The 57,164-nt window shown below is 70.0% G+C and carries 51 protein-coding genes and 1 riboswitch (2 of these 52 running past the window's edge); of the genes, 29 read left to right on the top strand and 22 right to left on the bottom strand.

Translation table 11 applies throughout. The features are described 5' to 3' along the window. A protein-coding gene (locus BUR99_RS08125) for a DUF305 domain-containing protein (protein WP_074259858.1) crosses the window boundary here: on the top strand, positions 1–412 show its 3' portion. 260 nt of this gene lie to the left of the window's left edge; only the last 412 of its 672 coding nucleotides appear in the window; its start codon lies beyond the left edge, outside the window; it ends in the stop codon at positions 410–412. Between the two features lie 135 nt (positions 413–547). Here BUR99_RS08125 and BUR99_RS08120 read toward each other — a convergent pair whose 3' ends face one another. Then, positions 548–2,350, bottom strand: a complete 1,803-nt coding sequence (locus BUR99_RS08120; RefSeq protein ID WP_074259857.1) for an LVIVD repeat-containing protein — start codon at positions 2,348–2,350, stop codon at positions 548–550. A gap of 316 nt (positions 2,351–2,666) precedes the next feature. On the opposite strand from BUR99_RS08120, the gene BUR99_RS08115 reads away from it, so the two are divergent. Next, positions 2,667–3,038, top strand: a complete 372-nt coding sequence (locus BUR99_RS08115; RefSeq protein ID WP_074259856.1) for a PH domain-containing protein — start codon at positions 2,667–2,669, stop codon at positions 3,036–3,038. A gap of 179 nt (positions 3,039–3,217) precedes the next feature. On the opposite strand, the gene BUR99_RS20535 is transcribed toward BUR99_RS08115, so the two are convergent. Next, a complete protein-coding gene (locus BUR99_RS20535; RefSeq protein WP_234980794.1) occupies positions 3,218–4,639 on the bottom strand; it encodes a hypothetical protein in 1,422 nt (473 codons plus the stop codon). Between the two features lie 208 nt (positions 4,640–4,847). Then, a complete protein-coding gene (locus BUR99_RS08105) occupies positions 4,848–5,309 on the bottom strand; it encodes a MarR family winged helix-turn-helix transcriptional regulator (RefSeq protein ID WP_234980793.1) in 462 nt (153 codons plus the stop codon). Between the two features lie 135 nt (positions 5,310–5,444). Here BUR99_RS08105 and BUR99_RS08100 point away from each other — a divergent pair, with 135 nt between their 5' ends. After that, entirely contained in the window at positions 5,445–6,230 is a 786-nt protein-coding gene (locus tag BUR99_RS08100; protein WP_074259854.1) for an SDR family NAD(P)-dependent oxidoreductase, read from the top strand. A gap of 27 nt (positions 6,231–6,257) precedes the next feature. Here BUR99_RS08100 and BUR99_RS08095 read toward each other — a convergent pair whose 3' ends face one another. After that, positions 6,258–6,623: a winged helix-turn-helix transcriptional regulator gene (locus BUR99_RS08095; RefSeq protein WP_074259853.1), complete on the bottom strand. Its 366-nt coding sequence runs from the start codon at positions 6,621–6,623 to the stop codon at positions 6,258–6,260. Between the two features lie 99 nt (positions 6,624–6,722). Between BUR99_RS08095 and BUR99_RS08090 the strand changes: the two genes are divergently transcribed. Together BUR99_RS08090 and BUR99_RS08085 are read left to right on the top strand one after the other, a co-directional pair. Then, positions 6,723–7,601 (top strand): SDR family oxidoreductase, encoded by an 879-nt coding sequence (locus BUR99_RS08090; RefSeq protein ID WP_074259852.1) that lies wholly within the window; start codon positions 6,723–6,725, stop codon positions 7,599–7,601. A 122-nt stretch (positions 7,602–7,723) separates the two neighbouring features. After that, positions 7,724–8,200: a DUF4442 domain-containing protein gene (locus BUR99_RS08085; RefSeq protein ID WP_074259851.1), complete on the top strand. Its 477-nt coding sequence runs from the start codon at positions 7,724–7,726 to the stop codon at positions 8,198–8,200. A 140-nt stretch (positions 8,201–8,340) separates the two neighbouring features. On the opposite strand, the gene BUR99_RS08080 is transcribed toward BUR99_RS08085, so the two are convergent. The 3 genes from BUR99_RS08080 to BUR99_RS08070 form a co-directional block, all read right to left on the bottom strand. Then, on the bottom strand, positions 8,341–8,898 hold the full coding sequence (locus tag BUR99_RS08080) for a dihydrofolate reductase family protein (RefSeq protein WP_074259850.1): 558 nt from the start codon (positions 8,896–8,898) through the stop codon (positions 8,341–8,343). A 170-nt stretch (positions 8,899–9,068) separates the two neighbouring features. Then, positions 9,069–9,899 carry a hypothetical protein gene (locus tag BUR99_RS08075; RefSeq protein WP_074259849.1) on the bottom strand — a complete coding sequence of 277 codons (831 nt, stop codon included), beginning with the start codon at positions 9,897–9,899 and terminating at the stop codon, positions 9,069–9,071. Between the two features lie 171 nt (positions 9,900–10,070). Next, on the bottom strand, positions 10,071–11,237 hold the full coding sequence (locus BUR99_RS08070) for an RtcB family protein (RefSeq protein ID WP_074259848.1): 1,167 nt from the start codon (positions 11,235–11,237) through the stop codon (positions 10,071–10,073). Positions 11,238–11,641: 404 nt separating this feature from the next. On the opposite strand from BUR99_RS08070, the gene BUR99_RS08065 reads away from it, so the two are divergent. From BUR99_RS08065 to BUR99_RS08015, 11 genes are all read left to right on the top strand, one after another. Beyond that, positions 11,642–12,700: an NAD-dependent epimerase/dehydratase family protein gene (locus BUR99_RS08065; RefSeq protein WP_074259847.1), complete on the top strand. Its 1,059-nt coding sequence runs from the start codon at positions 11,642–11,644 to the stop codon at positions 12,698–12,700. A 28-nt stretch (positions 12,701–12,728) separates the two neighbouring features. Continuing rightward, positions 12,729–13,160, top strand: a complete 432-nt coding sequence (locus tag BUR99_RS08060) for a hypothetical protein (RefSeq protein ID WP_074259846.1) — start codon at positions 12,729–12,731, stop codon at positions 13,158–13,160. A 242-nt stretch (positions 13,161–13,402) separates the two neighbouring features. Further along, positions 13,403–14,854, top strand: coding sequence for a dicarboxylate/amino acid:cation symporter (locus BUR99_RS08055; protein ID WP_074259845.1), 1,452 nt, complete (start codon positions 13,403–13,405; stop codon positions 14,852–14,854). A gap of 26 nt (positions 14,855–14,880) precedes the next feature. Further along, positions 14,881–15,807, top strand: a complete 927-nt coding sequence (locus BUR99_RS19945; RefSeq protein ID WP_143231540.1) for a fibronectin type III domain-containing protein — start codon at positions 14,881–14,883, stop codon at positions 15,805–15,807. A gap of 35 nt (positions 15,808–15,842) precedes the next feature. Further along, on the top strand, positions 15,843–17,936 hold the full coding sequence (locus tag BUR99_RS20410; RefSeq protein WP_200802704.1) for a fibronectin type III domain-containing protein: 2,094 nt from the start codon (positions 15,843–15,845) through the stop codon (positions 17,934–17,936). Between the two features lie 309 nt (positions 17,937–18,245). Continuing rightward, on the top strand, positions 18,246–19,277 hold the full coding sequence (gene glsA, locus BUR99_RS08040) for a glutaminase A (protein ID WP_074259842.1): 1,032 nt from the start codon (positions 18,246–18,248) through the stop codon (positions 19,275–19,277). Continuing rightward, positions 19,274–20,905: an MFS transporter gene (locus BUR99_RS08035; RefSeq protein ID WP_074259841.1), complete on the top strand. Its 1,632-nt coding sequence runs from the start codon at positions 19,274–19,276 to the stop codon at positions 20,903–20,905. The genes glsA and BUR99_RS08035 overlap by 4 nt, the downstream gene beginning before the upstream one ends. Positions 20,906–20,932: 27 nt before the next feature. Continuing rightward, positions 20,933–21,045, top strand: a riboswitch (TPP riboswitch). Beyond that, positions 21,036–21,938: a hydroxyethylthiazole kinase gene (gene thiM / locus BUR99_RS08030; protein ID WP_200802703.1), complete on the top strand. Its 903-nt coding sequence runs from the start codon at positions 21,036–21,038 to the stop codon at positions 21,936–21,938. It overlaps the preceding riboswitch by 10 nt. Continuing rightward, positions 21,935–22,597 carry a thiamine phosphate synthase gene (gene thiE, locus BUR99_RS20530; RefSeq protein ID WP_074259840.1) on the top strand — a complete coding sequence of 221 codons (663 nt, stop codon included), beginning with the start codon at positions 21,935–21,937 and terminating at the stop codon, positions 22,595–22,597. Before thiM ends, thiE begins: the two co-directional genes overlap by 4 nt. Next, on the top strand, positions 22,594–24,135 hold the full coding sequence (locus tag BUR99_RS08020; protein ID WP_234980792.1) for a bifunctional hydroxymethylpyrimidine kinase/phosphomethylpyrimidine kinase: 1,542 nt from the start codon (positions 22,594–22,596) through the stop codon (positions 24,133–24,135). The genes thiE and BUR99_RS08020 overlap by 4 nt, the downstream gene beginning before the upstream one ends. After that, positions 24,132–25,439: an MFS transporter gene (locus BUR99_RS08015; RefSeq protein ID WP_084183817.1), complete on the top strand. Its 1,308-nt coding sequence runs from the start codon at positions 24,132–24,134 to the stop codon at positions 25,437–25,439. Before BUR99_RS08020 ends, BUR99_RS08015 begins: the two co-directional genes overlap by 4 nt. Before the next feature lie 115 nt (positions 25,440–25,554). Here the strand turns inward: BUR99_RS08015 and gap are convergent, their stop codons facing one another. The 3 genes from gap to BUR99_RS08000 form a co-directional block, all read right to left on the bottom strand. Continuing rightward, positions 25,555–26,553, bottom strand: coding sequence for a type I glyceraldehyde-3-phosphate dehydrogenase (gene gap, locus BUR99_RS08010; protein WP_074259838.1), 999 nt, complete (start codon positions 26,551–26,553; stop codon positions 25,555–25,557). Positions 26,554–26,687: 134 nt separating this feature from the next. Then, positions 26,688–27,641: a GlxA family transcriptional regulator gene (locus tag BUR99_RS08005; protein ID WP_074259837.1), complete on the bottom strand. Its 954-nt coding sequence runs from the start codon at positions 27,639–27,641 to the stop codon at positions 26,688–26,690. 44 nt (positions 27,642–27,685) lie between these two features. Then, a complete protein-coding gene (locus tag BUR99_RS08000; RefSeq protein ID WP_074260297.1) occupies positions 27,686–28,600 on the bottom strand; it encodes a DMT family transporter in 915 nt (304 codons plus the stop codon). A 218-nt stretch (positions 28,601–28,818) separates the two neighbouring features. Here BUR99_RS08000 and BUR99_RS19930 point away from each other — a divergent pair, with 218 nt between their 5' ends. After that, positions 28,819–29,787, top strand: coding sequence for a hypothetical protein (locus tag BUR99_RS19930; protein WP_143231539.1), 969 nt, complete (start codon positions 28,819–28,821; stop codon positions 29,785–29,787). A gap of 3 nt (positions 29,788–29,790) precedes the next feature. Here the strand turns inward: BUR99_RS19930 and BUR99_RS07990 are convergent, their stop codons facing one another. Both BUR99_RS07990 and BUR99_RS07985 read right to left on the bottom strand, forming a co-directional pair. Continuing rightward, positions 29,791–30,720, bottom strand: coding sequence for a 5'-3' exonuclease (locus tag BUR99_RS07990; RefSeq protein ID WP_234980791.1), 930 nt, complete (start codon positions 30,718–30,720; stop codon positions 29,791–29,793). A 32-nt stretch (positions 30,721–30,752) separates the two neighbouring features. After that, positions 30,753–32,411 (bottom strand): DUF885 family protein, encoded by a 1,659-nt coding sequence (locus BUR99_RS07985; protein ID WP_074259836.1) that lies wholly within the window; start codon positions 32,409–32,411, stop codon positions 30,753–30,755. Positions 32,412–32,518: 107 nt separating this feature from the next. On the opposite strand from BUR99_RS07985, the gene BUR99_RS07980 reads away from it, so the two are divergent. Both BUR99_RS07980 and BUR99_RS07975 read left to right on the top strand, forming a co-directional pair. Beyond that, positions 32,519–34,447 carry a BCCT family transporter gene (locus BUR99_RS07980; protein ID WP_084183812.1) on the top strand — a complete coding sequence of 643 codons (1,929 nt, stop codon included), beginning with the start codon at positions 32,519–32,521 and terminating at the stop codon, positions 34,445–34,447. A gap of 24 nt (positions 34,448–34,471) precedes the next feature. Beyond that, entirely contained in the window at positions 34,472–35,500 is a 1,029-nt protein-coding gene (locus BUR99_RS07975) for an FUSC family protein (protein ID WP_074259835.1), read from the top strand. A gap of 46 nt (positions 35,501–35,546) precedes the next feature. On the opposite strand, the gene BUR99_RS07970 is transcribed toward BUR99_RS07975, so the two are convergent. From BUR99_RS07970 to BUR99_RS07950, 5 genes are all read right to left on the bottom strand, one after another. After that, positions 35,547–37,961, bottom strand: coding sequence for a polysaccharide lyase 8 family protein (locus tag BUR99_RS07970; protein WP_074259834.1), 2,415 nt, complete (start codon positions 37,959–37,961; stop codon positions 35,547–35,549). Positions 37,962–38,038: 77 nt separating this feature from the next. Continuing rightward, a complete protein-coding gene (locus tag BUR99_RS07965; RefSeq protein ID WP_074259833.1) occupies positions 38,039–38,842 on the bottom strand; it encodes a sugar phosphate isomerase/epimerase family protein in 804 nt (267 codons plus the stop codon). A gap of 107 nt (positions 38,843–38,949) precedes the next feature. Beyond that, entirely contained in the window at positions 38,950–39,864 is a 915-nt protein-coding gene (locus BUR99_RS07960) for a carbohydrate ABC transporter permease (RefSeq protein ID WP_234980790.1), read from the bottom strand. 8 nt (positions 39,865–39,872) lie between these two features. Further along, positions 39,873–40,844: a carbohydrate ABC transporter permease gene (locus BUR99_RS07955; protein WP_234980789.1), complete on the bottom strand. Its 972-nt coding sequence runs from the start codon at positions 40,842–40,844 to the stop codon at positions 39,873–39,875. Beyond that, positions 40,841–42,130 (bottom strand): ABC transporter substrate-binding protein, encoded by a 1,290-nt coding sequence (locus BUR99_RS07950; RefSeq protein WP_074259831.1) that lies wholly within the window; start codon positions 42,128–42,130, stop codon positions 40,841–40,843. The genes BUR99_RS07955 and BUR99_RS07950 overlap by 4 nt, the downstream gene beginning before the upstream one ends. 231 nt (positions 42,131–42,361) lie before the next feature. Between BUR99_RS07950 and BUR99_RS07945 the strand changes: the two genes are divergently transcribed. Genes BUR99_RS07945 through BUR99_RS07930 form a run of 4 tightly spaced genes read left to right on the top strand, consistent with a single transcriptional unit; the run spans position 42,362 to position 47,341 of the window. Beyond that, positions 42,362–43,486: a GntR family transcriptional regulator gene (locus tag BUR99_RS07945; RefSeq protein WP_074259830.1), complete on the top strand. Its 1,125-nt coding sequence runs from the start codon at positions 42,362–42,364 to the stop codon at positions 43,484–43,486. Positions 43,487–43,506: 20 nt separating this feature from the next. Then, the gene (locus BUR99_RS07940) at positions 43,507–44,523 is read left to right on the top strand and encodes a Gfo/Idh/MocA family protein (protein ID WP_074259829.1); all 1,017 of its coding nucleotides are present in this window, start codon (positions 43,507–43,509) and stop codon (positions 44,521–44,523) included. Next, positions 44,520–45,968, top strand: a complete 1,449-nt coding sequence (locus BUR99_RS07935; protein ID WP_074259828.1) for a sulfatase family protein — start codon at positions 44,520–44,522, stop codon at positions 45,966–45,968. The genes BUR99_RS07940 and BUR99_RS07935 overlap by 4 nt, the downstream gene beginning before the upstream one ends. Next, positions 45,965–47,341, top strand: a complete 1,377-nt coding sequence (locus BUR99_RS07930) for a sulfatase family protein (protein ID WP_074259827.1) — start codon at positions 45,965–45,967, stop codon at positions 47,339–47,341. Before BUR99_RS07935 ends, BUR99_RS07930 begins: the two co-directional genes overlap by 4 nt. A 16-nt stretch (positions 47,342–47,357) precedes the next feature. On the opposite strand, the gene BUR99_RS07925 is transcribed toward BUR99_RS07930, so the two are convergent. Beyond that, the gene (locus BUR99_RS07925; RefSeq protein ID WP_074259826.1) at positions 47,358–48,755 is read right to left on the bottom strand and encodes a sulfatase family protein; all 1,398 of its coding nucleotides are present in this window, start codon (positions 48,753–48,755) and stop codon (positions 47,358–47,360) included. Positions 48,756–48,883: 128 nt separating this feature from the next. Between BUR99_RS07925 and BUR99_RS07920 the strand changes: the two genes are divergently transcribed. Beyond that, on the top strand, positions 48,884–50,815 hold the full coding sequence (locus BUR99_RS07920) for a DUF2264 domain-containing protein (RefSeq protein ID WP_159440964.1): 1,932 nt from the start codon (positions 48,884–48,886) through the stop codon (positions 50,813–50,815). Positions 50,816–50,893: 78 nt separating this feature from the next. Here BUR99_RS07920 and BUR99_RS07915 read toward each other — a convergent pair whose 3' ends face one another. Next, positions 50,894–51,115 (bottom strand): hypothetical protein, encoded by a 222-nt coding sequence (locus BUR99_RS07915; protein ID WP_074259824.1) that lies wholly within the window; start codon positions 51,113–51,115, stop codon positions 50,894–50,896. A gap of 137 nt (positions 51,116–51,252) precedes the next feature. Here BUR99_RS07915 and BUR99_RS07910 point away from each other — a divergent pair, with 137 nt between their 5' ends. Further along, positions 51,253–52,302 (top strand): DUF2207 family protein, encoded by a 1,050-nt coding sequence (locus BUR99_RS07910; RefSeq protein ID WP_074259823.1) that lies wholly within the window; start codon positions 51,253–51,255, stop codon positions 52,300–52,302. 5 nt (positions 52,303–52,307) lie between these two features. Beyond that, positions 52,308–53,003 (top strand): alpha/beta hydrolase family protein, encoded by a 696-nt coding sequence (locus tag BUR99_RS07905; RefSeq protein WP_074259822.1) that lies wholly within the window; start codon positions 52,308–52,310, stop codon positions 53,001–53,003. A gap of 21 nt (positions 53,004–53,024) precedes the next feature. Here the strand turns inward: BUR99_RS07905 and BUR99_RS07900 are convergent, their stop codons facing one another. Continuing rightward, positions 53,025–53,258 (bottom strand): hypothetical protein, encoded by a 234-nt coding sequence (locus tag BUR99_RS07900; protein WP_143231538.1) that lies wholly within the window; start codon positions 53,256–53,258, stop codon positions 53,025–53,027. A gap of 166 nt (positions 53,259–53,424) precedes the next feature. Between BUR99_RS07900 and BUR99_RS07895 the strand changes: the two genes are divergently transcribed. Genes BUR99_RS07895 through BUR99_RS07885 form a run of 3 tightly spaced genes read left to right on the top strand, consistent with a single transcriptional unit; the run spans position 53,425 to position 55,776 of the window. Beyond that, the gene (locus BUR99_RS07895; RefSeq protein WP_074259820.1) at positions 53,425–53,829 is read left to right on the top strand and encodes a group I truncated hemoglobin; all 405 of its coding nucleotides are present in this window, start codon (positions 53,425–53,427) and stop codon (positions 53,827–53,829) included. 4 nt (positions 53,830–53,833) lie between these two features. Then, positions 53,834–55,024: a globin domain-containing protein gene (locus BUR99_RS07890; protein WP_074259819.1), complete on the top strand. Its 1,191-nt coding sequence runs from the start codon at positions 53,834–53,836 to the stop codon at positions 55,022–55,024. After that, positions 55,021–55,776 (top strand): DivIVA domain-containing protein, encoded by a 756-nt coding sequence (locus tag BUR99_RS07885; RefSeq protein ID WP_143231537.1) that lies wholly within the window; start codon positions 55,021–55,023, stop codon positions 55,774–55,776. Before BUR99_RS07890 ends, BUR99_RS07885 begins: the two co-directional genes overlap by 4 nt. A gap of 121 nt (positions 55,777–55,897) precedes the next feature. Here the strand turns inward: BUR99_RS07885 and BUR99_RS07880 are convergent, their stop codons facing one another. Next, positions 55,898–56,698: an SDR family oxidoreductase gene (locus tag BUR99_RS07880; RefSeq protein WP_074259817.1), complete on the bottom strand. Its 801-nt coding sequence runs from the start codon at positions 56,696–56,698 to the stop codon at positions 55,898–55,900. 376 nt (positions 56,699–57,074) lie between these two features. Next, positions 57,075–57,164, bottom strand: the end of a protein-coding gene (locus BUR99_RS07875) for an ATP-binding cassette domain-containing protein (protein ID WP_074259816.1). Its footprint extends 2,238 nt past the window's final position; 90 of the gene's 2,328 nt are visible here — the last part of the coding sequence; the start codon falls outside the window, past its right edge; the stop codon is at positions 57,075–57,077.

The raw sequence follows: 57,164 nt of genomic DNA, 5'->3' as shown, positions 1-57,164 counted from the left end.
CGACGATCGAACGGATGACCGCGACATCCGTCTGCTCGCCGAACGCATGCGGGTCAGCCAGGAGGACGAGCTCGACCTCATCACCCGATGGCTGCAGGACCGCGTGGTGCCGCTGAACGACTCGCGCGCCGGCGGGCACGACGGGCACGACGGCGACGGCCACGAGATGCCCGGCATGCTCACCGAGGAGCAGCTCGCCGAGCTCGAGGCGGCCGACGGGGCGGAGTTCGAGCGGCTCTTCCTCGAGTACATGATCCAGCACCATCAGGGTGCGGTGCAGATGGTGACCGAGCTCTACGCAGCGGGCGGCGGGCACGAGTCGGACATCGATCAGTTCGCGCGCCACGTCGAGTCCGACCAGGGCGTCGAGATCGCGAAGATGCAGCAACTGCTCGCCGCCCGTTCGTCCTGACGTCGGGGTTCCCGCTCGGCCTCACCGAACGCGCGAGCGCGACCTGCTCACCACCGAACGCGAAAGTGCCCAGCGACCTCGAGCCGCTGGGCACTCGTCGTTCCGGGAGGCCGATCGTCGGCCTCCCGGCATGCATCACTCGAAGGTCGCCGCCAGCCCGTTCAGCGCCTGCACCAACGCGGAGTCGGCCGCAGCGCCCGACTTCTTCGCAGCGTTGTCGAGCTGAGCTCCGACGGCGGAGCCGCTCGCCGGGCCATCCGCGAGCTTCTCGGCCTTGTCGACGTGCTTGCGCACCTCGCTCAGGGCCTTGCCGCTCAGGCTTCCGTCGCGCTCGGCCTGGTCGATGTACGACCGGGCGACCGCGAAGCTCGGCTCGTGCACGAGGCTCGTCTGCATCTGCGCATTGAACTCGGCGAGCTCGATCTCACCGGCCGCGGCGATCTCGTTCTCCGACAGCTGGTCGCTCGCAGTGAGCGCCAGGGTGTCGAAGCCGCGCGCGATCTCGCTGCCGAGCACGTTGCCGTTGTACCAGTAGGTCGACCAGTAGCCGGCGAGGTTCAGCCCGGCCGGGTTCGGCGTGTTCACCGGGCCGCGGTCGAGGTACGCGATCTCGGTCGGGTTGGCGGTGTCGGTGAAGTCGATGATCGACAGACCGCCCTGGTACCAGGCCTGCACCATGATGTCGCGACCGGGCACCGGGATGATCGAACCGTTGTGGGCCACGCAGTTCTCCTGCGCGGTCTGCGGCACCGGCAGCTTGTAGTAGCTCTTGAACTCGAGCTTGCCGTCGACGATGTCGAAGAGCGCGTTCGCGCCCCACTCGGGCTGGTCGGTCGCCCGGCAGCGAGCAGCCGTGCCGCCGCCCCACTCATCGGTGAAGACGACCTTGGTGCCGTCGTTGTTGAACGTCGCCGAGTGCCAGTACGAGTAGTTCGCGTCGGCGACGGCGTCGAGCCGCACCGGGTTCACCGGGTCGGAGATGTCGAGCAGGATTCCGTTGCCCTGGCATGCACCTGCGGCGAGCCCGATCTCGGGGAACGCCGTGATGTCATGGCAGGTGTTGGTGTTCGGGTTCGGCGAGTACGGCGTGCCCGCCGGGTGCAGCGGCTGCGTCGGGCCGTTCTGCAGTCCGTTGAACGCTCCCGTCACGGGGTCGCTGAAGATGCGCGGCTGGCTCACGACGGCGGCCGACGCCGGGTCGGCGAGCGGAACCTTGATGACGTCGATACGCCACTGCGTCGGGTTGCCCGTCGTGACCGGGGTCGTGCTCGCCGGAGCGTTCACGCAGCCCGGGAGCTCGAGCGGCGAGCGCACGCCCGACGTGCCCGAGTTGTAGATGTAGACGTTCTCGGTGTCGTCGGGGTCGGCGACGAGCGTATGCGTGTGCGAACCACGGCACGTCTGCACGCCGGGCAGCTGCACCGGGTTGTCGATGTCGCTGATGTCGAAGATGCGCACGCCGCGGAACCGCTCGGCGTTCACCTGACCGGGCGCGCCCTGCGTGCCGCAGTCGATGCGGCCGCGCGTCTCCTCGACCGACATGAAGAGCAGGTCGCCATAGACGGAGACGTCGCCCTGGCCGCCGGGACACACGAACGAGCCGCGCAGCTCCGGCGCCGCGGCATCCGACACGTCGTAGACCTGGAAGCCGTTGAAGTTGCCGACGATGGCGTTGTCGCCCGAGAACGCCAGGTCGGAGTTCACGAAGCCGAAGTTACCGGGGTTCGCGTCGAACGGTGCGACGCGCGGCAGGCTCGAGAGCAGTTCGATGTTGCTCGTCGCCGTCTGGGCATCGAGGTAGCCCGGTGGCAGGTCGATGCGCGGATCGTCTTCTGCGACGGCTGCGGTGGCCGTCACAAGGGATGAGCCGAGCAGCAATGCTCCGGCGAGCGCGAGCGCCCGGCGGCGCCAGCGGATGTTGCGGGGTGCGGTTCTCATCGGTAGTTCCCCTCTCTCGCTTCAGTGCGATCGATGCCCTCCGACAGGCGAACGAGCACGTCGTCGTGCTCGTACGCGGCCTCAGAAGGCCGATCTCTGGGTCCAACGTATCGGGGTGGGTGGGTTCAGCGCAGCAACGAATTTCGCGCCCGCGTCGATGTCAACGCCCCACCCTTGGGGGTTCCGGCTCCGTCGCTCGGCTCGGTCGCCACCTACGAGTCGACGACGGGTACGCTCAGCACGTCCGCGCCCTGACGTGTTGCTTCATCTCGCGTAGCCAGGACGCACCATCCACGAGAGGAACCCCGCGAAACACATGGAAACCGCACCGATGCTCGCCTGGACTCTGCAGAACGAGATCCCTGTTCCTGGAGACGTGAGCGCGCTGCTCGTGGAAGGCGAACAGGCCGTCGCCTCCTTCAAGACCTTCCGCGATTCCGCAACGTTCACCACCAAGCGCCTGATCGTGCGCGATGCACAGGGCATCACGGGAAAGAAGATCGAGATCTACTCGCTGCCGTACAGCTCGATCAGCATGTGGTCCACCGAGAATGCCGGCGGCCTTCTCGACCGTGACGCCGAGGTCGAGCTCTGGACTCGAGCCGGCCACATCAAGGTGAAACTGACCAAGGGCGCCGACGTCCGGCGCATCGACAGCCTGCTCGCCTGGGCGGTGCTCCAGCACTGAGCCGGTTGGCTCGCGCTGAGTCGTGAGATGGGGGCCGCCGCTCTCGGGCCCACGCACCGGGCACTCGATGGTCCCCCAACACGCATGTCAGTTCCCCCTCATCGATGAGGGGGAACTGACATGCGTGTTCACCGAACGAGGATCAGGTCGATCGCACGCACACTGAAGAAGCCACGTGGTCAGCCTGCGCTGAGCGCCTCGCGGGCGTGGCGGTACTTCTCGGCGAGACGCACCTGCGCGTCGTACTCGAGGCGGCGCACGCGCCACGGCGCGGTGTTGTCGTCGAGGTCGGCGAGCTTCACACGGCGGGCCACCGGGTGGCGGGCGATGCGTGCGTAGTAGGTGTCGTCCGCGACATCCGAAGTGCGGGTCAAGAGCTGCACGGCCTCGACGACCTCGGGCTGCACCCCGGCCTCGAGCAGGTTCTGCGCGGTGACCGCGGTGTCTTCGAGCACGTCGTGCAGCCACGCCGCCGCGACGAGCACGGGCTCGCTCACGGGGTCGAAGCGCTCGGCCACGCGGCCGGGGTGATCGATGTACTCGGCGCCGATCTGGTCGAGCTGCCCGCGGTGCGCGGCGAACGCGATGCCCTTCGCGAGCGCCACCTGCGCCGCGGCGTCGACGTCGTGCCCGGGTTCGGCCGCCGGGGCTGCCACGGCAGTCGGCGGAATCGGCGCGACGGGCCCGGTCACCGAGATCGGCATCTGGGTGACGTTGGCGGGCATCGCGGATGCCCCGGGCTCGAGCTGCTCGAACCTGTTGGAACCGATCACTGGGTGGTACTCCTCGATCATCTGGACTTCGTCTTCGTCTTCGTGTTCGTCTTCAGCGGCGGTGTCGGCGGCGGCAACGGGCGCGGGCAGTTCGATCTCCGGTGCCGGCTCGGCGGCCGGCGCCGGCTCGGCCTCCGGTGCCGGCTCGGCTTCCGGCATTACTCCGAGCGCCGGCTGCGGCTCAGGTTCCGGCTCCGACTCGACGACCGACTCCGGCTCCGGGACCGACTCCGGCTCGAACACCGCAGGTGGGCTCGCCTCGACGAACGCCGGCGCAGCGAGCACCGGCACCGGAAACGGCAGCTCGATGACCTCTGTCGGCTCGCCCTCGTCGAGCACCGGCTCCGCGACATCCGCCGGCGGCACCTCGGGTGCAGCAGCAGCGAGCTCGGCCGCCTCCGCAGCCGCCTCGGCGAGCGGATCGCGCCCGAGCACGGGGCGCACGAAGTCGAGCTCCGCCTGCAGTTCGGCCATCTCTCGGGCGTCGAGCTCGAGCAGCGACCGCGCGTTGCCCTCGCGGCGTCGCACGAAGTAGTCCTCGTCGACCTCGGTCAGCTTGTCTCCGTCGCTCGTCGTGAAGTAGCGGATGCGGCCCGCATCGGTCACCGGGATGATGACCTCGACGAACTCGCCGCTCGGCTCCTCACTGCAGAGGTAGTAGCGCTGCACATCGCGGGGCGACGGATGTCTCCCCCACTCCGGTGCCGGAAGGCGTCGCGGTCGCAGGGTGCCACCGGAGTCGGCGCTGCGACGACCCGGCCGCGGTGCGAGCTCGCCGGCAGACGGGCCGAACCCGTAGACGGGCTGGTCGTCGGGGTGGGTCGTCACTCGGGCTCCTGAGGTGCAGCACCGACGGGGCGGGGGTCGACTCGGGGGCGACGTCGGGTGGGGGTGCCGGTGCGCTCCTCCGATGGTAGGGCGGTTCGGTGCGCAGCGCACGCATCTTCGCCCGGGCGTGGCGATGCGCGCCGGCGATGCCGCGGGTCGCCTTCCGACGATCAGCACCCGAGTCGGTGCGCTTCCCGGCCGATGGGCATCAGCGCGGAGGCTGCCATCCACCCTCGGAGCGGACGGCCCCCGTGATCCGCCGACTGATGACGTTCAGTTGCTGGGACTGCGCCCTGGTGAGGGAGTCGAAGACGAGCCGACGCACGAGCTGGACGTGGCCCGGCGTCGCCGCGCGAACGAACTCGCGGCCCCGGCTCGTCAGCGTCGCGAGCGTGATCCGACCATCGGCCGGGTCGGGCGCGCGGCGCACCCAGCCTTCGCGCTCGTGCCGGTCCACCGCGCGAGACAGCCGCGACAGGGTGCTGTTGGCGTAGCCCGCGAGATCACTCATGCGGAGGGTGTGATCCTCAGCCCGAGAAAGGGCGAAGAGGATCCCGAAGTCGAAATGACCGATCCCGGAGTCGCGCTTCAGTTGCGCGTCGAGCGCGGCCGGAACCCACTCGAGGAGCGTGGCGAAGGCCGACCAGGTTGCGAGCTCGTCGCGATCCAACTCGTCAGCAGGTTCCGGTTCAGCCATGCGTTCAGCCTATCGAGAACTTGCTCAGGAAAGTGAATTGTCATAATGTTTACTTTCTCAGGAAAGCAATTTCGCTGCGAACGGCAGCCGGGAAGGACGAAACACGACATGGACCTCCAGCTCGCAGACAAGAGAGTGTTCGTCAGTGGATCCACTCAGGGGATCGGATTTGCGGCAGCCGAAGCATGCTTGGCCGAAGGCGCATCGGTCGTCGTCAACGGGCGCAGTGAGCATCGAGTCATGGACGCCGTCGAACGACTTCGCGCAAGTGTCCCGGGCGGCGATGTCTCGGGGATCGCAGCCGACCTCGCCGACCCCCTGCAGACGCAGTCCCTCCTCGACTCGCTCGGGGAGGTGGACGTGCTGATCAACAACGTCGGGATCTTCGATGTCGCGCGCTTCGCCGATATCGCGGACGAGGCCTGGTCGCGGTACTTCGAGGTCAACGTGATGAGCGGCGTGCGACTGTCTCGCCGTCTCCTCGAACCCATGCTCGCGAGGGGTTGGGGTCGGATCATCTTCATCGGCACCGAGTCGGCGGTCGACGTGCCGGGCGACATGATCCACTACGGCGCCACGAAGGCAGCGGCGCTCGCACTGAGCAACGGGCTGGCGAAGCTCACCCGGGGCACCGGGGTCACCGTGAACACCGTTCTCGGAGGACCGACCTACTCCGACGGAGTCGCTGCCACGGTCGAGCAGATCGCATCCGCCCACTCGATGTCACCCGACGAACTGAAGTCGAGCCTGGTGCGCAGCTCGTCGCTCATCCAACGCTTCATCGAACCCGCGGAGGTCGCCAGCCTGGTCGCCTACCTGGCAAGTCCCCTCTCGTCGGCGACGAACGGGGCCGCCCTTCGGGCGGACGGCGGCGCGCTTCCCACCATCATCTGAGCGACGGCAGAGAGGCCGACCGGCGCGTCAGCCCTCCCGCACGATGCCGTCGGCGCGCACCGCGACCCACTGCACGAGGGGCAGCATGTGCTCCATGAGCTCTCGGCCGAGCTCGGTCAGCGCGTACTCCACGCGCGGCGGCACCTCGGGATACGAGGTGCGCGACACGATGCCATCGGCTTCGAGGGTGCGCAGCGTCGAGGCGAGCATCTTCTCGCTGATGCCGTCGACCTCGCGGCGCAGCTCGCCCCAACGGCGGGTGCCGTCGGTGAGCGCGAGCAGCACGAGCACGCCCCACTTGCTCATGATGTGATCGAGTACCACGCGTGTGGGACATCCGTCGGTGAAGACTTCGCCCGAGGTTTCCCGGATCTCCGCAAGACTTACCATCATGTGGGTACCTTACTTCAAAGTGGGTACCGCCGCGAGGGAAGGTTCACGCGAGGCATCCGGTTGCCCCATGGTGACCGCAACCGGAAGGACCACCACACCATGACCATTCTCGTCACCGCCGCATCGGGCCAGCTCGGCCGCCTCGTCGTCGACGCGCTGCTCGCCCGCGGCGCTGCTCCCGCCGACGTCATCGCGACCGCCCGCGACACGTCGAAGCTCGAAGACCTCGCGGCCCGCGGCATCCGCACCGCCGAGCTCGACTACGCGCGACCCGAGACGATCACCGCCGCCCTCGAGGGAGTCGACAGCGTGCTGCTCATCTCCGGATCCGAGCCCGGCAACCGCGCCGCCCTGCACCAGAACGTGATCGACGCCGCGAAGGCCGCCGGCATCACGAAGCTCGTCTACACGAGCGCGCCCCGCGCCACGACGTCGAGCCTCGTGCTCGCCCCAGACCACAAGGCCACCGAAGAGGCCATCGCGGCCTCGGGCGTTCCCGCGGTGATCGTGCGCAACAACTGGTACACCGAGAACTACGCAGCGGATGTCTCGCGCGCCGCGTCGACCGGCGTCATCGCCGCGTCCACGGCCGACGGGCGCGTCGCCAGCGCCACTCGTGCCGACCTCGCCGAGGGCGGCGCCGTCGTGCTGCTCGAAGACGGCCACCTCGGCCAGGTCTACGAGTTCGGCGGCGATGTCGCCTGGAGCTACGACGAGCTCGCCGCCGCGGCATCCGAAGTCGTCGGACGCGACGTGACGTACACGCCGCTCACGACCGCCGAGCACGTCGCCACCCTCGAGGCCGTCGGCCTCGACGCGGGCACTGCGGGCTTCGTCGCGGCGATCGACGCCGGCATCGCGAGTGGTGCGCTCAGCCAGACGGATGGCACGCTCTCCCGCCTGCTCGGCCGCCCGACGACGACGCTCGTCGACGGCCTGCGCGCGGTCGTCGCCGTCGAGGACGACGCCGCGGCCTGAGCCGGACGCCGGTCCAGCGGCGGGGCGGCACGACGCGTGCCGCCCCGCCGCTGGACCACGCGGCTTGTCGATGCCCGACAAGCCGTTCGCGACATCCGATCGGGCGCGCAAGACTCGTCTGCATGCCCGTGACACCTCGACGCCTCGCCCTCGGCATGAGCCTGTGGATTCCGAACCTGTTCAGCGGCATCCGGGTGAAGCGGTTCGCCCCCGACTGGACGAGCGCGACGGTCGAACTGCACGTCAACGTCTTCACCCGCAACTACGTGAAGACCGCGTTCGGCGGATCGATGTCGGCCATGACCGATCCGTACTTCTTCATGCTCGTGATGCACCAGATCGGCCGCGACTACATCGTGTGGGACACCCGCGGCGAGATCGAGTTCGTCAAGCCCGGCCGCGGAGTGCTGACCGCGCAGTTCGCGGTGCCGCCCGAGAAGACGGCCGAGCTGCGCGAGCGCGCCCGCGGCGGCGCGAAGGTGCTCGAGTGGTTCGAGACCGAGATCACCGACCGCGACGGCGACGTCGTCGCCCGGGTGCGCCGCGAGGTCTACGTGCGCGAGAAGCAGCGGGTGAGCTCGGCCGGAGCGGCCCGGTAGGCGTTCGGCGAGTTGTCGTCATGGCGCATGCCAGTTCCGCCTCATCGCTGAGGGGGAACTGGCATACGCGTTTTCGGGAACTGCAGCAGAGCCCGGAGCAAGGCTGAGCCCGGAGCGCAGACGGATGCCGCGGCATCCGCTCAGCGCGTGACGTCGTAGACCTGCTTGATGATGCCGTTGGAGTACGCCTCGCACTCGACCAGGTCGAGGTGCGTGTACGGGTCTCCGTCGCCGAAGAGGCGCTTGCCGTCGCCGAGCAGCACCGGGAAGACGAGCAGGTGGTAGCGGTCGACGAGGCCGGCCGCGGCAAGGCCCTTCGCGAGCGTGGCGCTGCCGTGCACGATGATGGGGGCGCCGTCGCCCTCCTTGAGCTTCGCGACCTCGTCGAGCGAACGCAGTACGTGCGTGTTGTTCCACTCGGGGTCGGACAGGGTGCTCGAGACGACGTACTTCGGCATCGCGTTGTACTCGGCGAAGTCGTCGACCATCGTGGGCCAGACGGGCGCGAACTCGTCGTAGCTGACGCGGCCGATGAGCATCGCGCCCGCCTCGAGCTGCTCGCTGCCCTTGAGCGCGTACGCCTCCTCGACGAACGGGACGTCCTTGAACGTCCAGCCGGCCCGCGGGTGCGAGCCGCCGCCGGGCGAGTCGATGACGCCGTCGAGGCTGATGAACTCGGTGACGATGAGGGTGCGCATGGTGTGATTCCTTCCGAGTCGGTATCTCCGCTCTCATTCTGGCGTCGAACGAGAATGCGCCAGATCGACATCAGACGGGAAATCCGCGGTGGCGCACGGTCAGGCACGTGAAACGAACGACTCCCCGGCCGCGCGTCGCGCGACCGGGGAGTCGTGTGGTCGGTGAACGACTACTGACGCGCAGCGCGGCGACGCGCGACCGTGAGCACTGAGACCGCGGCACCGGCGAGCAGCAGCATCGCCGCGGTGAGGCCGGCGCCCAGCGGTGCTGCACCGGTTTCGGCGAGCCCGGTCGGTGTTTCCGGCGCGGCCGGCGCGGCCGCCTCGCCAGACGACGCCACCACCTCGACGGTGACCGATGCGGTCACCCCGGCGAGCGTGGCAGTGATCGTGTGCGGGCTCGCAGTGGGGAATGTGACGGTCTGACCGCTGACGACATCGGTGCCGACCGAGCTCGTGAGCACGGCCGCACTCCCATCGATCGGCGTGCCCCACTTGTCGGTGCCGGTCACCGCGAAGGTGAGCGAGCCGCCCTTCGCGACGCTCGGCGCACTCGGCGTGATCTGCAGGGCGACCGGGTCGCCGACGACCGTGAGGCTCGTCACGCCGTACTGCGCACCCGATCGGACAATGACGGCCCGAGGCCCGTCTCTGAACGCTGTCACGGTCAGTCCGTCGACGACATCGCCGGACAGATCCGTCCCGAGGAAGTACTCGAGCTCCGGCTGGGGGTCGAGCGGTGCGCCGCCCTCGCTCGCCAGCACGGTCACCTCGAACGTGACGGGCACGCCGGGCTTCGTGACGGCCTTCGCCGGCGAGAGCACGAGGGTCTTCGTCTCTTCGACCGGCGGGGTCGTCGGCGACTCCGACGGGAAGCCGGGGATCCCTGAGGAACCGGGGACCGTCTCCTCGGCCGAAGCGGAAGCGCTGAAGGCACCGAGGCTGATGATGGCGGCGAGGCCGAGAGCGAGGGAGGGCGCGACGATGCGACGAGAGATCACGGGAGACGTGGTCCTTTCGGGAGTTCGGGTCTCCCGAAGCTATCCGAACGGCACCCTCCCGGGGATCTCGAGTGGGTAACGATGTCGTGGCAGACCATCGGGCCGTCACCGCGCCGCGACCCGCGTGCTTCCGATGGAGCACGCGAGCCGCGGCATCCGCTCAGGGGCCGGTCAGTCGCCCTTCACGTTGACGAGCTGCCGCAGCGTGTGCCGCACGGTCACGAGCGACGAGGCATCCGCCATCACCTGGTCGATCGGCTTGTACGCCTGCGGGATCTCGTCGATGAAGGCGTCGGTGTCGCGGAACTCGATGCCCGTCATCGCCTCACGCAGCTGCTCGTGCGTGAAGGTCTGCCGCGCCTTCGTCCGCGAGAACGTGCGGCCGGCGCCGTGCGGCGACGAGTTCAGCGACATCGGGTCGCCGAGTCCCTCGACGACGTACGACGCGGTACCCATTGATCCGGGGATGAGCCCGGGCCGACCGGCGTCCGCCTGGATCGCGCCCTTGCGCGACACCCACACCCGCTTGCCGAAGTGCTCCTCGCTCTCGGTGAAGTTGTGGTGGCAGTTGATGCGCTCGAGCTCCTGCACCGGCGTGCCGACCCACTCGCCGACCTGCCGGATGACGCGGTCCATCATCTCCTCGCGGTTGAGGAGCGCGAAGTGCTGCGCCCACCGGAGCTCGCGGATGTACTTCGTGAACTCGGGCGTGCCCTCGACGAGGTAGGCGAGGTCGGGGTCGGGCAGGTCGATCCACCACTGCTTCGCGAGTCGCCGGGCGACCGCGATGTGGTGCTGGGCGATCCTGTTGCCGACGCCCCGGCTGCCCGAGTGCAGGAACAGCCACACGTCGTCGTTCTCGTCGACCGAGACCTCGATGAAGTGGTTGCCGCTGCCGAGCGAGCCGAGCTGCTCGCGCCAGTTGCCCGCGTACGTCGCCGGGTCGAAGCCCTTCGCCTCGGCGAGGGCCTCGAGCTCGGCGATGCGCGGCGCGGCGGTCGCGACGACCTTGCGATTGTGCTTTCCCGCCGAGAGCGGAATGGCACGCTCGATCTGCTCGCGCACCGGCCGCCGATCGGCCGGCAGCTCCGACGCGGTGAACTGCGTCTTGACCGCGATCATGCCGCAGCCGATGTCGACCCCGACGGCCGCGGGGATGATCGCCCCGAGGGTCGGGATGACCGAGCCGACCGTGGCGCCGAGCCCGAGGTGCGCGTCGGGCATGAGCGCGAGGTGCGGGTAGATGAACGGCATCGTCGACGAGGTGCGGGCCTGGTCGACGGTCTTCTCGTCGATCAGGCTCGCCCACGAGACGAGCCGCTTCGTGATGGTCTCCATGTTCCTTTCCTGTCTTGCGTGTGCGTTGCGTTGATCCGGGGGCCCGAGGCTCCCCGTCGCGCGCAGACAGAGAAACACCCCGGGCCTCGACCGGCACGGGGTGACGAGAATGCGGGCTTGCCGCGTCGGCGTCAGAGTGCCGGGTCGAGAACCTGGTCGAGTTCGCGATTGAGCAGGCAGTGCCCATCGGTGATCTCGATGAAGGAGGGCTTGCTCGTGCGCTGCAGAGACACGGTCATGACCTTCCTTCCAGGTTCCGGGGATGCTGCGCGGAGTGCGCAGCTTTCGAACACTAGTGGCTCGGATGCCGCGAGGTCAATGCCCGGGCACCGCAGCCGCGCATGCTCCGCTCGCGCGGAACCCGTCGATCGGGCGCGGGAGTAGAGTCCGACCAGGAGGCTCAGGTGAGCGGCGAGCACGTCTTGGTGACCGGCGGCACGGGGTTCGTCGGAGCGCACTGCATCGTGCAGCTCCTCGAAGCGGGCCATCGCGTCCGCACGACCGTGCGCTCCCACGCGCGCGCCGGGGATGTGCGGGACCTCGTGCGAGCCGGGCTCGCCGCGGCGGGCGTTGCGAGCACCGCCCGTGTCGACGACGTCGAGGTCGTGCCCGCCGATCTCATGCACGACGATGGCTGGCCCGAGGCCGTCGCAGGTACCGACTTCGTGCTGCACGTGGCATCACCGTTTCCGGTGCGCCAGCCGAAAGACGAGAACGAGCTGATCGTGCCCGCCCGCGACGGCGCGCTGCGAGTCCTTCGGGCCGCGCGCGCCGCTGGAGTACGCCGGGTCGTGCTGACCTCGTCGTTCGCGGCGATCGGATACGGGCACGCGGTCGACCCGGGTCGGCCGTTCACGGAGGAGGACTGGACGAACCCCGACGGCCCCAACGTGACGCCCTACGTGAAGTCGAAGACGATCGCCGAGCGGGCGGCCTGGGACTTCGTCGAGGGCACAGGCGGCGACCTCGAGCTCGCGGTCGTGAATCCGGTCGCCATCTTCGGCCCTGCCCTCGGGCGCGACTTCTCGAGCTCCATCGAGATCCTGCTCGGCCTGCTGAACGGTCGAGTGCCTGCGGTTCCGCCCGGCACGACGACCGGCGTCGACGTGCGCGACGTCGCCGACCTTCACGTGCGGGCGATGACGCATCCGGACGCCGCAGGCGAGCGATTCCTCGCGGTGGCCGGCGATCCCATCGCCTTCCATGACCTCGCCGTGATGCTGCGCGACCGCCTCGGCGCCGATGCGAAGCACGTGCCGACGCGCGTGCTCCCGCGGTGGCTCGTGCAGGCCGGCGCAGTCGTCAACGCCGAGCTGCGTGCGGTCGCGCCGCAGCTGCGGCGCTCGCAGGGCGCCTCGCATGAGAAGGCCGAGCGGATGCTCGGATGGCATCCTCGCTCGACGGAAGACGCGATCGTGGCCTCGGCCGAGAGCCTCGTGCGGCTCGGGCTCGTCAGGCCGTGACCGCGCCGTCGCCCCGTACGATCGCAGCATGAGCGACGCACGCGAGCCGGATGGCTCCGAGGAGCCGGAACGGCCCGACGGTCCCTGGTGGACCGGTGAGGACGAGGTCGGCGGCGTCGGGTTCGCACGGTTCTTCGCGTACACCGGACTGCTCATGGGCATCGCCTCGCTCATCATCGCCGTGGCGGCACCCCTCGAGGGCGACGCGCTGCGCACGGTGTGGATCACGGGCTTCGCCACGGCCTCGATGTGGATCGCGTTCATGGCGGCGCCCCGCTACCGTCGCGAGGGCATGCGGGTCTCCCCGGCGGTGCCCATCACCATGGCGCTCGGCGTGCTCACGATCGTGATCATGGTCTACGCCTTCGTCGTCATCGCGCTCGCGGCGAACGGCATCGTGCTTCCCGCTCCCGCGCACTGGTTCGGCGGCTCGACCGCGCCGAGCGGCGTGACGGTCTGAGGCATCCGCTCGCCCGGGTCGGTGATGTCGCAGAACGTCATACGGGCGACGTCGGTCGACGTCATCCGACGTCGCGGTACGCCACTCGACGACATCGAATGACACCGTCCGAGCACTCCGAGCGACGTATGCCGTCATAGGCATTCACAGTGCGACACGCGTCGCACCGAGGCATCCGGCGGTCAATACGGTCGTGCCCATGCACCGAATCCGCACCTCGTCCGCTCCGCTCGGAGAGCGTCGTGGCTGACCTCGACTGGCTCTCGATCGCCGCCCTCGCCGTCATCGCCGCGCTCTTCGCCGGCCTCTTCCTGCTGCGCCGCGCCGGCGCGAAATTCACGCTGCTGACGGTCATCGCGCTCGTCGTGGGCATCGGCGTCGGCCTGGCCTTCCAGGGGCACCTCGACTACGTCGACGTCATCGGCACGATCTACGTCAACGTCATCACGGCGGTCGTCGCACCGCTCATCATCGTCTCGGTGCTCTCGAGCGTGACGTCGCTCGGCAGTCTCGCGAAGCTGCGCACGATCGGCCTGAGCTCGGTCTTCTGGCTGCTCACCACGAACCTCATCGCGATCCTGCTGACCCTCGGCCTGGCGCTCGCGACGGGCATCGGCAAGGGCGCCAACCTCGAACTTGCGGGCGTCGACGGCTCGGCGCTGACGGGCCTCCTCGCCCCGCTCGACGAGGTCATCGTCGGACTCTTCCCGCACAACGTCGTCGGCGACATCTCGTCGAACAACATCATCGCGATCATCCTCTTCACCCTGCTGATCGCCGTCTCGTACCTGATCGTCGCCGACAAGAACGCCGAGAAGGTGCGGCCGTTCAAGGAGTTCGTGGATGCCACGCGGCGCGTGCTCTTCAAGGCCGTCGGCTTCATCATCGCCCTGACCCCGTACGCGGTGCTCGCGCTGGTCGCGGTCACCACCTCGACCGCGGTGACCCGCATCGAGACGGCGCTCTCGCTCGTCGGCGTGCTCGTGATCGCGCTCGTCGCCTGCTTCGTCGACGCGTACCTCGTCAACGGCGTGCTGCTGCGGGTCTTCGCCGACCTGAACCCGCTGCGGTTCTTCCGGCTGCTGACCCCGGCGCAGTACACGGCGTTCACGACGCAGTCGAGCATCGGCACACTGCCGCTCACGATCTCGACGCTCACCCGCAAGATCGGCGTCTCCGACGAGGTGGCGGGCTTCACCGCCCCGATCGGCACGACGATCGGCATGCCCGGATGCGCCGGCATCTGGCCCACCCTCGTCGCCGTCTTCACGGTGAACGCCCTCGGCATCGACTACACGCCGCTCGACTACGTCGTGCTCGTCGTGCTCGGGCTGCTCGTCTCCCTCGGCACCGCCGGCGTGCCCGGCACCGCGATCGTCACGGCGACGGCCGTGCTCACCGCCGTGGGCCTGCCCATCGAGGTGCTCGTGCTGCTCATTCCGATCAGCGCCATCGCCGGCACCGCGAGCACCATGGCCAACGTCACTGCGGCGGCCACGAGTGCCGCGATCGTCGCCCGGCGTGCGGGCGCGCTCGACGACGAGATCTTCGCGGGCCGCGCCGTGCATCGCGACGACCTCGACGACGACCGCGTCGCCGACGCCTCCTACGCGGGCGGGCACGATTCCGACGCCATCGAAGCGGATGCCTCGACGCCGGGCGCCGCACCGACCGAACTCGCCGCCCACCGCTGACCGGCCGACCCAGAAGGAAGAACGCCATGACCTCTCGCACCACCCACCGCGCCCGCGGACTCCGCGGCTTCGCGGCGACCCTCGTGCTCGCGATCACCGTGCCCGCGCTCGTGCTCATCAGCAGCGGGTCGGCGTCGGCCGCAGGCGATGTCTGCGACCTCTGCTCGATCAACTTCGACCTGGGCGCCTGCGAGGACGCCGGCGGGTACCCGTACGACAGCACCCAGGAGGATCCGCCGCCCGCGATCGGCGGCGGCAGCGCCCCGGCACCCGCGCCGGCCCCCGCCCCCGCCCCCGCCCCGGCACCCGCGCCGGCCCCGGCGCCCGCACCCGCGCCGAAGACCGGCACCACGGGCACGTCCGGTGGCACCACGGGAACCTCCGGCGGCAGCTCCTCCGACGAGTCGGGTGACACCACGGATGCATCGCAGGCTGCGGCCGGCGCGGCGAAGCCCGCGGCCGTCGCCGCGACCGCACCGCTCGCCCCGGCGGCGCCACGACTGACCGCCAAGGGCAGCGCACTCACCGTGACCTGGGCGGCCCCGACCGACGGCGGGTCGCCGGTGACCGGCTACAAGCTCTCGCTCAACAAGGGCACCGCGATCCCCCTCGCGGCGACCGCGACCTCGCACACCTTCAGCGTGCTCGGTGCGGGCAAGTACACCGCGACCCTGGTCGCCGTGAACGCCGTCGGCGAGTCGCCCGTGTCGAGCGTGTCGAAGTCGGTGACCATCACCGCATCGACCGCGAAGCCCACCGCGCAGGCCGTCGAGACCAGCGCCGCCACCTACGGCGGAGCACCCGAATGGCTCGCCGGTGCCGGCATCCTCATCGCCCTCGTGGGCATCGGCGCACTCGCGCTGCTGGGCCAGCGGCTGATCGCCCGCCGCCGCACGAACGCGACCGCGACCGCCCGCAGCGAACAGCCCGACGAGACATCCGCGCCCGAATGACCGGCCCGGCCCACCCCCCAGAGAAAGGAAGCACCGTGCCCGACCACCAGCGCCCCACCCAGAGGCGGGCGGCGATGCTGACCGCACTCGCCATCGCCGGCACCGTCGTGCTCGGCGGTGTCGCGGCGACCCCGGCCACCGCAGCCCCCGCGAGTCCGACCGACACCGTCGACTGGTTCGACGACGCCTACGACGGCCTCGGCCCCGACAGCGTCTACGAGACCGTCACGTTCGAACGGTTCGAGTACCTGCTCGGCCAGGAGGGCCGGTTCGCCTTCCTCATCGGCGGACCCGAAGACGCGCAGACGGCGGCGACCGTCGGTCCGATCAACGACGTCGCGAAGGCGGCGGGCGTCGAGCGCATCTACAACTTCAACCCGCGACTCGACGGCGACCGACTCGACATCCGCACGACCACGAACGCCGACGTCGCCCCGCTCTGGGCACGACTCGTGACCAACGCCCTCAGCAAGGACACGCAGACGCCGTTCGACGGAACCGACGACCCGACGCTCTTCGTCTACGACTCGGCGCACCTCGCGGGCGGAGCGGAGGACCGCATCGTCTCGGCGATCACCACCCCGGTGACCGCCGGGCAGCTCGCCGAACCGGCCGCGCTCACCGCCTACAAGGCGCAGGTCGCCGCCGTGCTCGGCACGGCAGCCGACCTCGACACGAGCGACCAGTTCACCTTCACCGAGCAGGTCGTGAACGCCAAGCACGCCTCGGCCTACGGCGGCCGCGACGTCTACGGCGGCGCGACGGTGCTCGACGACGGCGACGCCGACTGGCGCGTGCAGACGGTCACCTACCCCGAGCTCGTGAACCTGCTCGAGAGCGACGGCGACTACGTGCTGCTCTTCGGCGGCACGTGGTGCCACAACACCCGCGCCGTGCTGAAGGAGGTCAACCGGCAGGCCGTGGCGAACGATGTCGCGAAGGTCTACTTCTTCGACCTGCGCCTCGACGGCAACTCGGGCAACGACCTGCACATCCGCGACACCGGCTCGGAGTTCGCGGACTTCTACGGCGACCTCGTCACGAAGTACCTGCCGAACCTCGTGACCCAGTACGTGCCCGGAGTCTCGGGCCAGGTCGACTACTTCCCGGGCGGCGACACCTCGAAGGCGCTCGCCACGGCGAAGAAGCTGCAGGTGCCGTACCTGCTCGAGTACGACCGCTCGCGCACCGTCGGCGGCCAGCCCGCGCCGATCGCGCAGCAGTGGATCCACGCCAACGGCGACGGCACCTACAAGGAGTACATGACCGAGTGGTGGTACGTGAACGACCTGCCCGGGCGGTACGCCGACCGGCCCGACCCCGCCGGTCTCGCCGCACAGCTCGCCTTCGCCGATGAGGCGATCGCCGCCCTCGGCACCTTCTTCGACGCGCTGCCGTACGACCCCGAGGTCGTCGCCACCGCACCGGCCACCCCCGAGGCGCCCGGCGCCACGGTCGCCGGCACCGACGTGACCGTCTCGTGGGCGGCACCCGCCGACGGCGGCTCGCCCATCACGGAGTACCTCGTCTCGCTGAACGGCGCCGCCCCGGTCTCGGTGCCCGCCGGCACGACGACGCACACCTTCACCGGGCTCGCGGGCGGCGCGTACACGGCGACCGTCGCCGCGCGGAACACGGTCGGCACGTCCGCGGCATCCGCAGCCTCGACCGCCGTGACCGTGGTGGCAGCGCCCGCCGAGGACCCGACGACGGTGAAGGGCACGGTCACGGTGACCGGCGACCTCGTGCCGGGCGGCCGCATCACGGTCGTCGGCAAGAGCCTGGCGCCGGGCACCGAGGGCTTCGCGGTCGAGCTCCACTCGACGCCGCAGACGCTCGGCGCTGCGACGACGAACAGCGACGGCGGGTTCACCTTCACGGGAACCATCCCCGCTGCGACGCCCGCCGGCGCCCACACGATCGTCGTCACGATCGACGGCGTCGAGGTCGCGAGCTCGTCGATCACGGTCGCCGCGGCCGGCTCCGGCGAGGAGACGACGAGCGCGGGGCTCGCGTCCACCGGCGCCCCGCTCGTCGACGTGCTCGGGTGGCTCGCGCTCGCCCTGCTCGCAGCGGGCGGCGCGGCGTACGCCGTCGTGCGGGTGCGTTCGCGGCACACGATCGGCTAGCTCGACCCGAACGGAACGGGGGCGGTGCCACGCGGCATCCGCCCCCGTTCTCGTTGCCGAGTCGCCCCTCGCCATGCTGGGAGGCATGAGCCTCACACCCCGGCCCCGATCACGGAATCGTCGTCGAACTCGCCCGCGACAACCCGCTGCGCCTGACGCGCTGAACCCGCGTCGCCCGCATCGCGATTCGCGATCGAGCAGAGTCCGACTTCCCGACGCGGCTTCCGCATGTCGGCGCGGCGCGTGCAGCATGATCGGGATCATCGCCGCAAACGATCGATCATTCCGTAATGCGGATGCAACGTTGTGATGTCAGGGGGACGCGTGGATCTCGAAGTCGACGACATCGAACAGCGCGCCTCCGCCGGCGCACTCCCCTCGTGGGACGACGTCGAGTCGCTCGTCCAGGCCGCCTACGAGCGCAACCGCACGGTCGACGACGGCGAGGTCGCCGACTACATCCCCATCCTGGGCGAGGCGGATCCGGCGCTGTTCGGGGTCGCGGTCGTCGAGGTCGACGGCAGGGTGCACGACGCCGGCGACGTCGATCGGCGCTTCTCGATCCAGTCGATCTCGAAGGCCTTCGTCTACGCCCTCGTCTGCGAAGAGCTCGGCCACCGACCCGTGCTCGAGCGCATCGGCGTGAACAACACCGGGCTGCCGTTCAACTCGGTGATGGCGATCGAGTTGAACGACGGGCACCCGCTGAACCCGATGGTCAACGCCGGGGCGATCGCGACGACGGCACTCGTACCGGGCGACGACGCCGACGCCCAATGGGCGTTCATCGTCGAGGGTCTCTCCCGCTTCGCCGGCCGCACGCTCGAGCTCGATGACGTCGTCTACCGTTCGGAGGCGGCGACGAACCAGCGGAATCGAGCGATCGCCGGCCTGCTCGAGAGCTACGGCCGGCTCGATCGCGACCCCCTCGAAACCGTCGACCTCTACACGAAGCAGTGCGCACTCCTCGTGAGCGCCCACGATCTGGCGGTGATGGGTGCGACGCTCGCCGACGGCGGCCTGAACCCGGTCACCGGCGTGCAGGTGGTCTCGCCCGAGGTGTGCCGCGACACCCTGGCGGTGCTCGCCGCGAGCGGCCTCTACGAACGCTCGGGCGAATGGCTCTTCGAGATCGGCCTGCCCGGCAAATCGGGTGTCGCCGGCGGCATCGTGACCGTCTCCCCGGGCAAGGCCGGCATCGGCACGTACTCACCGCGACTCGACAGTGCCGGCAACAGCGTGCGCGGCCAACGCGCGACCGCCCACCTCGCCCGCAGCCTCGGACTCAACATTTTCGCGTCGACGACGCACGAACCATCCACGGAACGGAGTCGACCATGACCTCGAGCACGCACTCCCCCGAGAATGCCCTCATCGCGAAGGCATCGTGGGCGCCGATGATCGGGCTCTTCCTCGCCCAAGTGCTCATGTCGTTCAACGTCGCGGCACTGCCCGTCTCCATCGGCGGCATGGTCGAGGAGTTCGGTGTACCGCCCACCGCCGTGAGCACCGCGATCGTGACGTACGGGCTCATGGTCGCGGCCCTCGTCATGGTCGGCGCGAAGCTCGGGCAGCGGTTCGGCTGGGTGCTCGTCTTCCGTATCGTGGTCGGCCTGTTCGGTCTCGCCGAGCTCCTGATGGTGTTCGCTCCCACGATCGAGTGGGTCATCGCGGCGCAGGCGTTCGCGGGGGCATCCGCCGCCATCATCGTGCCGTCGCTCGTCGCGCTCATCGCCGAGAACTACCACGGCCCCCAGCAGGCGACCGCGATCGGCTCGCTCGGGTCGGCCCGCGCGATCTCGGGGGTGAGCGCGTTCTTCATCGGCGGAGCGCTCGGCACCCTGGTCGGCTGGCGCCCGGTCTTCCTCATCCTGCTCGTGCTCGCCGTCGTCGTCTTCGCGCTCAGCTTCACGCTGCGCTCCGACAAGGGCGACCCCGGCATCAAGATCGACCTCGTGGCCGCCCTCTTCATCGGCTCGGGCATCGTGCTGCTCACCCTCGGCTTCAACAACCTGAACACGTGGGGCATCGTGCTCGCGACGCCGAACGCCCCGTTCGACGTGCTCGGCCTCTCACCCGCGCCGGTCTTCGTGGTCCTCGGACTCATCCTCGGCCAGGCGTTCTTCGTGTGGACTCGTCGGCGCACACGCGAGGGCAAGGTGCCGCTCGTGAGCCTCTCGGTGCTCGGCTCCTCGCGCGAACGCGCCGCGGTCTATGCGATGTTCGTGATCGTCTCGCTCGAGGCGGCGATCAACTTCACCGTGCCGCTCTACATCCAGATCGTGCAGGGTCGCACGCCATTCGACACCTCGCTCGCGATGATGCCGTTCAACGTCACGGTCTTCATCACCGCCACGCTCGTGGTGCGCTTCTACCGGCGCTACGCGCCCCGCACGATCGCATTGTTCTCGTTCATCCTCACGACCGTCGCCCTGCTCTGGCTCTCGTTCGTGGTGACGAACGACTGGGAGACGGTGCCGACCATCGCGGGACTGATCGTGTTCGGCATCGGCCAGGGTGCACTCGTCACCCTCGTCTTCAACGTGCTCGTGACGTCGGCGCCGAAGGAGCTGGCGGGCGATGTCGGCTCGATCCGCGGAACGACGCAGAACCTCGCCTCGGCCGTCGGCACCGCCATCGCGGGCGCGATGCTCGTGACGATCCTCAGCATGAACATCGCCCAGGCCGTCGCGAACGACGTCGAGATCCCCGACGAGGTCGTGGCCCAAGTCGACCTCGGCGAGGTCAACTTCGTGAGCAACGACCAGTTGCGCGAGGTCCTGGATGCGACGGATGCGACCGACGCCCAGGTCGACGCGGCAGTGCAGATCAACACCGATGCGCGGCTCAGCGCGCTGAAGCTCGGCCTGCTCATCATGGCCGGAGTGAGCGCGCTCGCGATCATCCCCGCGAGCCGGCTGCCGAAGTACCGGCCGGAGGAGATCCCCGATCCGTCGCCCGCGGAGTGACGCGAGCGATCGACCACTAGGCTCGACCGCAGTGACACGGGGTGCCGTGCGCCGCTTCACCCGAAGCGGGCATGGCTGAGAACACACCCGTCGAACCTGATCTAGTTCGAACTAGCGAAGGGATGTCGCGTTGAGCGATCGTCTGTCCATCGACCCTGCCCGGCACTCGGCCGAACTGCTGAACCTCGTTCGCGAGAAGACGCCGCTCGTGCAGTGCATCACCAACAAGGTCGTCACGAACGTGACGGCCAACACCCTGCTCGCGCTCGGCGCAGCGCCCGCGATGGTCGACATCCGCGGCGAGTCCGGCATCTTCGCGGGCATCGCGTCGGGGCTCCTCGTGAACCTCGGCACCCCGACCGAGGAGCAGCGCGACGCCGCACGCGAGGCGGTGCCCGCGGCGAATGCGGCCGGCACGCCCTGGGTGCTCGACCCGGTCGCGGTCGGCAGCCTGCCCGTGCGCACGGCGCTCGCGCACGAGCTCCTCGTGCTCCGCCCCACCGTGATCCGCGGCAACGCGAGCGAGATCATGGCGCTCGCCGGAGCCGGGGCCGGAGGCCGCGGCGTCGACGCCTCGGATTCGACCGATTCGGCAGCGGATGCCGCGGCTCACCTCGCTGCCGCGCACGGCTCGGTCGTGGCGGTGTCGGGCCCCGTCGACCTCATCACCGACGGCCGCCGCATCGCCCGCATCGCGAACGGCGACCCGCTGCTCACCCTCGTGACGGGCGGCGGCTGCGCGCTCGGAGCCGTGACCGCGGCGTCCCTCGCCGTCGCCGACGACCCGTTCGCGGGCGCCGTCGCGGCCACGCTCGTCTACACCGTGGCCGCCGAGCTCGCCGCCACCGACCCGGGAGGGGTGGGCAGCGTCGGCCCCGGCACCTTCGCACCGCGATTCCTCGACGCGCTCGCGCAGCTCACGACCGAACAGGTGGTCGAGCGTGCCCGGGTGCGCGTCTCGAACGTCGAGGTGAGCGGCGTCGCGGGCGATGTCGCGGGCATCCACGGCGACGCCGCGCTGGTGCGCTCGTGAGCGCCCGCACCGCACTCGATCTCTCGACCTACCTCGTCACCGATGCCACACTCTGCGGCGAGCGCGGCGTCACCGCCGTGGTCGCGGCTGCGGTCGACGGCGGCGTGCGCACCGTGCAGCTGCGCGACAAGGTCGACAGCACGTCCAACCTGCTCCGACTCCTCGAAGAGCTCGCGACCGCGATCGACGGCCGCGCCGTGCTGCTCGTGAACGACCGCCTCGACCTCGCGATCGCCGCGCGGGCGAGCGGCCTGCCCGTCGACGGCGTGCACCTCGGCCAGGGAGACGCCGCCGCGGCGATCGCCCGCGACCGGCTCGGTCCCGACGCCGTCGTCGGTCTCACCGCGAACGCGCCCGCCCACCTCGAGGCACTGCGACGGATGCCCCGTGGCACCGTCGACTACCTCGGCGTCGGCGTCATCCGGCCGACGACGACGAAGCCCGACCATCCCCCGGCCCTCGGCATCGACGGCTTCGCCCGCTTCGCCGCGGAGGCGGAACTGCCGTGCGTCGCGATCGGCGGCATCGTGCTCGCCGACGTCGCGCCGCTCCGCGAAGCCGGCGCCGCGGGCGTCGCGCTCGTCTCGGCGATCTGCGCGGCCGACGACCCGCGAGCCGTGGCCCGAGATCTCGCGAACCGATGGGAGGCGGCGCGATGACGGCACGAGTGCTGAGCATCGCCGGCAGCGACCCCTCGGGAGGCGCCGGCATCCAGGCCGACCTGAAGTCGATCTCCGCCGTCGGCGGCTACGGCATGGCCGCGATCACCGCCCTCACCGCGCAGAACACGCGCGGCGTGCGCGCGGTGCACGTGCCGCCGGCGGGCTTCCTCGCGGCGCAGCTCGACGCGATCTCCGACGACATCACGATCGACGCCGTGAAGCTCGGCATGCTCGCGAACGCGGAGGTCATCCGCACCGTCGCCGATTGGCTCGCACGAACCCGGCCGCCGATCGTCGTGCTCGACCCGGTCATGGTCGCCACGAGCGGCGACCGCCTGCTCGACGCGGACGCCGAATCGGCGATGCGCGAGCTGCTGCCGCTGGCCGACCTCGTCACCCCGAACCTCGGCGAACTCGCGGTGCTCGCCGGCTCCGGCGGCGGGCCTCCGGTCGTCGCGACGACGTGGGCCGAAGCGATCGCGCAGGCCGAGAGCGTCTCGGCGCGCTACGGCGTGCGGGTGCTCGCGAAGGGCGGCCACCTCGCCGGCGATGCGGCGCCCGACGCGCTCGTCGACGCCGCCACCGCGACGATCGTCGACTTCGGCGGCGAACGCATCGCCACGACGGCGACGCACGGCACCGGGTGCTCGCTCTCATCGGCGATCGCGACCCTCGCCGCCGAGCACGGCGACTGGCCGGCCGCGATCACCGAGGCCCGCCGCTGGCTGCGCGAATCGCTGCGTCACGGCGAGGCGCTCGGCGTCGGCGGCGGGCACGGCCCCGTCAACCACTTCGCCGGTCTCTGGGCGCGCGGCGGCACACGCACCGCGCCGACGCCGGCCGAGGTCGAGGCCGAGTGGTGGGCCGGCATCGCCGACCTGCGGCACGAGATCGACGGACTGCCGTTCATCCGCGGCCTCGCCGACGGTTCGCTCGAGCGCGAACCGTTCCTCGGCTACCTCGCCCAGGACGCGCACTACCTGCGCGACTACGCACGAGTGCTCGCCGAGGCCTCGCGCCTCGCACCGGATGCCGCAGGGCAGGCTTTCTGGGCGAACTCCGCCCACGGCTCGATCATCGGCGAGCTCGAACTGCACACCGGCTGGCTCGGTCCGGAGGCCGGCACCGCGGCATCCGCACCGCCCGACGCGACGACGACCGCGTACCTCGACCACCTGCTCGCGTCCGCGCAGCGCGGCGATCACGCCGTGCTCATCGCGGCCCTGCTGCCGTGCTTCTGGATCTACACCGACCTCGGCGAACGCCTCGCCGCGGGCGAGTTCGGCGAGGCCGCCCTCGATCCGGCGCATCCGTACGCGTCGTGGCTCGCGACATACGCCGACCCCGGCTTCACCGTCGCGACGCGCGAGGCGATCGGCTTCGTGACGCGGGCGGCCGCGGGCGCGACGCCCGAGCATCGCGAGCGGATGCATCGGGCCTTCGTCGCCTCGGCGCGGCACGAACTGGCGTTCTTCGCGGCTCCGCTCGCGGCCGCGTCGGCGACTCCGGCGTCGGCCGGGGCGGTGACCGCGTGAGCGCCGCGGCGACGGCACTCGAGCCCGCGCCCGCCGAAGGCACCCCGTCCGACCCCGCCCGGAGCCGCCGTGCCGTCACCGCGGCGGCCTTCGGCACCGTGCTCGAGTGGTACGACTTCTTCCTCTACGGCACGGCCGCGGCGCTCGTCTTCCCGACGCTGTTCTTCCCCGCCGACGATCCGCTCACGAGCCTGCTGCTGTCGTTCGCCGTGTTCGCGACGGGCTTCGTCGCGCGCCCCCTCGGCGGCCTCCTCTCGGGGTACTTCGGCGACCGCTTCGGCCGGCGGCGCGTGCTCGTGGCGACGCTGCTCACGATGGGCGTCGCGACCGCCCTCATCGGCCTGCTGCCGACGCACGCGCAGGTCGGAGCGCTCGCGCCCGTGCTGCTCGTCGTGCTCAGGCTCGTGCAAGGGCTCGCGACGGGCGGCGAGTGGAGCGGCGCCGTGCTGCTCGCCCTCGAGCAGTCGCCGCTGCGGCGCGGGTTCCGCGGGGCGTTCATCTCGAGCGCGGTGTATGTGGGACTCATCCTCGGCAACCTCGCGTTCGTGGTGCTCGTCGCCGTGCTCGACGAGCAGGCGCTGCTCGACTGGGGCTGGCGGGTGCCGTTCGTCGCGAGCCTCGTGCTCGTCGCGATCGGCTGGCGGCTGCGCCGCCGGGTCGACGAGTCACCCGAGTTCGTCGCGATGCTCGAGGCACGTCGAGAGGCGCGTCAGCCCATCGCCGAGGTGCTCCGCCGGCCACGCGGCATCCTCGCCGTCTTCCTCGTGCGCGTCGGGGTCAACACGACCTTCTACGTCGTCTCGGTGTTCTGCCTGAGCTACGCGTCGACGGTCGTCGGCATGCCCCGAGAGGTCACCCTCACCGCGCTGCTCGTCGGGGCGGCGGTCGCCGCGGTGCTCTGCCCGTTCTGGGGCGCGCTCGGCGACCGCATCGGTCCGCGCCGCCTCGTGGTGTGGAGCCTCGTCGCCTTCGCCGTGCTGGCCGCACCGCTCTTCCTCGTGCTCGACACGGGGTCGGCGGCACTCGTCATCGGTGTCGTGGTCGCCGCGATCGGCATCGTGAACTCGGCCTCCGACGGCGTGCAACCCGCCTACTTCACCGCGATGTTCCACACGCGCGTGCGGTACTCGGGCATCTCGATCGGCCGGGAGGCGGGAGCAATCGTCGGCGGCGGGCTCGCCCCGCTCGCGGCGACCGCGCTGCTCGCCCAGGCCGGGCACTGGTGGCCGATCGCCGTCATGATGGCCGTCGCGGCGATCGTCGGACTCGTCGGCACGGCGATCGCGCCGCGCGAGCGCGGATAGGCGCCGAGACTAGCGGCACCGACGACGCCCCACGCTCGATGCTCGCGCGTCGACCCACCGGACACGAACGGGCCCGCCTCCATCGGAGGCGGGCCCGTTCGGGTTACGGCGAGGTCTACGCGCCGAGCAGCGTCAGCGAGTCGATGACGCGGTTCGAGAAGCCCCACTCGTTGTCGTACCAGGCGACGACCTTGATGTGACGGCCGTCGACACGGGTGAGGTCGGCGTCGAAGATCGACGAGTGCGGGTTGCCGACGATGTCGGTCGAGACGAGCGCCTCGTCGGAGTACTCGAGCACGCCCTTGAGCGGGCCGTCGGCTGCGGCCTTGTAGGCGGCGAGCACCTCGTCGAGGGTGACGTCCTTCGAGACGGTCGTGTTGAGCTCGACGATCGAGCCGACCGGCACGGGCACGCGCATCGAGTCGCCGTTGAGCTTGCCGTCGAGCTTCGGCAGCACGAGGCCGATGGCCTTCGCGGCACCGGTCGACGACGGCACGATGTTGACGGCGGCGGCGCGGGCGCGACGCGCGTCGGAGTGGGGCGCGTCCTGCAGGTTCTGGTCCTGCGTGTAGGCGTGGATCGTCGTCATGAAGCCGTGCTCGATGCCGGCGAGGTCGTCGAGCACCTTCGCGAGCGGGGCGAGCGCGTTCGTGGTGCACGAGGCGTTCGAGACGATGACGTGGGAGTCGGCGTCGTAGGCCTCGGTGTTCACGCCGTAGGCGAGCGTGACGTCGGCGCCCTTCGAGGGGGCCGAGACGAGCACCTTCTTGGCGCCCGCCGTGAGGTGCGCCTTCGCGGCCTCGGCGTCGGTGAAGCGGCCGGTCGACTCGAGCACGACGTCGACGTTCAGTTCGCCCCAGGGCAGCTGCGCGGGGTCGCGCTCGGCGAGCACCTTGACGCGACGGCCGTCGATGACGAGCACATCGCCGTCGACCTGGACGGAGGAGCCGAAGCGGCCCGCGGTGCTGTCGTACTTCAGCAGGCGGGCGAGGCCGGCGGGGTCGGTGAGGTCGTTGACGGCGACGAGTTCGAGGTCGGCGCCGCGCTCGACGAGTGCGCGCACGACGTTGCGGCCGATGCGGCCGAAGCCGTTGATGGCGATGCGGGTGGTCATGGCAGAGGGGTTCCTTTCGATCCGTACCCCTCAACCCTCGCCGTGTCGGCCGTCGCGCGGGAGTGGCGTGCAGGTCAGCATCCGCAAGGATCTCGCCAAATAGCCTCGGCGGCCCCTCGCCAGCGACCCGCCCGCTACTCCCCCGCGGCGAAGGTGTGCCGGTAGTCGCTCGGCGAGACCCCGAGGATGCGCTGGAAATGCAGCCGCAGGTTCGCCCCGGTGCCGAGGCCGGCCCGCGCGGCGATCTGCTCGACCCCGAGGTCGCTGCGCTCGAGCAGTTCGCGAGCCATGTCGACCCTCGCCCGCAGCACCCACTGCATCGGCGTGTAGCCGGTGTCCTCCACGAAGCGACGCGAGAAGGTGCGCGGCGAGACGTTGGCGTTGCGGGAGAGCGCATCGAGGGTGAGCGGTTCGTCGAGCTGTCGCAGCGCCCACTCCCGCGTCGCCGCGAACACGGGCCCGAGCTCGGGAGGAAGGCTCCGGGGAACGTACTGCGCCTGGCCGCCGCTGCGGTACGGAGCGGCGACGAGCCGTCGTGCAGCGTGATTGGCGACGGCGACGCCGTGATCGCGGCGCACGAGGTGCAGGCAGAGGTCGATGCCCGAAGCCGCCCCGGCCGACGTCAGCACCGCGCCCTCGTCGACGAACAGCACGTTCGTGTCGACCTTGACGAGCGGATGCCTCGTGGCGAGCGCCCGGGTGTAGTGCCAGTGGGTCGTGGCCCGACGACCGTCGAGCAGGCCCGTCGCCGCGAGCGCGAACGCCCCGGTCGAGATCGCCGCGAGGCGCGTCCCACGCGCGTTCGCCGCCCGGAGCGCGTCGACGACCGCTGCCGGCGGCTCGTCGCGATCGGGGTGCCGGTACCCCGGAATGAACACCGTCTCGGCCCATTCGAGCGCATCGAGCCCGTCGGCCACGTGGTAGGAGAGCCCGTCGCCGCCCGTGACGAGTCCGGGTGCCGCGCCGCACACCCGCACCTCGTAGGGCATGCTCGCGCGGGTCGAGAACACCTGTGCGGGGATGCCGACGTCGAGTGGCTTCGCCCCGGGCAGCACGAGCACGGCGACGCGATGGGTGCGGCGGGTCATCCGGCCAGAATGCCATGCGCCGAAAGGATTCGGCCAACGACAGCTCAGGCGAGCCGCTGCTCGGCCGACGCCGCCTCCGGCCCTTCGGCCGCCACGGGCGCACGTCTCCGGCGAGTCACGAGGTACGAGCCGGCGAGCACGAGGGCGAAGCCGACGATCGTCCACACCGTGACCCGCTCGCCGAGCACGAGCGCGCCGGCGAGGATCGCGACCGCGGGGTTGACGTAGGTGATCGCGGTCGCCTTCACCGGCCCGATCTCGGCGACCAGGCCCACCATCAACAGGAACGCGAGTGCGCTGCAGACCACGGCGAGCACGACGATCGACACGATGACCGCCTGCGACGGCCACGTCGTCGGCCATCCGCCCGTGACGAGCACGAACGGCACGTAGACGACGGCCGTTGCGGCGAGCGACACCGCCACGACGCCGACGCCCGGCAGGTCGGACATCCACCGCGCGAGGATCGCCGGGCCGAGCGCATAGCCCACCACGACGACGGCCATCTGCGCGACGGCGACGAGGTCGGAGCCGGCGATGTCGAGGCCGACGAGCGCCGCGACACCGAGCATGCCGAGCGCGAGACCGAGCCAGTTCAGGCGCGTGAGGCGCTCGGGCCGGCCCATCGCGAAGGCGATCGCGACACCGGCGAGCGGCACGGTGGCGAGCAGCAGCCCCGCCGTCGAGCTGGGCAACCGCTGCTCGGCCGAGCTCAAGAAGTACCACGGGAGGATGATCTCGACGATCGTGTAGGCGAGCATCGGCTTCCACCGGCGCACCACCGGGGCCACCTCGCGACGGAAGAACGCCAACGGCAGCAGCAGGATCGCCGCCAGCCCGGCCCGCCCCAGCACCACCATCGCGGGGTCGAGCTCGCTCACCGCCACCTTGATGAACAGGTACGGGATGCCCCAGGCGATGCCGAGCGCGGCGAACAGGATCAGCCCTCGACGAGTCACCGGCTCATTCTCATGCTCCGCCCGTCGAGCCGCGACGGATCCGCTGCCGAATCGCGACGACATCCCGCCATGGGCCGATTCTCGTGCCCGGCACTTCGGCACTCCGGCACTTCGGCACTTCGGCACCGGCGATGAGCAGACGGATGCCTCGCGCGGGGTCGGGCGTAGGGTGGTCGAACCGCCCAGCCCGGACGGCCCGATCGAACGACGAGGTGGCGATGAGTCAGGCGACTCCCGACGTGGAACACTCCCCCGAGGACACGACGCCGGGGGCGCGCCCGGCACGTGCCCTGCGCACCTGGCAGCTCTTCCTGATCGGCGTCGCATCCGCTGCCCTCGGCCTGCTGCCCTGGCTGATCACCGGGATGCGCCTGCCGTTGCAGAACCTCTGGGCGAGCGAGACCCTGCCCGACGACATGCCGCTCGTGCTGCTGCCGTTCAGCCAGTACTTCCTGTCGCTCATCGCCTCGCTCCTCGTCATCGGCGCCGCGATCGCGGGCCTCGTGGCGCGTTCGACCCGCTCTCATGCCCCGCGCGGCGGATTCGCGATGCTGCTCATGGGGGTGCTCCTCGTCGACGTCGTCGCCATCGGCCAGACCGCCACGACCGTCGGCGGAGGTCTCCGCGACGACGACTGGTCGGTGGTGTACCTCGGCGCGATCGTCGCGGTCGCCGTCGCGGGAGTCGCCGTCGGCGTGGGCGTGCTCTGGCTCATCGCCCGGGCGCCGCGCGCCGGTGCGGTCATCGGCTTCACGATCGCGGCGATCCTCTCAGCCGGCTGGCTGCACGCGCTCATGGCCCCACGCGGGCCCGCCTTCGCGGGAGATCCGGCCTGGCTGTGGGACGCCGTGCGCTGGGTGCCGGCCGTGCTCGTCGGCGCGGCGATCGCCTGGGGCGGCATCGAGACCGTCGGCCGTGTCGTCGCGGCGATCACGAGCCTCGCGTTGCTCTGGGTGGGGCCCACGCTGATCACCGCCGTCTCGGCCGCGGCGGGCACCCGGGTGCTCGCCCAGTACCCGAGCGAGATGGTCGACTACGGAGTCGGCGTCTTCCGCATGGCGCTCACCGACCCCGGCCTCGTCATCCCGCCGATCGTCACGGCGATCGTCGTCGCCGCGATCGGACTCGTCGCGCGCGCCCTGTTCGCCCGATCGGCGACGGCCCGCCGCGCGGCATCCGTCGACTGATCCTCAGCCGAGCGCATCGAGCGCGGCGAGCACCCGCGCCACCGATCCGCCGAGGTTCCAGTCCGTCGCGAGCGCCTCGAACGCCTCTCGGCGAGCACCGGTGACGGGCCGCAGTCGCGAGTCGAACTCGCCGAGGTCGAGGTCGCGCACGACCTCGACGACGGTGGGGGCGACGTCGAGGTAGTCGGCGGCGGCGGCGAACTTCGCGCGCACGCTCGCGGACATCGGCACCGAGGCATCCGCTGCCGCCGTTCGGATGCCATCGAGGTCGACGAACTGCTGCAACAGCGACGCGGCGGTCTTCTCGCCGACGCCGGCGACGCCCGGCAGGCCGTCGGACGTGTCGCCGCGCATCACCGAGAAGTCGACGTACTGCTGCGGCAGCACGCCGTACTTGCCGACGACCGAGGCGTCGGTCAGCACCTCGAGCCTGCTCATGCCGCGCGCGGTGTAGACGACCCGAACGGATGCCTCGTCGTCGATCAGCTGGAAGAGGTCGCGGTCGCCCGTGACGACGTCGACGGGCAGGTCGGCACCGGTCGCGAGGGTGCCGATGACGTCGTCGGCCTCGTGCTCGGGGGCGCCGACGACGGCGATGTCGAGCAGGCCGAGCACCTCGCGGATGCGCGGGATCTGCACGATGAGTCCGGGCGGGGTCTCCTCGACGTCGACGCCACCGGGCACGGCCCGCTCGACGCGGTGCGCCTTGTAGCTCGGGATGAGCTCGACCCGCCATGCCGGCCGCCAGTCGTCGTCCCAGCAGGCGACGAGGTTCGTCGCCTCGAAGTCGGTGACGAGGCGCGCGATCATGTCGAGCAGGCCCCGCACCGCGTTCACCGGCGTGCCGTCGGGTGCCGTGATCGAGTCGGGCACGCCGTAGAACGCGCGGAAGTAGAGCGAGGCGGTGTCGAGGAGCATCAGTCGGTCGGCCACAGGCCGATCATGGCACGGCGTCGGCTGCGTTCCTACCCCGGGAAGGTCTCGGCCCAGTCGCCTGCTGCGTCGAGCACGTCGACGTCGCCACGGTCGCCGAGCAGTTCCCAGCGCTGCAGCGACACCGGCACGTTGCCGTTCAACCACAGCGAGTCGTGGAACTCGCGGAGCGAGAAGTCGTCGCCTCGAGCGACGACGGCGTCGGCGAGCAGTCGCTTCACCTCGAGCTTGCCGACGAGGTACGCCATCGCGAGACCGGGCGTCGCCACGTAGTACGAGGTCTCTTCGGTGGCCGTCGGGGCGTCCATCGGCACGAGCCGGACGAAGAAGTCGATCGCCTCGTCGAGGCCGAAGACGCCCGTCGCGAGGTTCACGTCGACGACCACCCGCAGCGCACGCAGCCGCATGAAGTTGTGCACGATCGTCTGCGAGTGCGGCGCATCGTCGAAGAGCCCGGCGTCGAGCATGAGCTCTTCGTTGTAGTGGGCGATGCCCTCATTGGCGACCGAATCGACGTACTGCCGGCGCATGGCGCGCGGATGCCCCCACGAGAGTGCGAGCTGCTGGCTGTGCGCGCCCTCGTGGATGATGCCGAGTCTCGGGTCGCGAGCGTTCGCGGCATCGAAGTACGGGAGTTCGACCGCCGGCACCGGCACGTAGGAGACCGCATCGCCCTCGCGCGACCGCTCGTTGGTGAGATCGTCGGTCACGCCGAGGAAGGCGATCGGCTCGAGATACGCCGGGTACTCCGCGAAGCGATAGCGGCGCAGCGACTCGGGCTGGCTCAACAGGCCCTCGCGCTCGTACAGGGCCCGCACCTCGGCCTCCGCCGCGGCCTGGGCGGCGACCTCGGCGGCCACGTCTGCCGCGAGTGGCGCATCGGTCACTGCGCGGTGCCGGTTGCGCGAGATCGTCTCGGCCGCGACCGCGCGCCGGTACTCCTGCAGGGCCGCACGCACGAGCTCTTCGGGCTCCGTCGCGACGAGTGCGACGTGCCGCAGGTACCAGACGAACGCATCGCGGCCCACGACGACCTCGGGGCCGAGACGACCGGCGGATGCCTCGAGCCACTGCGCGTACCGGGTGAGCGCCGCGCTCGCAGCGGGCTGCGCTGCGGCGAGCGCGGTCGCCGTCGCGGCATCGACGTGCGCGGTGAGCGCCGACACCGAACCCGCCAGCCGCGACCCGATGCTGGCGAGCTCGGCCGCAGCCACTCGCGCGAGCGTGGCGACACCGGCGCGCTCGAGGTTCGCGATCGCCTGCTCGACGGCCTGGGGAACGGCTCCCAGCACGGTCACGAGATCGGCCTGCCGTGCCGCGCCGAAGGGCGGTGGCGCAAGCAGCAGATCGAACCACGGGCCGAGGATCTGGCTCGTGAGGAAGACGGCGTCGCGCTCCCAGTTGCGGAGCACGTCGAGCTCCCAGCGCACGCGCGCGAGCGCCGACCCCAGCAGGCGGTGGTCGACCTGGTCGGGGATCGGCAGCCCCGAGACATCCGTCGCCCGCCACTGCTCGACGAAGCCGGCGAGCTCCCGTCGTCGCTCCTCGACGGACACGGGATCGATCCGCGGCACCCACCCGGCCGGCCGCTCGACGCGCGGGATGTCGTCGGAGGTGCGGAACGAGTTCGCTGCGCGCCACTGCCGGAACTCGGTGCCGAGGCGTGCGAGGTCTGCATCGATCTGAGCCATGCCGGCCACGTTAGTCTCGTGCGCCGACACCGCGATCGCATCCGCAAGCGCCGTCGGTCCCGGCGCGGGGCGGTGCGGCGGCGCGCACGCCTCGATACCGTGGAGGCATGAGCGGTACGCCGAACGAGCCGACCGAGCACTCCGAACCGGGCGGATCCCCGGTACCGGCAGCGGATGCCTCGGGCACGACGGATGCCGGCGGCACGACGCCGCACCGCTCGCTCCCTCCCGTGCAGCGCTGGGTCTTCTGGCCCGCAGCGAGCGTCGTCGCCCTCTTCGTCGCCTTCGCCCTCATCTCGCCGAAGACGGCCGAGGCGATGTTCGGCTCGATCCAGACGAGCATCGTCAACACCTTCAACTGGTACTACGTGCTCATCGCGGCGTTCTTCGTGGCGTTCTGCCTGTTCGTCGGATTCAGCCGCTTCGGGGACATCAAACTCGGCCGCGACGACGACGAACCCGAGTTCTCACTGCTCTCGTGGTTCTCGCTGCTGTTCGCCGCCGGCATGGGCATCGGACTCGTCTTCTACGGGGTCAGCGAGCCCCTCAGCCACTACGTCTCCCCGCGGCCCGGTGTCATCGGCACCCCCGAGGCGCTCGCCCAGCAGGCGCTCAGCCAGACCTACCTGCACTGGGGCGTGCAGGCGTGGTCGATCTACGTCGTCGTCGGACTCGGGCTCGCCTACGCGATCCTCCGCCGGCGCCGGCCGATCTCCATCCGTTGGACGCTCGAGCCCCTGCTCGGCAAGCGCGTCGAGGGCGGCTGGGGTCACACGATCGACGTCATCGCCCTGGTCGGCACCCTCTTCGGCGTGGCCACCTCGCTGGGCCTCGGCGTGCTGCAGATCAGCGCGGGCCTCGACATCGCGGGCATCCTCGAACCGAACGTGCTCACGCAGGTCATCCTGATCCTCGTCATCTCGGTCTTCGTGCTGTGGTCGGTGCTCTCCGGGGTCACGAAGGGCATGAAGTGGCTCTCGACCGCGAACCTCGTGCTCGCCGGCATCCTCGTGCTGTACGTGCTCGTGATGGGCCCGACCGAGTACCTGCTGCGCGAGTTCGTGCAGTCGATCGGCAACTACATCCAGAACTTCGTCGGCCTCTCGTTCAACGTGAGCGCGTTCCAGGGCACCGAGGGCGAGGAGTGGCAGGCCACGTGGACCTCGTTCTACTGGGGCTGGTGGATCTCGTGGGCGCCGTTCGTCGGCATCTTCATCGCACGCGTGTCGAAGGGTCGCACCGTGCGACAGTTCGTCACGGGCGTCATCCTCGTGCCCACGCTCATCGGCATCCTCTGGTTCGCCGTGCTCGGCGGTTCGGCGCTCGCGATCGAGCTCGCCGATCCTGGAGCGCTCACCCAGCCCGACGGCACGGTCAACATCGAGGGCGCGCTCTTCGAACTGCTCACCTACATTCCCGGCACCGCGGTGCTGACGGTCGGCGTGATCCTGCTGATCACGATCTTCTTCGTCACCTCGGCCGACTCGGGCGCCCTCGTGATGGGCATGATCGCGACCGGCGGCCAGCTGAACCCCAAGCGGTGGGTGCGCACCTTCTTCACCCTGATCACGGCGCTGCTCGCGATCGCCCTGCTCCTGACCGGCGGCCTCAAGGCCCTGCAGACCGCGGCGATCCTCATCGCGCTGCCGTTCAGCATCGTCATGCTGCTGATCTGCTGGTCGACGATCATCGCGTTCACTCGCGAGCGGCGGGCGTACGCCAAGGCCGAGCGCGCGCAGTTCATCGACCACATCGGCGAGCACTACGGACTCGAGGTCGAGGAGCCGATCGAGCGCGGCCTCGTCGCGGGGCAGCCGAAGTGGGTGCGCGGGCTGCGCAAGCGACTGCGGCTCGGCACGGATGTCTCGCCGCCCCGCCGCGCCTCTCCGGCGACCCTCGCGGAGGAGAACGCCCTGCCCGACTCGGTGCCGACGGCCGACGTCGACGCGATCGTCGACCACGACCCGCTCGCCGACACCGACGACCCCGACATCCCCGAGCACGGCGAGGACGAGCCTCGCGGCATCCCGCAGTAGATGAGCGCCAGTAGCGTGGATCGCATGGGCATCACCGGCACGTTCCGCGCGTCGAGGCGCATGCCCATCCTGCAGGTCGCGAAGGCCTCGGCGGCGACGATCGCCGCCTGGCTCATCGCCGGCTGGCTGATCCCGGGGCCGCTGCCCGTCTTCGCGGCGATCGCGGCGCTGCTCGTGGTGCAGCCGAGCGTGAACCAGTCGTTCGGCAAGGCGATCGAGCGGTCGATCGGCGTGATCCTCGGGGTGCTCGTCGCCACGGCCGCGTCACTCGTCTTCGGAGCCGACAGCTGGATCATCCTCGTCACGATCGTGATCGCCATGCTCGTCGCGTGGGCGCTGAAGATGACGCCCGGCACCTCGAACCAGGTCGCGATCAGCGCGATGCTCGTGCTCGCGCTGGGCTCGTCGTCACCCGAGTACGCCGTCGACCGCATCCTCGAGACCCTCATCGGCGCCGCGATCGGCATCATCGTCAACACGCTCATCGTGCCGCCGGTCGCGGTCGCCCCGGCTCGTCGCGACCTGTCGTTGCTCGGCGGCGAGCTCGCAGCCTCCCTCGACCGGCTCGCGAGCGCGCTCGAGAGCCCGCAGACGCCCGCCGACCTGCAGCGGCTCATGGTCGAGGCCCGACTCATGCGCCCGATGCGAGATGCAGCGGATGCCTCGATCGCCACGGGTGAGGAATCGCTCACGCTCAATCCCCGCCGCTCCGCGCACCGCACCGAACTCGGCGAGATGCGCACGCTGCTCGAGCGCCTGAGCCCGATCGTCACGCAGGTGATCGGCATGACCCGGGCCTTCTTCGACCACTACGACACGGCGCTCGCCGACGAGCCCACGGTGCAGGCGATCGCCGAGCAGCTGCGCCGCGCCGCGCACGATGTGCGACTGGCCGTGCACCTCGCTGACGTCGACCCCGAGCCGCTCACCTCGGCGATCCCGGCGCTGACGTCACCGCTCGTGATCACCCCGCCGAAGTCCGGTCACTGGATCCTCATCGGCTCGCTCATGGAGGACCTGCGCCGCATTCGCGACGAGCTCGTCGACGAGTGACGGTCCGACGCGAGCGATGGTCGTGCGGCCGTCGCATCCGCGGCGCTCAACCGTGCAGGGAGAACTCGATCGCGCCTCCGGCCGTGCCCGTGGTGTCGATGGTCAGGTGCACGTCGGCGCCGGAGCGCTCCAGGCTCACGCGTGCGGCGTCGGCGCCCGTCACGCGCGCAACTCTGGTTTCGGCGATCTGCACGGCGATGCTCGACTGCACCTGCGTCGGATCGCTGATCGCCACACGTACGACGCCGGGCGTCTTGCGCACGATGAGGCAGGCGCTGCCGTCGATGCTGAGGTCGCCGACCGTGGCCGCCTTCCAGAACGTCGCCGCCGTGACCCACTTCGCAGGGCTGATCGCCTGGACGTCGGCGTCGTTCCGAAGCACGGTCACGCCTGGTCTGCGGGCCCGCGAGGCCGTGTGCGCCTGGTCCGCCCCGGGAAGCATCGCGTACGCATAGCCCGCCCCGGCGGCCGCGGCTCCGACGCCGTGCGTGTAGGCGAGTGTCGCATACTGACGACGACGGACCTCCCCCGTGCCCGCGGCCGCATTCGTGTTGTTGCGCCGCCACGTGCCCTCGCGTTCCGCGAGACCGGCGACGATCGGGGAACGGTCGAGGAAGAGGTACCCGCCGACCCCGTCGAGGTGCGCCCACCGTGGGGCATCGAACACCGACTCCTCGGCGACCGGAACGCCGTCGACGAGCAGTCGCCGCGTGGTGTCGCCGAGATTCCGGTGTTCGACGACGGTGCGCACCTCGGCTTCGCTCTGCGTCGAGACATCGCTGCCGAGGGCGACGACCATGTCGGGCAGGACGAACCACGCCTTCCTCGCCGTGAGACCGGTGCCGCCGGGTGCGACGAGGTGCATCGCTGCCACCGCGGTGCCGTCGAACGCGACTCCGCCGGTCCATTCGTTCGCGGGCGTCTGCTCACCCCATTGCCCCTCCGGGTTCCAGTCGAGCGGGGTGAGGTCCACGGTCGTCCCGGCCGGGGCGGCGAGATCGGATGTCGCCCAGAAATGGTCGTCGTAGTGGGTGTCGTCGGTCGCCAGGTAGAGGTACGTCATGCCCTGACTCGTCTTGACGCCCTCGAAGTTCTCGGCTTCGGTGCCCTCGTGCCATGCGATGCGGTTCGAGCACATGGCGATGCACATCGCCCACGAGCCGTCCTCCGCCCGGTGGACGAGCCGGTCCATGGCCGGATAGAACCGCGGCCCCGTAGCATCCGGTGCCGCCGCGACATCCGACGACATGAGGTCGGTCACGAGTGCACGTCTGACGATGTTCGTCGTCGTGGTGATCTCGGAGGCGCTGTTGCCTTCGATCCATTGCCGGCAGAGTCCGCGCCAGTGCTCGGCGGTCGCGGGATCAGCGGCTTGGGCGAGGCGGAGCGTGGCCTCGATCAGTTCGTCGCCGTTGTCGATGCTTCGCTCCGCGTACCGGGACACGGCGCGCCCCCTGACGGCGTCCATCATCTGCCCGTTGAACATGAATGGCGCGAACGAACCGTCGATGACTCCGGTGATGTTGCTGCGCGAGGGCTCGGTGATGTCGTAGGACGAGCCCGAGACGAGGGCGAACAGCTTCGCAAGCCCGCCGAGCAGCACGAGCCCGTACGTGCCCGTGTACCCGATCGTCGAGTGCTGGATGAAGGACCCGTCCTCGAAGAAGCCGTTGCCCTCGGTGACGTACTGCCAGGTGGGGCTGAGCGCGGCGACCGCGGCGCCGAGCAACTCGGGGTCGGGCTGCACGATGGAACGCACGATGATCGCCTGGCAGATGTCGACGCGGTTCGCGCCGTCGGACTCCTTGGGACCCGTCGGGTGGATCTGCATGCGGGGATCCCGATTCGGGAGGAAGTGGTCGATCGCCGCGCAGTAGGCGTCGATGGCGGACTGCTCGAGCTCGTCGTGGAGGATGGCCATGATGTTCGACAGCGGCTTCGTCGCCCCGATGAGCCACGACCACCAGTTGCCCCACCATTCGGTCTGCGGGTGGTAGATCGCCGTGTGCATGTGGTCGAGTCCCTGCGTGATCGTGCCGAGCACGGCCGCGGATGCCTCGTGCTTCGAGCCGGGAGTCGCCCAGGCGATCGCGAGCGACTCGAGTCCCGAGAAGTTCATGCGCATGGCGTTCGACTTGGCGATGTCGGTCGCGCCGATCGCCCAGTCGTGGCCCTCGAAGTAGCGCGTGCCCGTGGGGCTCACCCGGGCGAGCAGCTTGTCGACGGCGGCGTCCTGGCGCGCGATGGCATCCGCGAAAGCGCCGGGCGCAGCCTCGATCATCGTGCGGCCGGTCAGCGAATCGATCCACCGTGCGCGCAGGGCCTCGAGTTCGGGTTCGGCGAGTCCGAGGGCGGCGGTCGGGATGGGCCTCGCCCGCGTCGCGGCGAGATGAGGCACCAGCGCGGACGCGAGCGCCACGCTGCCGAGACGCAGGACGGATCGGCGTGAGGGACGGTACATGCGAGCTCCTTCGGTCGATGTCCGGAGACGCTACGAGGCCGTGTCACGAGGAATCAAGGATGACTTCGCAGGTGCGTTCATGACGACGCCGCGACACGCCCCTGGACGCGCCGCCGGTACCAGGCCGCGGCGATCGGGAGGGCCTCGTCGAGGCACGGCAGCTCGGGATGCCACGCCTTCTCCCATTCGAACGACCACCACCGATCGGGACCGACGATGGCCGCGATCTCGTCGAGCGGCAGATCTCCGTCACCGACGCCCGTGATCGTGCCGCCGATCGTGCCGTCCTTGAACTGCACGTAGTCGAGCCAGGGGGCGAGCTCGACTGCCGTGTCGGCGGGCGCCTCGCCTGCGCGCCAGGGATGGAAGACATCCCAGATCGCGCCGACCCCGTGGCCGGGCACCGCGTCGTCGAGTGCCGCCAGCATCGCTCGCAGATCGCGCCCGCGCGGGTGCGAGTCGTGGGTCTCGATGAGCACCCGCGGCCCGTCTCCACGCAGCTGCGTCGACACCTGCGCGAGGCGACGGACGGCACGACTCGCACCGTCGGCGCCCGGGCCGGCGGCTCCCGGGAAGACGCGCACGGCGTGGGCGCCGAGGTCGGCCGCGAGCTCCAGGTGGCGCAGCAGCGAACCGACGACCGCCCCATCGTCGCCCGGCTCGCAGACGCGGACGTAGCCGGCGACCGCGAGCACCCGGATGCCGGAGTCGGTGAACCCCGCGCGCACCTCCGCGCGTTGCGCGGCGCGCATCCGCACCTCGACGAGCTGCCCGTCGCCGGCGCGCAGCTCGACTCCCTCGACGCCGTTCCGGGTCGCGATCGAGACGACGTCGGCGAGGCCGACGCCGGGTGCGCCGAGTGTCGAGAAGGCGAGTGGCATCGTGAATCAGTACTCGACGGCGAGGGTGCGCATCACGTGCGCACCGAGCTGGTCGGCCATCACGAGCAGGATGTTCGGACGCGGCCGGTCCGCTCCCCCGCCCGGACTCACTTGCCCATGCCGAGCGTCAAGCCCTCCGTCAGCCTGCGGCCGAGCCAGAGGTAGATCACGAGCATCGGAATGACGACGATGCACAGCCCCGCGAACAGGCCGCCCCAGTCGGCACCGGAATAGGTCTGCTGCTGGATGAACGAGATGAGCGCGACCGGGAGCGTGTACTTCTCGGTCGACTGCAGCAGGGTGAGCGCGAGCAGGGTCTCGTTCCAGTGCGAGATCACCTGCAGCACGAACGCGGTAAGGATGCCGCCCTTGGCCAGTGGCAGCGTGATCCGCCAGAACGTCCCGAACGCGGTGAGCCCGTCGAGCGCGGCCGCCTCCTCGAGTTCGAGCGGCAGCGAGCGGAAGAAGGCGATGAGCAGGAACACCGTGAAGGGCATCGAGACGCCGACGTAGACGAGGTTCAAGCCGACCAGGCTGTCAGTGAGGTACACCTCGTTCAGCATCACGAAGAGCGGGATGACGATGACCTGCGCGGGGATGCCGAGTCCGAGCACGAAGTACACCGTGAGCGAGTTGGTCATGCGGTTCTCGACCCGCGCGAGGTAGTACGCGGCGGGTGCTGCGATCGCGACGGTCAGCAACGAGGAGACCAATGTCGTCGCGACGCTGTTCGCCGTCGCGATCGCGAAGTCGCCGACCGTCCATGCCGTCACGAAGTTGACCGGGTCGAGCGAGGTCGGCAGCCCCCATGGATCGCTCAGGATCGAGCGGGTGTCTCGGAACGCCTGGATGACCATCCAGACCATCCACGCGATGTTGAGCACCACGAAGGCCCAGAGCAGCACCAGGCCGATTCCGCGCAGCAGGCTGCGTTCGTGGCCGATCGCCGCGCCGCGGCGGCGGCGGCCCCGCGCAGCTTCGGGAACGGTCATGACGCGGGTCGCAAGTTCAGTGGTCGTCATCGTCACTCCTAGAACTCGACGGCTTCGCGCTTCATGACCCTGCGAAGAAGCAGGACCAGCACGGAGACGAGGGCGAGCGAGAGCACGGCGGATGCCGTAGCTGCGCCGTAGGCGGGAACCGACTCGCCGGAGAACGCGGTCACGTAGGTGTACACCGCGGTGGTCCACGTCTGCGTCGGCGGCATGCCCTGGCCGGTGGATCCGCCGAACACCCAGACGATCTCGAAGATCTTCACCGAGGAGATCGTCCACAGCACGGCGCAGGTGCCGAACACGTCCCAGGTGAGCGGCAGGATGACGTAGCGGAGTCGTTGGAAGGCGTTCGCGCCGGCGAGGGCGCAGTCCTCGTAGTAGTACGGCGGGATGCGGTCGACCCCGGCCATGAGGATCGTCGTGAAGTACCCGGTGGTGATCCAGGTCATCATGACCATGATGAGGGGGAACAGGTTGTCCTGCGAGAGCCAGGCGGGCGGGTCCTCGACGCCGAGACCGCCGAGCATGGTGTTCACCAGGCCGGCGGGATTGAAGATGAATCCTGCGAGCACGCCGAAGATCATCGCGTTCACGAGGTGGGGGAAGAAGATCACCGAGCGGGCGATCTTCTTGCCCGCCATGTCGCGCAGCACGAGCGTGAGCCCGAAGGCGATGACGAAGATGGCGATGCCGACGACGAAGAGCAGCAGCAGCGTGTTGAGGAACGACTGGATGAACAGCTTGTCCGAGAAGAGCCGGACGTAATTGCCGAATCCGACGAACTCCATCGGGCCTGCGCCGGCCCACTTGTTGAAGCTGATCCACACGGCGTAGAGCGCCGGCCCGACGAACAGCACGGTGTAGAGCAGGAACGCCGGCCCGACGAAGGGGACGAACAGCCGCTTCCTGCCCCGATCGACGGCGTTGCCGCCGGGACGCACCACCGATTCGGCGGCGGGTCCGGCGACCGGGCTGCGCGGAGGCGTCCTGATCTCGGTCTGCGTCACGAGTTCTGCTTCCAGTAGTCGACCTGACCCGACTTCATCAGCTCGATGAACTCGGCTGCGGAGACCTTGCCGAGCACGAGTTGGTCGATGGCGGGCCAGAGCAGCTTCTCGGTGTACCCGGGGAAGCTGATGCCGTCGTTCTGCTGGAAGTACCCGTCGGCGGCGTCGAGGGCTTCCTTCACGGTCGTCATCTCGGGGCTGACTGCCGCGTCGGCGCGGATCGGAAGGATCTTCGCGTCCGTGCCGAGCGCGTTCTGGTATTCCTCGCCGAGGAAGTAGGCGGCGAGCGCCTGGGCGTTCTCGGCGTTCTTCGCCTTGGCGGGAACGGCGAATCCGACGAAGTCGGCGCGCTGGGCCGTGTTGCCGCCGTCGAGGTGCGGGAAGGGGAACGAGGAGTACTCGAAGCCGTCTGCCGCGTACGGACCGGTCTCGGTGGGGATCCAGGTGCCGTTGAACAGCAGGGCCGCCTGGTTGTCGGCCCATGCCTGCTGCTGCGCGGGCCACTTGCTGGCGTTGAAGCCGTCGATGAAGTATCCCCCGTCGACGAGCTGCTCGACCATCTCCGCGGCCTCCAGCGCCTCGGGCCGGTCCCAGCCCTCACCGGTCGGATCGGTGGCGATCTCCTTGAGCGAGCCGGGGCCGGCCGTTCGGACGATCGCGGCGGTGAACCAGTAGGCGTTGTACCCCGAGACGTCGCCGTCGATCGCGAGCGGCGCCTCTCCGTCGGCCTTCAGCTGGTCGAGGGTGTCGATGAAGTCGTCCCACGTCGCCGGCGGGTTCTCGACGAGCTCGGGGTGGGCTGCGGCGTTGTACCAGATGGCGTCGCTCGTGAGCGAATACGGCAGCATCCACGGGGCGTCGCCGCCGTCGACCGACAGCTCGTCGGCATCGAGGTAGGCACTCGGGATGAGGTCGGCGACGGTGCTGCCATCGACTTCGGCGTCGTATGCCTCGGTCAGCGACTTCGCCTGGCCCGTCTCTGCCAGGATCGGGGCCAGTTTCGCGAACGATCCGTCGACGAGGTCGGGCACCTTGTTGGTGTTCAGCGTCGGCACGACCTTCTTCACGTTGTCGCGACCCTGCCACTGGACGTTGACGGTGATCCCCGTCTCGTCCTCGAAGTCGGCGATCGCAGCGGCGACGACCTTCTGCTGCGCCTCGCCCTCCTTCCACATCGACCAGTAGGTCAGGGCGTCGCTCGAGCCCGCTTGCGAGGCGCATCCGCTCGCAGTCACGGCAAGCACGCCGCCGACGAGGAGGGCAGACATCTTTCGGATCTTCGCCATTGGTTCACCTTTCAACGTCGAGAGTGGCGGCTTCGCCCCTCGGTCGCTCGACTCTCACAAGGGCTCAAGTGAGTATTCAAGGAGTAATCCCAAGAAAACTCTCTCAGCGATTCCGCCGATCCCCGATTCGGGCGGGAGAGCTGCGCAGAGCACACCCGAGAAGCTCACGAAGTACTGCTTTATTTCTCTCTTTTCTGAGAACAGAATCGTAGAAGTGCGAGAGGGGGGCGGATGCCGTCGAAGCGTGGGACCGCGATTCGCGATGCCGAATCGAAGGGATTGAAGTTCGAGGTGCTCGCCGACGAACTACGGCGCGGCATCATCGCCGGCACCTGGACTGCGGGTCAGAAGCTCCCGACGGAGCAGCACCTCTCGGCAGAGACCGGGCTCTCCATCACCACCGTCCGACGCGCGTTCGACGAACTCGTGTCGCAGGGCATCGTGGTGCGCCGCCAGGGCGCAGGCAGCTTCGTCGCCCCCAGGCGCCCGCGCGAGCAGCGAACGCGTCGCCGCGTCGGCGTCCTCCTTCCCGACACGCAGCTCTACTATCCACGCGTACTGCAGGGCATCGAGGAATCCCTCTCGGCGGCCGGCGCCTCACTGCAGCTCTCGACCTACCGGTACGACCCGCTGCTCGAAGACCGGGGCATCGAGTTCCTGCTCGAAACGGGCGTCGAGGGGCTGCTGCTCGTGCCGACGCTGACCGGACTCGACGATCCCGTCGCACGCGCGCAGCGACTCATGGAGCTGCCGGTTCCGGTCGTGCTCCTCGAGCGCAGCCTCATCGACTCCGGTCCCGGCGACCGCACCGAGCACGTGTGCTCGGATCACCAGGGCGGCGCCTACGACGCTGTCCGACACCTCGCAGGGCTCGGCCACGGGCGGGTGGCGCTCCTGACCCGCGAACGTACCCCGACGGCGCCCGCGGTGGTGCTCGGATACCGCCGCGCGGTCGCGGATCTCGGACTCGTCGGCGGCCTCGAGTTCGCTCAGGGCAAGGCCGAGTGGGAGTCGGACTCCGCAGAGTCGGCCTTCGACGCCGTGCGCGGATTCGAGGCCACGGCCGCGCTGGTCTTCGGCGATCGCGAAGCGACCCTGCTCGAGGGCGCGATTCGTCGCGGCGGACTCACCGTGCCCGACGACATCGCGCTCGTCTCGTACGACGACGAGACGGCCGACCTCGCCGAAGTGCCGCTCACCGCTGTCGCGCCGCCGAAGTACCGCATCGGCCGGATGGCCGCCGACGTGCTGATCCGCAGGCTCGTCGAGGGCGACGACTGCCCCATTCACCAGATCCGTCTCCGACCTCGCCTCGTCATTCGCCGCTCATGCGGCGCGATGACGGCCGAACTCTGACGGCACCCAATAGGAGGAACATGCGCATCGGACTGATCGGGGCGGGAGCAGTCGCCGGGTACCACATCGGAGCGACCGACAGCATCGTCGGTGCTGAGGTGACTGCCGTCTGCGACCTCGACGAATCGACCGCACGGCGTGCGGCGTCTCTCGCCCGCGACGCCGCCGTCTTCACGGACTACCGCGTGATGATCGATCGCGCCGACCTCGACGCCGTCATCGTCAACACCCCGCACTCACTGCATCTGCCGATGACCGTCGAGGCGGCACGGGCCGGCCTCCATGTGCTCGTGGAGAAGCCGATGGCGACCAGCGTCGCCGACTGCGACACGATGGCGGCCGAGAGCGCGGCGGCGGGAGTCGCCCTCGCCGTAGGCCATATCCAGCACTTCCTCCCCGACAAGGTCGCCGCCCACGAGCTCATCGCCTCCGGCGAGGTGGGTGACGTCCTGATGGTCCGCGACCACCGCAGCACCGACTACCGGCCGGGATCGCGACCGGGCTGGTTCTTCTCACCCGAGGTCGCCGGTGGAGGCGCGCTGTTCAACATCGGAGGTCACTGCCTCGACCGTTCCGTCTGGTTCGGCGGAGCGCGTGCGGTCGAGGTGTCCGCGTCGACGGTACGCCGCTTCGACTCTCCCGTCGAGACTGACGGTTCCATCTCCCTGCGCCTCGAGAACGGCGTCGGCGTGAGCATCGCCGTGCTCAGCGACCCGCCTGGCCGGAACGACAACCTCGCGATCGTCTGCGAACGCGGAGTCATCGAAGCCGACCCGCGTGCCGGCACGTCGGTGCAGATCGACGGGCATCGACGAATGGTGCACGAGCCCGGGCACGATGACATCCAGCACGCCTTCACCGCGCAGCTCCGAGACTTCATCGCCGTCGTCGGCGGTGCGGCCCCGACCGTCCCGCTGGAACACGCTCGCCATGTGGTGCAGCTCGTGCTCGAGAGCTACCGTTCTGCAGCGACGGGGGCCGCGGTCCGCGTGCCGGAGGGCGCCGACGTGATCGCGGCGGGCGTCGCGGGCCGATGAGCTCGACGACGCGCCGCCCGAACCTCGTCGTGATCATGAGCGACGACCAGGGCCCGTGGGCGCTCGGCTGCGCCGGCAACGATGAGATCCGGACCCCGGTGCTCGATGGCCTCGCCGCCCGGGGAACCCGACTGAGCAGGTTCTTCTGCGCCTCGCCCGTGTGCTCGCCCGCGAGGGCGAGCCTGCTCACCGGCCAGCCGCCCTCAACCCACGGTGTGCACGACTACCTCGACGGCCCGCACGCGGGCGCGGCGAGCGTCGACTACCTCGCCGGGATGCCGACGTTCACCGACTCCTTGGCCGATGCCGGCTACCGCCTCGGGCTGTCGGGCAAGTGGCATCTGGGTCGGAGCGACGTGCCGCGAACCGGATTCGTGCACTGGTTCGCGCTGCACGGCGGCGGCAGCCCATACGGGCAGGCGCTGATGTACCGCGAGGCGATGCCCGAAGCGGTCGAGGGATACCTCACCGACGTCATCGCCGACGACGCGACCGCCTTCATCGACGCCGAGCACGACCGCGACGAGCCGTTCTTCCTCGCCGTCAATTTCACCGCACCGCACAAGCCGTTCGCGGGCCAGCATCCATCGGAGTTCACCGATGTGTATCGCGACTGCGCATTCGAATCGTGCCCGCAGGGTGAGCCGCACCCGTGGCAGCCCATGGTCGACGGGGCTCCGATCGGCGGCGAGGCCGACACGCGCGAAGCCCTCATCGGGTACTTCGCGGCGGTCACCGCCATGGATGCGGCGATCGGGCGGATCGTCGCGGCGATCGACCGGCACGACCTCGGCGAGGAGACGATCGTCGTCTTCACGAGCGACAACGGATTCAACTGCGGCCACCACGGCATCTGGGGCAAGGGCAACGGCACGTTCCCGCAGAACATGTACGACGAGTCCGTGATGGTGCCGTTCATCGTCAGCGGGCCGGGCGTGACCGGCACGGGGACGGTGGCCGAGCAGCTGACGTCGGCGTACGACCTGCCTGCGACCCTGCTCGAACTCGTCGGCCTCGATCCCGCACCGTTCGAGCTCGGGCCGGGCCGGAGCTTCGCGGCACTCCTCCGCGGCTATGACCGAGAAGAACGCGACGTCGTCGTCCACAACGAATACGGCCCCGTCCGGATGATCCGCTCGACGGATCGCAAGTACGTCCACCGTCACCCGTTCGGGCCCCACGAGTTCTACGACCTGAGCGCAGACCCCGGCGAACGGGAGAACCTCGTCGACGCGCCCGAGCGCGCAGGGGAAGTCGCGCAGCTGCGTCGGCGCCTGCATCGCTGGTTCACCGAGCACGCCACGCGCGATGCCGACGGCTCCGCGCTGCCCGTCTACGGGGCCGGGCAGCTGTCCCCGCTCGGCGACGACCCGCTCGGAGCCTTCGCGCCACCGGGATGGGATGCCTCTCCCGACGACCGACGATCCGCTGCGACGCCGGCATGACCGGCGCCCGCCCGAACATCCTGCTCGTGGTCTCCGATGACCACGGCTACGCCGACCGTTCAGCGCTCGGCACGCCCGGGGTCAGCACACCGGCACTCGACCGGCTCGCCGCCGAGGGCACGACCTTCTCCGATGCCTACGTGACAGCGCCGATCTGCTCGCCTTCCAGGGCCGGGATCATCACAGGCCGCTACCAGCAGCGATGGGGGGCCACCTGGTTCGACTCCTCCGACATCGGAGCATCGCCGACGATCGCCGAACGGCTGCGGGAGGCCGGGTACGCCACGGGCTACTTCGGCAAGGTCCACTACGGCGGCGAGGGGGCAGGCGATCGCGGGACGCCGCCGGAGCACGGCTTCGACGAGTCCTTCTACGGACTCGCCGGCCAGTCCATGGGACGGCTGCACTACCTGCACCATTCGGACGCGGCCGTCGCCGAGCTCGGCGAGGCGGCGGAGGCGATGGCGGTGCAGCCGTTCTGGTCGGGGAAGGAGCCCCTGGAGTTCGAGGGCTTCACGACGGACGAGATCGCCGATCGCGCCCTCGAGTTCATCGAGCAGCCGCGAGATGATCCGTTCTTCGCCATGGTCGCCTTCAACGCTGTCCACAACTTCTGCTGGCAGCTTCCCGAGGAGGAGCTCTCGGCGCGAGGCCTTCCCGCATTCGACGACTGGCACCCCGGTGCCGGCGAGTACCTCGACTGGTACGACGGCGCGATCAGCCCGGCCCTGCCCGACGGACGCGGCTACTACCTGGCCCAGCTCGAGCTGATGGATCGCCAGATCGGTCGTATGCTCGACCGGCTCGACGAGCTCGGAGTGGCGGACGACACGATCGTCGTGTACCTCACCGACAACGGAGGGTCCCGCTGCAACTTCGGCGACAATGGCGACCTCAGGGGCACGAAGTACACCCTGTGGGAGGGCGGCATCCGGGTTCCCTTCATCGTGCGCTGGCCGGGGATCGCCGGTGCCGAACGGACGAATCCGGCACTCGTCAGTTCGCTCGACCTGGCCGCGACCTTCGAAGCCGCCGCCGGGCTGCCACCGGATCCGCGACTCGACGGGCAGGATCTCCGGATCCCGCTGACCGGCGCCGCACAGAACCGCACGCTGCACTGGCACTCCGGTTGGCAGTGGGCGGTGCGACACGATCGCTGGAAGCTCTCGTGGTGCGACGCGGCGTCCCCGACGGCGGGCTACGTTCGCGCCGTCGAGCACAGCGAACCCGGTGACGGCCTCATGCTCTGCGACCTGGAGATCGACCCGGGCGAGCGGGTGGACGTGGCGGAGCAGAATCCCGAGCTCGTCGAACGCCTACTCGCACTGCAGGCCCGGTGGTGCACCGAGATCGGCCTCGACGACCGATCCTGAGCCTGCCGGCGCGCGGTCAGACCACGGCACACACCCGCTCGCGCAGTGGTTCCAGCCCAGGCCAGTCGTCGCCATCGTGCTCGAGCCGGCGGAGGAGCCTGACAGCGAGACCGGCCGCCGTCGGGTCGAACGCCTCGCCGTCCTGCTCGAACGGGTCTGCGACGAGGTCGAAGCACTCGATCGTCAGGCCGAGCTCGGGATGCCAGGTGCCGATGAGCTTGCGGCTTCTCGTCCGGAGTCCACGCAGCTCGGTCGTGTCGCTCCGGGAAGCGAACCGGTAGTACACCGCAGCGGGGTCCTCCGAGACCGGCGCCCGGCCGGTCAGGGAGTCGGACCGATCTGAGCCCACCATCCCCTCAGGGCGCGCCGAGGCCGACCCGACGAGCCCGAGGATCGTCGGAGCGAAGTCGAGCGAAGAGACCATCTCCTCGGATCGGCCCGGGGGCACGAACCCCGGGCACCGGAGCACGAGCGGGATGCGCATGGATTCCTCGTACGGGACGTTCTTGTACATGAGTCCGTGGCTGCCGAGTTGCATGCCGTGATCGGAGGTGAACGCGACGATCGTGTCGGATGCGCTCGCGATCGAGTCGAGCGCTGCGACGAGGCGGCCGATCTGCTCGTCCACCCCTGTGATCGCGGCGAAGTAGTCACGTGCGACTCGCCCGGCCTCGCGCGCGACCGGGGTGCCAAACGGGACGTTCGGACGGGTGAGCAGCTGGTCGTCGGAGACCTGCTCAAAGTTTCGCCGGTACCGCGCCGGCACTTCCTCGAACGGTTGGTGCGGCGGGTTCAAGGAGACCATCAGCGCGAACGGTTCCGCTCGCGCCGCAGCATCGGCGACGAAGTCGATCGCGACATCGACCTCGTGGGCCGCCGACCAGCGGTCGACGTCGAGCCGTTCATGACGCTCGGCATCCCCCACCCAGTAGTGCGGAGCCAGATGGCGATCCGCAGCCCCATACGCATGCCAGAACTCGAACCCGAACCGGCGGCCCGGGGGCGACCACGCGTCCCACACCTTGCCGTCGTCGCGCCTCCCCTCGCCATGGAGCTCGTCGGCGGCGACCGGAGGCTCGAGGTGCCATTTGCCGATGTAGCCGGTCCGGTACCCGCGATCGGCCAACACGCTCGCCCAGGTCTCGACACCGTCACGGAGTCCGACTCCGTCCGCCGCCGTCTCGGAGTTGACGTTCAGCGTGACGCCGTTGTGGGAGGGTGTCATCCCGGTGAGGAACATCGCCCGGTGGGGGCTGCACACGGGGTAGCTGCTCACCGAATGCTGCACCGCGCACCCCTCGGCGACCAGCCGATCGAGGTTCGGGGTCACCACCGGGTCGGTGCCGAGCGCGGCGATCGCTTCGGCCCGGAACTGGTCGGCCATCACGACGACGATGTTCCGCTGCGACGACATCGGTGCTCCTCTCCGCCGGCGAACGGGTCGACGACATCGGCTCACCGCGAGTCAAGGCCACGCGTACGGGAGGATTCAACACCTATTCGGTCTTGAATCCTCCTTCCGGGATGATCGAGCATCGTGGCATGCAGCAGCCGACACCGCGCGGGCGATGGATGCCCCCACTCGAGCTCGAGCGCTCGCCGATCACGGGGTATGGTCGCGCCCACTGGATCACCGCCGCCGACCGTATCCTCGGAGCCGCACGTCGACGCTCCTCGGAGCACGGTGCGAGCGTCGACTTCGCACCCGACGGTGCGGCGCCGGCCGGCGACATCGATCGACTCGAGGGGTTCGCACGGACCTTCCTCCTCGCTGCGATGCGGATCGCCGGCGACCCGGGCGGTTCCGAGGAACTCATCGAGCGCTACCGCAGTGCGCTCAGTCATGCAGTCGCCGCCCGACTCTGGCCTCGACTGGCGGATCACAGCCAGCCGACGGTCGAGGCCGCAGCGATCGCGATCGGGCTCCACCTCGCACAGGCGGAGCTGTGGGACCGCCTCGATCGGACGACGCAGGAGAGGCTCTGCGCGTGGTTCGACCAGGCACGCGGCACGTGGTGCGCCGACAACAACCACGTGCTGCTGGGCGCGACGCTCGCCGCGTTCACGACCTCCGTGGGGGCAGGTGATGCGCGGCCGGTCGTCGCGAACGCGCTCGATCGCATGGATGACTGGTACGTCGGCGACGGTTGGTACACCGACGGCGACGGCCGGCGATTCGATCACTACAACGCGTACGCCTTCCACTGGTACCCGTTCTTCATCGCCCGGATGCTCGGCGCCGAGCTCGACGAACGACGACAGCTCTACCGCGAACGCCTCGCTTCGTTCCTCGACGGCTATCAGCACCTCTTCGGCGCCGACGGCGCCCCGGTGCTGATCGGGCGGTCCCTGATCTACCGCTGGGCGGTCACGGCCCCGTTCTGGATGGCACGCCTCGAGCAGGTCGACGCGATCTCGGCGGGTCGCACCCGTCGACTCGCGAGCGGCGCGCTGCGGTACTTCGTCGATGGCGGAACCCTCGACGACGGCATGCTCTCGCTCGGTTGGCAGGCGGCTCCGACTCCCGGCATCGTGCAGTCGTACAGCGGGCCCGGCTCGCCGTACTGGGCGAGCAAGGGGTTCCTCGGCCTGCTCCTGCCCGAGGACGACGCCGTGTGGCAGCAGACGGAATCACCACTCGAGATCGAGCGGCGAGACGTTCGCAAGGTCATCGCCGGGCCCGGATGGCTCATCGATGCCCGCACCGACGACGGCATCGCCCGCCTGCACAACTTCGGCAGCGATGGGCACCCGCTCCGCGATGACGGCCTGTACCGCCGGCTCGCATTCTCGAGCGCGACGGCACCGGCGCTCGGGGGCACGGGGCGCGACGCCGACCTCACCGTGGAGGGCGCCGCCCATCGCCCGGTGCTGCGGGCGACGGTCGGCGCGAATGGGGGTGCCGCGACACGGACGCTGGATGCCGCGGGCAGGCAGGTGCAGACCGAGATCGCCATGCGGCTGCATCACGGCACCGCGGTGTTCGTCGCGCGAGTCACGGGCGCGGTCGCGCTCCGACTCGTCGTGAGCGCGAACGCGGTGTCGACGTCGAACGCCGATCTCGAGAGTTCGGTGGACGACGCGGCTCGGCGAGCATCGACCACGACGACGCGGTTGACGAGCACGATCCACTGGCTGGGAGCATGGCGGTGCGGCGATGTCGCGAACGGAGCTCCAGTGGACCTCGCACCCGAAGCGGGCGTCGAGGTGGTCCCGGCCGGCACCGCGCTCGGGGTCGAGGCCGCCTACCCGCTGCTCAGAACGCGCCCGCTGCCGGATGACGCGGTCGTGATCGCGTGGCGGACCTCGTTGTCTGCGATACCGCGGATCACCGAATCGCCGGTCGCGGCGACGGCATCCATCTCGAGCGACCGGGTCGCATTGACGATCGGCGACGGCACGCTCTGGTTCCGATGGTCGCAAGCTCCAGCGGGCGTGCAGGACGGAGCTGGACAACGGGTGTTCCGTCCGTGACCCAGGTCGCTCCCATGTGCGCTTGTCGCTTCACCGGCAGCTCACCGGCCGAGCGTCGATCGAGACGGGGGTCGAACGTCAGCTGAGTCGGTCGCGCACCGCCGCACCCCACTGGAACCCGCACTCGCGGCAGTCGAAGATGGGCGCCTCGTCGTGCGTGAGCGCGCCCGCGGCGTCGCCGGCCTCGACCTCGAAGTCGAGCGGTCCGTAGACGATCGCGCGCACCGCGAGGGAGTCGCAGCGCGGACACGGCTCATCGATCACCAGGTGGGGTGCTGAGTGCTGCATCTGCTTCGTCATGGCTGTCACGGTACGCCCGGCCTCCGACATCCGCCGCAGCGAGCACGCGCGTCACGAGACCCCGCACGCACCTCGTCCGACGACCACGCGTTCCGCCCTTCCCGCTGCCCGGCTCCCCGAATCCCTAGACTGAGCGCGTGCTGACCGCCGTGCTCATCTTCGCGATCCTTCCCGCGTTCGTCATCCTGGGACTCGGGTTGGTCGCGCGCACGGTCGCCGCCCAGCGCCTGAAGCCGCGCGTGGTGCAGTACACCCCCGAGCGCGACTCGACGGTGCTGCGCGACGCGTTGCTCGTCGATGCCGATCGGCGCGCGGCATCCGCTGCACTCATCGATCTCGCCGTGAAGCGCAGGGTGCGCCTGCTCGCCGGCGAGGGCAAGCGCGAGCCCATCGGCGTCGAGCTCGTGCCGGGCGCCGTGCTCACCGCCGAAGAGGCCGCGCTGCTCGAGGCGCTCTTCGGCCCCGAGCACACGAGCACGCGCGTGCGCCGCTTCTCCGCCGATCGCCGGGCCCTGGCCGGGCGGCTGAAGAGCCTGCTGCTGAACACCGAGCACGCCCTCGCGCGCGACGGACTGGTGGCCGAGCGCCGCGTCACGTGGCCCGGCGTCACCCTGACCGTCTTCGCCTACCTCGGCATGCTCGTCGAGGCGCTGTTCCTCGTCTTCACGATCGTGAGCGGCGAGTGGAGCGCGCTCATCGCGACCCTCGTCGCGGTCGCTGCGACGATCGCGACGATCTTCGTGACCCCGTCGTCGTGGCGCAGGTTCCTGCCGGCCGCCGACGCTCGCCGCGAGCACCTCGCGGGGCTCGAGCAGTACCTCGAGCTCGCCGAGGCCGACCGGCTGCGCATGCTGCAGTCGCCGAGCGGCGCAGAGCTGCGAACGACGGATGCCGCGGCGCCCGAGTCGTCCGACCCGGTCGCCCGCTTCCACCTGCACGAACGGCTGCTGCCCTACGCCGTGATCTTCGGTCTCGAACGCGAGTGGATCGCGAAGCTGAAGCTCGAGCACGCCGAGCTCGGCCAGACGAACCTCGACACCCTCGGCGACCTCGTCGACGTCACCGCCGAGATCGCCATCGCGATCGACGCGGCCGGCAGCGTCGTCGAACTGACCTCGGCCGTCGGCGACCTCGCCGACGGCGCGGGCAACGCCATCGGCGGCGTCTTCGAGCTGTTCAACCTGTAGCCGCCATGACCAGCGAAGAGCAGCCCATCACCGTCGACGTCGACGGCATCCCCGTCTCGGCCGTGTACGCCCGCCCGCCGGCCGCGACGACCACGATCGTCGTCGCCCATGGTGCGGGTACCGGCATGGAGCATCCGTTCATGTCGGGCTTCACCCGCGCGCTGAACGACGACGGCTTCGCGACCCTGCGCTTCAACTTCCCGTACCGCGAGGCCGGGCGGAAATTCCCCGACCGGCCGCCGGTCGCGATCGCGACCTGGCGGGCGGTGATGGATGCCGCCGCCGCACGCGCCGCCGACGCAGGCCGCCCCGACGAGCCGATCTGGGCATCGGGCAAGTCGTTCGGCGGGCGCATGGCGTCGATGGCCGTCGCCGAGGGCATGCCCGCTGCGGGCCTCGTGTTCCTCGGCTATCCGCTGCACGCGCCGGGCAAGCCCGAGAAGCCGCGAGACGAGCACCTGCCGGGCATCACCGTGCCGATGCTCTTCCTGCAGGGGCGCAACGACCCGTTCGCCAAGCCCAACGAGGAGCTCGACGAGGTCGTCGCCCGGGTCGGCTCGAACGCCGTGATCGAGTGGATCGACGAGGCGAACCACACCTTCGAGGTGAAGGGCGCCAAGCGCCCGGCCGCCGAGATCGGGACGGGGCTCGCCGCGCCCGTCGCGGCGTTCGTGCGCGGTCGCGTACCGGCGGTCGAGTAGCGAGGTCGTGGCCGGCGCGGATCAGAAGGCGCCCGAGGCCCACCAGACGATGATGAACAGGCCCATCGCGACGAAGGCCAGACCCACGATCAGGAAGACGATCGAGCTCGGGCCACGGGCTCCCGCGCGCGCCACGGTCGACTGACGCTCCGCCGTGATCGTCTCGGAGAGCCAGCGGCGCTTGACGATGAGCAGGGCGCCCGCGACGAGCGCGAGCACGGCCCAGGCGAGGGCGAAGGCCAGACCGAGTTCCACCATGCCAGCCTATCCGCGGTGCCCGAAACCGAGGAACGGAGTGTGCCAGACGGGACTGAACGCCCGCTCCGAACCGACGCGACATGCAGAAAAGCTTTGATCTGAGGGTGTGCGTTCTGCTAGGAAAGGGAAGTCCTCACACCCCCCTACCGAACGGACACCCCGAATGAACTCCCTCGATCTGCAGACCCAACCCGAAGCCCAGAGCGACTACGCAGCGGTCGGAGGTGCACCTGCGGTCACCGCCGTCGTCAACCGGTTCTACGAGCTGGTGCTCGGCGACGACCGACTGCTGAAGCACTTCGAGGGCATCGAGATGGTCCGGCTCAAGCGACACCAGGTCGCGCTCGTCTCCCAGGTCATGGGCGGGCCGGTCGCCTACGAGGGACGCGACCTCCGTGCGGCCCACGCGAACATGGGCATCACGGCGGAGGAGTTCGGCGCCGTCGCCGAACACCTGATCGCCGCACTGACCGAGGCCGGTGTTCCGTCCGAGATCGTCGACCGCACCGTGACCGCCGTCGCCGCGACCCAACCCGACATCGTCGAGGTCAGCGCGACGCAAGAGTGACCGCGTGGACACCGCTGCGCTGAAGCACACCTGGTCGCTGGCCGAGTCGCTCGGCGACGAGGTGCCGCTCTTCTTCTACTCGCATCTCTTCTACACGCACCCCGAGCTCCGGGCGATGTTCCCGGTCGCGATGGCAACCCAACGCGACCGGCTCGTCGGCGCGCTCGGGCGCATCGTGTCCAACGTCGATCAACTCGACGAGGTGACGGCGTTCATCGGGCAGCTCGGCCGTGACCACCGCAGGTTCGAGGTCATCGCCGAGCACTACGACGCGGTCGGCCTCTCCCTCCTCACCACGCTGCAGCACTTCCTCGGCGACCTCTGGACCCCAGAGCTCGCCGAGGACTGGGCCGGTGCGTACGGCGTCATCGCGACCGCGATGGTGCAGGCCGCCGAGGAGTCGGAACTGAGCAGTCCGGCCTCCTGGGCGGGTCACGTCACCGCGGTCGAGCGCCGCAGCATGGACGTCGCGATCGTGCACGTGCGACCCGAGCCCGACCTCCCGTTCGAGCCCGGGCAGTCGTTCGCCGTCGAGACTCCGTACGCCCCGCGCTTGTGGCGCTACTTCAGCGCCGCCAACGCGCCGCGGCAGGACGGCACGATCGAGTTCCACGTGCAGCTGGTGCCAGGCGGGCAGGTGTCGGGCGCCGTGGTGCGGCGACTGAAGGCCGGTGACGTCGTGCGGATGGGCTCAGCGGTCGGGCAGGAGCTGACACTCAGCGACGCCGACCGCGGTCGAGACCTCGTCATGGTCGCCGGCGGAACCGGCCTGGCCCCGCTCCGTGCGCATCTGGAACGCATCGACCTGCAGTGGCAGGCGACCGGAGACGCCCCGCGCGTGCACCTGTTCCACGGCGCTCGAGTTCCGTGGAACCTGTACGAGAACCGCCTGATGCAGAGCCTGACCGGTCGGCCATGGTTCAGCTATACGCCCGTCGTGTCCGACGACCCGAGCTACCCAGGTCGCAAGGGGTTCGTGAGCGACGCGGTCGTCGAGGCCGACGTCTCCCCCGGCGCCCTCGCGATGGTCTGCGGGTCGCCCTCCATGGTGCGCCACACCGCCTCCCGGTTGCGCGAGCTCGGTGTGCCGTCACCCGACATCCGTTTCGAACTGTTCGCCACGCTCGATGAGGACGGACTGCGTGACCCGCAGCCGTCACCGCTCGTGGAAGAACCGATGGGAAGTGCCCGATGACCACTTGGGACGACGAAGCCGAACTCCCGATCCCTCTACCGCCGATGTCCGAAGGCGGCCTCGTCGCCGCCGTCTCGCGTCTGCCCGAGTCGGGTACCGTGAAATTCGCCTCACGCCCGCTCGGCGGGTACGACCGCTCCGAAGTGGACGCGTACATGGCAGGCCTCGCACGCACGATCGGCGAGGTCCGGGCGGCACTCACCGAGGACCGCCGCGAACTCGCCGAGCACCAGCGCGAACTCGCCGAACTCCGTGCCGAGAACACGAAGCTCCGCAGCACCGGCTCCGAAGACCTCGAGCGCGAGGTCACGCTGGGTGCCGTCGGTCTGCTCTCCCAGGCCCAGGTGATCGCCGACAAGGCGGTCGCCGACGCCGAGGAGTACGCGCGCGATCTCGTGCTCACCGCCCGCACGCAGTATCGCGAGGCGCAGGAGCGCACCGCCGCGACCGCAGCTGCCGCGCCGACCGAGCCGGCGACGACGACGGCGAGCATCCCGCTGCCGTCGATGCCCGAGATCGAGTACGTGCGCACCTACGCGCAGGTCGCCCAGATCCAGTTGCGCTCGGTGCTCGACGCCCTCACCGAGCAGGTCGATCGCCTCGGCACGCTGCCGCTGCCCGACGCGGCCGAGGTCGCCGAGTCGGCGGTGCATGCGCTGCCCGACGACGAGTTCCCCGACGAGGAACCGGATTGGATCCCGGCGGTGCCGCCGCAGCCGACGATCCAGCGGCAGACGTACGTCAGTCCGTAATCCCGCCGGACGACCCGACGACCCCGATCCTCGCTCGCTCGCTCGCTGCACGAGCGATGCGAGGTTCGCGGGTCGTCGGGCCCTCACCCTGCGGAGTGCCGAGAGCTCGAACGCCCCGCACTCAGCTCGGGTCGGCCCAGCTCCAGATGTCGTCGCCGCGGAGCGTCGCATCGGCGCCACCGTCGATGTAGATCGTCTGCCCGGTCACGTGCGTGTTCTCCTCGCTCGTGAGCCATGCCAGCAGCTTGGCGATCACGACCGCGTCGGAGTGGCCGTTGAGCGGCATCGGCACGGCCGCGTCGACCATCGCCCGACCCTCTTCGGTCGCGAGGAGCGGAGCGGTCATCGGCGTGACCACGGTGCCGGGGGCGACGGCGTTCACGGGGATGCCGGCACCCGCATAGCGCGGCGCGATGGACTCGCGACGCACCCAGCGGCTGAGCGCGCGCTTCGACGACGGGTAGTTGAGGTAGCCGGTCTCGGGCCCCTGCTCGGCGAGTGCCGCGCCGAGGTCGAGCGCCTTTGCCTCGTCGCCCGCGAGCAGCGCCTCGACGAGCGCGGTTGAGTTCGGCTGCAGGCTCGCCATCGAGCTCACCACGGCGATGCGCGGGGCATCCGCCTTCGCGAGCGTCGGGGCGAGCGCGTCGAGGAACTCGGTGACGCCGAAGAAGTTCACGGCCACGGTCAGCGGGATCGGCGCCGAGATGCCGGCCGCCGCGATGATGGCGTCGACCTGCCCGCCCGATGCCTCGACGACGGCCGCCGCGGCATCCGTTCGGCCCTCGGGCTTCGAGAGGTCCGCGGTGATGTCGGCCCCCTTCAGGTCGACGCCGATGACGCGGTGGCCGCGCTCGGTGAGGAGCGCCGCGGCGGCCGCTCCGATGCCTGATCCTGCTCCGGTGATGACATACGTTCTGCTCATGTCATCGACGCTACGCCGGTCGGCGACGCTCCCGCTCGAAGAGCAGATCGAACTGATTGCCTGCTGTGAATCGTGGGCGCAGGGGTTTCGACAGGCTCAACCCGCAGAGGTTCTCGCGGTCGGGGTTTCGACAGGCTCAACCCGCAGAGGTACTCGCGGTCGGGGTTTCGACAGGCTCAACCCGCAGAGGTACTCGCGGTCGGGGTTTCGACAGGCTCAACCCGCAGAAGTACCCGCGGTCGGGGTTTCGACAGGCTCAACCCACAGAAGTACTCGCGGTCGGGGTTTCGACAGGCTCAACCCACAGAAGTACCCGCGGTCGGGGTTTCGACAGGCTCAACCCGCAGACGGGCTCAACCCACGGAAGCGACCGGGTTCAGGCCCCGACGTACTCGCGGAGGTGCGTGCCCGTGAGCGTCGCCTCGTCGGTGGCGGCGGCCTCGACGAGGGCACGCGGCGTGCCCTC

The sequence above is a fragment of the Agromyces cerinus subsp. cerinus genome, assembly GCF_900142065.1.
GTDB lineage: Bacteria > Actinomycetota > Actinomycetes > Actinomycetales > Microbacteriaceae > Agromyces > Agromyces cerinus.
Note: the sequence above shows the minus strand (reverse complement) of the source record. Positions and strands in the feature narration are given on the sequence as shown.

Bases quoted from the DNA above. Each gene is read 5' to 3' on its own strand.
- BUR99_RS08120 (WP_074259857.1), bottom strand. From the start codon at position 2,350: ATGAGAACCGCACCCCGCAACATCCGCTGGCGCCGCCGGGCGCTCGCG.
- BUR99_RS08115 (WP_074259856.1), top strand. From the start codon at position 2,667: ATGGAAACCGCACCGATGCTCGCCTGGACTCTGCAGAACGAGATCCCT.
- BUR99_RS08100 (WP_074259854.1), top strand. From the start codon at position 5,445: ATGGACCTCCAGCTCGCAGACAAGAGAGTGTTCGTCAGTGGATCCACT.
- BUR99_RS08095 (WP_074259853.1), bottom strand. From the start codon at position 6,623: ATGATGGTAAGTCTTGCGGAGATCCGGGAAACCTCGGGCGAAGTCTTC.
- BUR99_RS08090 (WP_074259852.1), top strand. From the start codon at position 6,723: ATGACCATTCTCGTCACCGCCGCATCGGGCCAGCTCGGCCGCCTCGTC.
- BUR99_RS08085 (WP_074259851.1), top strand. From the start codon at position 7,724: ATGCCCGTGACACCTCGACGCCTCGCCCTCGGCATGAGCCTGTGGATT.
- BUR99_RS08080 (WP_074259850.1), bottom strand. From the start codon at position 8,898: ATGCGCACCCTCATCGTCACCGAGTTCATCAGCCTCGACGGCGTCATC.
- BUR99_RS08070 (WP_074259848.1), bottom strand. From the start codon at position 11,237: ATGGAGACCATCACGAAGCGGCTCGTCTCGTGGGCGAGCCTGATCGAC.
- BUR99_RS08060 (WP_074259846.1), top strand. From the start codon at position 12,729: ATGAGCGACGCACGCGAGCCGGATGGCTCCGAGGAGCCGGAACGGCCC.
- BUR99_RS19945 (WP_143231540.1), top strand. From the start codon at position 14,881: ATGACCTCTCGCACCACCCACCGCGCCCGCGGACTCCGCGGCTTCGCG.
- glsA (WP_074259842.1), top strand. From the start codon at position 18,246: ATGTCAGGGGGACGCGTGGATCTCGAAGTCGACGACATCGAACAGCGC.
- BUR99_RS08035 (WP_074259841.1), top strand. From the start codon at position 19,274: ATGACCTCGAGCACGCACTCCCCCGAGAATGCCCTCATCGCGAAGGCA.
- BUR99_RS08020 (WP_234980792.1), top strand. From the start codon at position 22,594: ATGACGGCACGAGTGCTGAGCATCGCCGGCAGCGACCCCTCGGGAGGC.
- gap (WP_074259838.1), bottom strand. From the start codon at position 26,553: ATGACCACCCGCATCGCCATCAACGGCTTCGGCCGCATCGGCCGCAAC.
- BUR99_RS08005 (WP_074259837.1), bottom strand. From the start codon at position 27,641: ATGACCCGCCGCACCCATCGCGTCGCCGTGCTCGTGCTGCCCGGGGCG.
- BUR99_RS19930 (WP_143231539.1), top strand. From the start codon at position 28,819: ATGAGTCAGGCGACTCCCGACGTGGAACACTCCCCCGAGGACACGACG.
- BUR99_RS07985 (WP_074259836.1), bottom strand. From the start codon at position 32,411: ATGGCTCAGATCGATGCAGACCTCGCACGCCTCGGCACCGAGTTCCGG.
- BUR99_RS07980 (WP_084183812.1), top strand. From the start codon at position 32,519: ATGAGCGGTACGCCGAACGAGCCGACCGAGCACTCCGAACCGGGCGGA.
- BUR99_RS07975 (WP_074259835.1), top strand. From the start codon at position 34,472: ATGGGCATCACCGGCACGTTCCGCGCGTCGAGGCGCATGCCCATCCTG.
- BUR99_RS07970 (WP_074259834.1), bottom strand. From the start codon at position 37,961: ATGTACCGTCCCTCACGCCGATCCGTCCTGCGTCTCGGCAGCGTGGCG.
- BUR99_RS07965 (WP_074259833.1), bottom strand. From the start codon at position 38,842: ATGCCACTCGCCTTCTCGACACTCGGCGCACCCGGCGTCGGCCTCGCC.
- BUR99_RS07960 (WP_234980790.1), bottom strand. From the start codon at position 39,864: ATGACGACCACTGAACTTGCGACCCGCGTCATGACCGTTCCCGAAGCT.
- BUR99_RS07950 (WP_074259831.1), bottom strand. From the start codon at position 42,130: ATGGCGAAGATCCGAAAGATGTCTGCCCTCCTCGTCGGCGGCGTGCTT.
- BUR99_RS07945 (WP_074259830.1), top strand. From the start codon at position 42,362: ATGCCGTCGAAGCGTGGGACCGCGATTCGCGATGCCGAATCGAAGGGA.
- BUR99_RS07940 (WP_074259829.1), top strand. From the start codon at position 43,507: ATGCGCATCGGACTGATCGGGGCGGGAGCAGTCGCCGGGTACCACATC.
- BUR99_RS07935 (WP_074259828.1), top strand. From the start codon at position 44,520: ATGAGCTCGACGACGCGCCGCCCGAACCTCGTCGTGATCATGAGCGAC.
- BUR99_RS07930 (WP_074259827.1), top strand. From the start codon at position 45,965: ATGACCGGCGCCCGCCCGAACATCCTGCTCGTGGTCTCCGATGACCAC.
- BUR99_RS07925 (WP_074259826.1), bottom strand. From the start codon at position 48,755: ATGTCGTCGCAGCGGAACATCGTCGTCGTGATGGCCGACCAGTTCCGG.
- BUR99_RS07920 (WP_159440964.1), top strand. From the start codon at position 48,884: ATGCAGCAGCCGACACCGCGCGGGCGATGGATGCCCCCACTCGAGCTC.
- BUR99_RS07915 (WP_074259824.1), bottom strand. From the start codon at position 51,115: ATGACGAAGCAGATGCAGCACTCAGCACCCCACCTGGTGATCGATGAG.
- BUR99_RS07905 (WP_074259822.1), top strand. From the start codon at position 52,308: ATGACCAGCGAAGAGCAGCCCATCACCGTCGACGTCGACGGCATCCCC.
- BUR99_RS07895 (WP_074259820.1), top strand. From the start codon at position 53,425: ATGAACTCCCTCGATCTGCAGACCCAACCCGAAGCCCAGAGCGACTAC.
- BUR99_RS07885 (WP_143231537.1), top strand. From the start codon at position 55,021: ATGACCACTTGGGACGACGAAGCCGAACTCCCGATCCCTCTACCGCCG.
- BUR99_RS07880 (WP_074259817.1), bottom strand. From the start codon at position 56,698: ATGAGCAGAACGTATGTCATCACCGGAGCAGGATCAGGCATCGGAGCG.